The organism is Promicromonospora kroppenstedtii, assembly GCF_044389675.1.
Classification (GTDB): Bacteria; Actinomycetota; Actinomycetes; order Actinomycetales; family Cellulomonadaceae; genus Promicromonospora; species Promicromonospora kroppenstedtii.
This window is the reverse complement of record NZ_JBIRYI010000022.1, coordinates 1-57671: the sequence shown is the minus strand read 5'-3', so window position 1 is coordinate 57671 and position 57671 is coordinate 1. Positions and strand designations below refer to the sequence as shown.

Here is a 57671-nt window from a genome sequence, read left to right as displayed (position 1 = left end):
CCCGCCGTAGGTGACGTCGCCGAACACGAGCTGGCCCTCGTACGGGCCCTCCTCGATCTGCACGGGGGCGCTCGGCGAGTTACCGATCTCGTTCTGCGGCACCCACAGCGCCGGCGCCGAGACCGGCTTGGCGTCGTAGGGTCCGGCGGGGTTGGTGAAGTGGTTGAAGAACTTGCCCTGCTCGATGTGCACGAGCTTCGAGCTGGGCAGCCAGGCGCCCTGGTTGTCCATCACGAACAGCTCGCCGTCCGGGCCCTTGACCATGCCGTTCGGCGTGCGCAGACCGCCGGCGACGAACTCGACCTCGCCGGTCTCACGGTCCACCTTGATGGCGGTGCCGCGGTTCTCGGCGGGCTGCGGGTCCGTGGTGGCGCCGCCGTTGTTGATGGCCACCGAGAGGTTCACGTAGAAGCTCTCGTCGTCGTACAGCAGGCCGAACGCGAACTCGTGGAAGTTGCCGCCGAACGGCCACTCGGCCACCGTGCGGTGGTCGTCGTAGAAGCCGTCGCCGTCGGGGTCGGTGAGCTCGGTGAGCTTGTCGCGCTCCGAGACGTAGATCGAGTCCCCGATCACCGCGATGCCCATCGGGTTGAACAGGTCGGTGGCGACCTTCTCGTACGTGACCTCGTCCTTCGAGGTCTCGCCGGTCACGTTGTCCAGGAGGAAGACCTCGCCGGGCTCCGGGTCCTCGACCCAGCCGCCGGGGCTCACGGAGCCGGACGTGACCACGGCGAGGCGGTCGTCGTCGGTCCAGTCGAGGCCCGCGACCATGGGCTCGAAGCCCTCGGGCCGCAGGTCGGTCAGCGTGTAGCCGGGGTAGACGGAGTCCAGGCGCATGCCGTCGCCCGCCGAGTCGTCCTGGCCCTCGCAGTACTTGGTGCCCGGAGCGGTCACACGGACGACGCCGGCCTCGGTGCTCAGCACGCTGGACGGCACGACGACGAAGTCGCTGGTGCCCGGCGTGCGCCACTCGAGCTTGAGGATGTTGTCGTTCGTGTTGTCGAAGTACTCGACGCGCAGGTCGTGGTAGCCGGTGGTGAGCGCGACGGTGCCCTCCTTCGACTCCGCGCCGTGCAGACCGTCGTTGTCGATCACCTCGGCGTCGTCGATCACCAGGCGCGAGCCGTCGTCGCTGGTGAGCCGGAACTCGTAGTTCCCGTCCGCCGGCACGTTCAGGTTGGCCAGCGCGTGCGCGATGAAGCGCTCGCCCATGCCGAAGTCGGCCTCGGTCGAGTAGTCGATGGTGGGCTTGAGCTGGTCGACGTTCGGCGTCTGGCCCGAGCGGAGCGTGCACAGCTCGCTGAGGTCGCGGGCCAGGTCGTAGGTGCGGAGGGTGACACCCGGTTCCTGCGGTGGCAGGTCGTCCGCGGCGGTGGCGGCGGGCACGGCCCCGGACAGCATGACCGCTGTCAGCACGACGGCGGTCGCGCCTGCGGCCGCCTGTCTCGTGCGGATCTTGGTTCCACGTTGAAGCATGAGGTCTCCTCGGTCGGCATTGACCTTGCGGGGAGAACCTACGGGGGACTTCTGTCGGACGTCAAGCAAAAGTTGTCCGCTGGTCAGCGTTACAGGAGAGCCGCCATTAGCTCGCACCGACCTCCGGTCGGCAGTTGGCATCGAGCTCGGCACAGGCCTGTGCCGAGCTCGATGCCAACTGCCGACTTCGCGCGGATGGTCCCGCTACAGCGCCGCCGGGCCACCCTCCAGGAGCGCCTTGAACCCGTCCTCGTCCAGGGTCGGGATCTCCAGGGCCTCGGCCTTGGCCGCCTTGGTCCCGGCGTTCTCCCCCAACACCACGTAGTCGGTCTTCTTGGAGACCGACCCGGAGGCCTTGCCGCCCGCGGCGATGATGGCTTCCTTGGCGCCGTCGCGCGTGAAGTCCACCAGGGAACCGGTGACCACCACGGTGAGGCCCGCCAGGGGCCCGGTGGGCTCGGTGTCGGCCTCGGCCATCGCGGCCGGACCAGGGTGCCCCGGGGTGGCGAGCTGGACGCCGGCCTCGCGCCAGGCGGCGAGGATGCCCTGGTGCCAGTCGACCGCGAGCCAGGCCTTGATCTCGGCGGCGATCACGGGGCCCACGCCCTCGACGGCCGCGAGCTCCTCCTCGGAGGCCGCCTCGATCGCGTCCACCGAACCGAACCAGCCCGCGAGCGCCCGGGCGGCGACGGGCCCGACGTGCCGGATGTTGAGCGAGACGAGCATGCGCCACAGGTCCTTGGTCTTGGCGCGCTCGAGCTCCTCGAGGAGCTTGGTCGCGTTCGCCGACGGCGCCCAGTCCGGCAGGGTCTCCCCTGCCTCCTCGGCGGCGGCACGCTGCGCCTTGCCGTACGTGAGCTTGCGGCGGAACGGGGCACGGCGGCGCACCACGCCGTCGTCGTCCATCTTGGGCAGGCCGGTCTCGGCGTCGCGGACCACGGCCTCGATGGGCAGGAGCTGGTCGAGCGTGAGGGAGAACAGGCCTGCCTCGGTGACCAGCGGCGGGGTCTCGGGCACGTCGGGGTGGGTGAGCGCCGCGGCGGTCACCTCACCCAGCGCCTCGATGTCGAGGCCGCCGCGCGAGCCGATGTGCTCCACTCGCCCGCGCACCTGGGCGGGGCACGACTCCGCGTTGGGGCAGCGCAGGTCGACGTCCCCCTCCTTCATGGGGCGCAGGGGCGTGCCGCACTCGGGGCAGTTCGCCGGCATGACGAAGTCCTCGCGGGGGTAGCCGTCACCGGCGAGCGCGGTCACGGGCCCGAGGATCTCGGGGATGACGTCGCCCGCCTTGCGCAGCACGACCACGTCGCCGATGCGCACACCCTTGGCCCGCACCACGTCCTGGTTGTGCAGCGTGGCCTGGCGCACCGTCGAGCCCGCGACCTTGACCGGCTCCATCACGGCGTACGGGGTGGCGCGACCGGTGCGGCCCACACCGATCTGGATCGCCAGCAGGCGGGTGTTGACCTCCTCCGGCGGGTACTTGAAGGCGATGGCCCAGCGCGGCGCGCGGCTGGTCGAGCCGAGCTTGCGCTGCTGCTCCAGGGCGTCGACCTTGAGGACGATGCCGTCGAGGTCGTGCTCGATGTCGTGCCGGTGCTCGCGGAAGTACTCGATCATCTCCAGCGCGCCGTCCAGGCCGGGGATCACCCGGTTGTGCGGGGACACCGGGACGCCCCAGCCGGCGAAGAGGGTGTACGCGTCGGACTGCCGTTCGAGCTCGGTGTGCTCACCGGCCTGCCACTGCAGGGCGCCCACACCGTGGGCGTACATGCGCAGGTTGCGGCTCGCCGTGACCGACGGGTCCTTCTGGCGCAGCGAGCCGGCGGCGGTGTTGCGCGGGTTGGCGTACGGGTCCATGCCTGCCGCGACGAGCTTCTCGTTGAGCACCTCGAAGTCGGCGGTGGCCATGAACACCTCGCCGCGCACCTCGATGAGGTCGGGGTGGTCGGCCGGGTCGCCGGCGAGCTGCTGCGGGATCGAGGCGATGGTGCGCACGTTCGCGGTGACGTCCTCGCCCGCGCGGCCGTCGCCGCGGGTCACGCCGCGTACCAGGCGGCCCTTCTCGTACACCAGGGAGATCGCCAGGCCGTCGATCTTGACCTCGCACAGCAGCCCGGGGGTGTCGGTGCCCAGGTCGCGGTGCACCTTGTCGGCCCAGACCGCCAGCTCCTCGGTGCTGAACGCGTTGTCGAGCGACAGCATGCGCTCGATGTGCTCGACCGTCGCGAAGCCCGCGGTCGCGACGCCGCCGACGCTCTGCGTCGGCGACTCCGGCGTCATGAGACCGGGGTGCGCGGCCTCCAGCTCCTCCAGTTCGCGCATCCGCACGTCGTAGTCGGCGTCGGACGACACCGGGGCGTCGTTCTCGTAGTACGCCCGTCGATCCTCCTCGATCCGGGCGACCAGCTCTGCCCATCGGCGCTGCGCCGCTGTCTCGTCGCCCGTGTCGGCCGGTCCCGGGATGCCCGTCTTCTCGCTCACGGACACAATCATGGCGTGAACCACTGACATTCGAGCGGTCACCTTTGCGCGCCCGCGGCGAAGACGCTGCCGACCAGGCCATTCGCCGCGATCCGCCCACTATCGCGCAGGAGCACGTCCCGCTAACATTCGAGCAAAATGCCGCAAATCTACTGAGAGCAGGGGTCCCTTGAAGATCGCCGTCGTCGGTGCCGGGTTCGCAGGTCTGGCCACCGCGAAAACCCTCCGCGAGTTCGACCACGAGGTCACCGTCTTCGAAAAGGCACCGGATGTCGGCGGTGTGTGGAGCGCGACCCGTCGATACTCCGGCCTCCGGACGCAGAACAACAAGGATTCGTACGCGTTCTCGGACCTCCCGATGCCACGGGAGTACCCGGAGTGGCCGACCGGCGAGCAGGTGCAGGCCTACCTGGAGCGGTACGTCGCGAAGTTCGGGCTGCGCCCCTACCTCAGGCTCGCGACCGAGGTCGTGCGCGCCGAGCTGACCGACGCGGAGGACGGCTGGATGGTGACGGCGCGCCGCATCGGCGCCCCCGTCTCGTCGCCCGAGCGGTTCGACCACCTGGTCGTGGCCAACGGGATCTTCTCCGACCCGGTCTTCCCGCAGTACGAGGGCTACGCCGACCTGGTCCGCGCCGGCGGCAAGCTCGTCGCGTCCAGCCAGCTCAACAACATCGAGGACGCCCGCGGCAAGAACGTCGTCGTCGTCGGCTACGGCAAGTCCGCGTGCGACGTCGCCGCCGAGATCGGCGTGGTGGCCGAGTCCACCACCGTCGTCGCCCGGCGTCTGCTCTGGAAGATGCCGAAGCGCATCGCCAACTCGCTGAACATGAAGTACCTGCTGCTCTCCCGCCTCGGCGAGGCCCTGTTCAGGTACCAGGAGCTGGACAACGGCATGGAGCGGTTCCTGCACGGCCCCGGCGACAAGGTCCGCGCGAGCATGCTGTCGAGCATCGGGTCGGTCGCGACCTGGCAGTTCAAGCTCAAGAAGCTCGGGCTCGTGCCCACGGGCGAGTTCGCCGACATCGCCAACAGCACGGTGTCGCTGTCGACCGACGGGTTCTACGAGCAGGTCGCGAGCGGTGCGATCAAGGTGCACCGCGACACCGAGATCCAGCGCTTCGAGGCCGAGGGCGACCGCCCCGTCGCGGTGCTCAGCGACGGCAACCGCATCCCGGCCGACCTCGTGGTCTGCGGCACCGGCTTCCACCAGCGCGTGCCGTTCCTGGACGACGCCGTGTCCGCCCGCCTGCTGGACGACGAGGGCAACTACAAGCTCTACCGCCAGATCCTGCCCGACGGCGTGCCGAACCTGACCTTCGCGGGCTACAACTCGTCGCTGTTCTCGCCCCTGTCCGCCGAGGCGGGCGCGATCTGGATCGCCGCCTACCTGGCCGGCGTCGTGGACCTGCCCCCGGTCGAGGAGCGCCGCAAGCACGTGGCCGAGCGCGTGGCGTGGATGGAGAAGCGCACGGGCGGCAAGCACGCTCGCGGCACCAACGTCATCCCGTTCTCGATGCACCAGATCGACGAGACGCTCGACGAGGCCGGCGTGAACATCAGCCAGCGCGCCCAGGTCGTCCAGTGGCTCCTGCCGATCGACCCGTCCGTCTACAAGAACGTGGTGCCGCGCCTCAAGGAGCGCATCCAGGCGCAGTCCGCCAAGGAGCGGGTCGGCTCCGACTCCTCGTCCGTGGGCTGACCGCCCACCGACCCAGAAGCCGTCCTTCTGCGACACGGTAAGGACACACCGCGGGCCCGGCCGAGAGAATCGGCCGGGCCCGTGGTGTCTGTGTCGGACGGCGGAGCGTCAGGGCTGGCTGCCGCCCGCCAGCGGGGACGTGAAGCGGACCGGCAGGCTGCGCGGGTACCGCGACCACGGCGAGACCGACATCTTGATCGAGTCATAGGCCACGGTCAGCTCCATGTCGAGGATCCTGCGCAGCAGGGTGTCCACGGCGATACGGCCGATGAGCGGGCCGATGCGGTGCGCGGGGCACGAGTGGGCCCCGGCGCCCCACGTGAGGTGGAACCGGCTGCCCAGCTCCTCCCACGGGTCGTCGGTGCGGATGGCACGGTCGGCGTTGGCCGCCGCGACGGCGGGCACCAGGGCGTCGCCGAGCGCGATCCGGCGCCCGCCCAGCTCGCAGTCCTGCCGGGCGAACCGCGGCAGCACGTGCGGCGCCGGCGGGTGTCGCCGGGAGACCTCGTCGAGCGCGTCGTCGAGGTCGAGCCGACCCCGGCGCACGCGGGCCGCGAACGCCGGGTCGGTCAGGATCATGTGCAGGGTGCTCGCGATCCAGGCGATCTCGGCGTCGTGTCCCAGGCTGAACATCACTCCGATCGAGGCCATGACCTCGACGTCGTTCGCGTGGTTCGGGTGGTTCACGAGGGCCGTGGTCAGGTCCTCGCCGGGCTCGGCCCGGTGCGTCGCCACGAGCACCGCGAGCAGGGACTCCTGCTCCCGCGCCGCCGCACGGGCCTTCTCCTTGCCCGCGTACAGGGCCTCGGTGAGCTCGTGCATCTTGTTCCCGTCGGACAGGCTCATGCCGAACAGCTCGGTCATGACCATCACGGGGACCGCCACGGCGTAGTCGCGCACCAGGTCCGCCTCACCCCGGGGCATGAGGCGGTCGATGATCGCCTCGCACGTCACCGCCACGGTGCGGGCCAGCCGCTTCTCGTCGACGGAGCCGAGGGCGTCGTCGAGCGGGGCGCGCAGCCGGCGCTGCTGCATCCCGTCGAGGAAGTAGGCGTTCTCCCGCGGCGCGAGGGCGGCGAACACCCCGGAGTCCGCGGGCAGGGAGCGCTCCTGGACGTAGCGCCAGTTGCGCGAGTTGCGTGAGAACAGCAGCTCGTTGCGCATCACGCTGCTGGCCTCGTCGTAGCCCAGCACGAGCCAGGCGGGCACGCCGGGCTCCAGGTCCATGGGGGCCACCGGACCCCACTCGTCCCGCAGCCGCTCGTACAGCTTGTGCGGGTCAGGCGCGGTCGTGATGTCCGACAGCTGCATCCGGTCCGGGATCTCCTCCAGCCGCCGATGCAGCCTGTTGGCCAACGTCACGCGTTGACCTTCTGGAAGACCGGGAAGGTCATGGCGTGCTCGACCAGCGTGATGAGGGTCAGGACGGCGGACTGCCGGTCCCGGGCGTCGCACTCGACGATGGGCGTCTCCGGCAGCAGGTCCAGCGCCGCCCTGACCCGCTCGAGCGGGTAGTCCGGCGAGTCCGGGAACTGGTTGACGACCACCGCGAACGGGATCTTGGTGCGCAGCTCGAGCTGGTCCAGCACCTCGAAGCTGTCCTCGAGGTGCCGGGTGTCGATCATGACCAGCGCGCCCACGGCGCCGTCCGCCAGACCGGACCACAGGTCCCAGAACCGGCGCTGCCCCGGGGTGCCGAACAGGTAGAGCGCGATGTCCTCGGTCACGGTGATGCGGCCGAAGTCCATCGCGACCGTCGTCGTGTCCTTGTTCGGCTGCCCCGGGTCGATGCCCACGCTCGCCGTCGTGATGCGCTCCTCGGTGCGCAGCGGGTCGATCTCGCTGACCGCGCCGATCAGCGTCGTCTTGCCCACCCCGAAGGCGCCCACGACGAGGATCTTGACCGACCGTGCGACGGTCGGTGCCAGATGCTGTCCGGGAACCGGTCGGTCAGAGCTTGCGGAGTCCATCGAGAATCTTCTCCAGGATGTCCTTGCCGGGCAGGACGTGCGCTTGGTGGTTGGAACGGATCGTCAGGTTTCCCGCGTCGACCAGGTCGGAGACCATGACCGCCACGAGACTCACGGGTAGCGCCAGGTACGCCGCCACCTCTGCCAGCGCGAGCGTGCCCTGGCACAGCTGCACGAGCTCACGCTCCAGCCGCCCCGCCGTCGAGAGCACCGGACGGCTCTCGACGGCGCGCACGAGCGTCTCCGGTCGCAACGTGTTTCGCGACGGGTGCGCACGCCCCGAGGTGAGCACGTACGAGCGCACCGGGTGATCGCGGTACTCCTCGGTGTCCATCCCCTCGCCCCCTGTTGGTCGATCAGGTGTCGGTCGAGCTGGTGGTGCCTGAAACGGCCGGGCCACGGCGGGCCCGGGTACTGCTTTCCATGAAGCTGAAGCTGGTACCGGGATCAGCTGTTGATCCGGTCCGTGCCCAGCGTGCGCTCACCGATCATGAGCACCTGGGCCTGCATCTGCTGCGCAATCAGTGCCGGGTCGATCACCGTGTCCGTGATGACCGCCAGGCGGGAGCCGTCGCCGGCCCCCCGGACGAACAGGAAGCCGCCGTCGAACTCCACCATCACCTGGCGGATCGTGTCGCTGTTCCCGAACTCCCGGCTCATTCCGATCCCCAGCGCCGCTAGTCCGGCGCAAGCCGCCGCGACCTTGTCGGCCACGTCGAGCGGGGTCTGGTCGGTCCGAACCTTCATCAGCCCGTCGGAGGTGAGCACCACTACATGCCTGACCCCCCGTACACCACTGATGAGCTCGAGCATCCAGCTGTTGCCGTCGGTGCTCGTCATGCCGTCGGCCTGCGTAGTCATCGGTCCTCCGAAGTTCCGTCGGCGCCAGCCGACGGTTCGCTGCTGTCGTGTGAGTCCCCGAACCGCGCCTCGCTCGAGCTGAAGAAGGCGCCCATCCACTCGCCGGCCTCCTCGGCCGTCTGAGCGGGACCGGTGTCCTCGGTACGAGGCTCCGGCCTGGGCTCGGCCCGGTCACCGGGCACGTCCACCTCTCCACGGCGGGACCGCCGCTGCGGAAGCGCAGCCGGCTCGGGGAACTCGTCATCCTCAGGGCGGGCTCGCCCAGGGCGTAGGGGCAGCTCACCCGGGGCCTTCACGTGAGCACCGGCCACGGGCGTCTCCTCCTCGTCGTCGACCACGTCGCCGCGCACGCTGAGCGGCTCGACGGGTAGCACGGTCGCGGCGTCGGGCGCCGCGGGGGCTGGCCACTCGTCGTCCTCGGCGGGCTTCGCCGTGGGCAGCTCGGGCGCCTCCACGACGGCGGTGGCGGCGCGGCTGGAGGCCAGCGCGGCCACCCCGGTGGACGGCACGTGGGCGCTCGGCAGAGTGGCGGCGGGCGTGAGCATGCCGGACGGCACCACAGCCTCGGTGAGCTCGGCGGGGATCATGACGATCGCGCGCAGGCCGCCGTACACGGACTCGGTGACATCCACACGGAAGCCGTGCCGGCGGGCGTAGGTGCCGACCACGGCGAGGCCGGTCTGCGGGATCTCGCCCAGCTCGGTGATGCTGATCTCGCGCTTGCCGGAGGCGATGTCGCGCGCCTGCTCGAGCTGCTTGAGGTCGAGGCCCACGCCGCAGTCGTCGATCTCGACGACGGCACCACGTTGCACCTGGCGGAGAGCCACGAGCACCTGCGTGGTGGGCGGGGAGGACTGCGTGGCGTTGGACAGCAGCTCGGCCACGAGGTGGATGAGCGGCTCGACGATCCGAGCCGAGACGGCGACGCCGGGGTCACCCGACACCTCGACCCGGTGGAACGCCGTGATGCGGCTGGCGGCGCCCTTGACGACGTCGGGCAGCGGGAGCGGCTCGCTCCACTGCTGGCCCGGCCACTCGCCGCACAGGGCCGCGAGGCTCTGCGCCTGGCGGGCCTGCTGGGCCGCCGCGTGGTCGACGCGCATGGAGGTCTGCAGGATGTCCGCGTCGGTGGGGTGGCGCTGCACCATGCGCGCCGCCTCCTCCTGGATACGGTGCGCGGCGGCCTGGACCTTGCGGCTCAGGGCGACCACGGCCACCTGGACCGCGTCGCGCCGGGCGACCCGCTCCTCCTGCACCCGGGCGAGCATGCCGGCGGCCTCGTCGAGGCGGGCCTGCGCACGGGCGTCGCCCGGCAGGTGCGGCAGCGGCGGGGCGGGCTCGCTCTCCAGGAACGCGGGCAGCTGCTCCTTGGCCAGCGCGTCGAGCGCCGCGGACGCGGCGTCGGCGCGGTCCTCGGCCCGGCGGTAGGCGAGGACCAGGTCCTCGTGGGAGGCGAGGTCGTCCCGGGAGGATCGGGCGGCGATCAGCGCCGCCGCCACCGCGAGACCGACGGCGGCGATGCCGACGAGCCAGGCGGGCCATGTGGAGCTGGCGCCGGTGGCGGTGAACAGGACGGGTGCAACGAGGACGTAGGCAATCACGCCGGCGACGCACACCCAGGGCGCGACCTGGCGCAGCCTGCTGGGCGGAGGAGAAGAAGACATCGAGCTCACCGAGCCGATCCCCCTAGTAGTTGTGTCGTCAGAGTCCGGGTGGTCCGGACGACGGATGCCGCTACCTGGACCTCGAACTCGGCTGAAGAGGGCGAACAACCCCCTGGAGTGCAGTTTCTACCACAGGGCGTCCCACACGTGGAAGGGCACGACCGTGGTGCGAAGTGCGAAAATATGTGCCAGTGAGGAATGGGGACAGACCGTGGCCGAGTAACCCCCCAAATCAGCAAAAAACGGGCACACACGGTTCAGGCGCGCGGCAAGCGGGCCCGGCGACGGCGGCCGTCGCGACCGGCCGCGTAGGGTGCTCATCATGAGCGCCGAGCCCACCCAGACCGACACCCGAACCGCTCTCCCCGCGACCCCGCTCGACCCCGCGACGGACCCGTTCGCCTGGCTCGAGGACGTCGAGGGCGCGGCCGCCCTGGACTGGGTCCGCGAGCGCAACGCGCACAGCGCGGCCGCCCTGGGCGGCGACCGGTTCACGACGATCGAGGGCGAGGTCCGCGAGGTCCTCGACTCGGACGACAAGATCCCGCACGTCTCGAAGGTCGGCGAGCACTACTACAACTTCTGGCAGGACGCCGGGCACCAGCGCGGCCTGTGGCGCCGGACCACGCTCGACTCCTACCGGACGGACGCGCCGGAGTGGGAGACCGTCCTGGACCTGGACGCGCTCGCCGAGCAGGAGGGCGAGAGCTGGGTCTGGCACGGCGCGAGCGTGCTGCGCCCGACGCCGGAGCAGCTCGCGGCGGGCGAGCCCCGGCGGCACGCGCTGGTCGACCTGTCGCCCGGCGGCTCGGACGCGGACGTCACGCGCGAGTTCGACCTGGTCACCAAGCAGTTCGTGGCGCCGGAGGAGGGCGGGTTCGTCCGGGCGGAGGCCAAGGGCGGGCTGTCCTGGGTCGATCAGGACACCGTGTACGTGGCGACGGACTTCGGCGAGGGCACCATGACGCCGTCGGGCTACGCCCGCCAGGTCAAGCTGTGGCGACGGGGCACCCCGCTGGAGGAGGCCACGCTCGTCTACGAGGGCACGGCGCAGGACATGGCCATCGGCGCCTACCGGTCGCACACGCCCGGGTTCGAGCGCGACTTCGTGTACCGCGCGCTCCGGTTCTACGCCCAGGAGACGTTCCTGGCCACCGGTGTGGGGACTCCCGACCAGGAGCTCGTGAAGATCGACGTGCCCGACTCGGCGAACGCGAGCGTGCACCGCGAGTGGATGCTGGTGCGGCTGCGTGACGACTGGACGGTGGGCGGGACCACGTACCGCGCCGGGTCCCTGCTCGCCACGCCGTTCGACGACTTCATGGCCGGCTCGCGGGACCTGACCGTGCTGTTCGAGCCGACGGCGACGACGTCGCTCGCCGGGATCACCTGGACGCGTCACCACCTGGTGGTCAACGTGCTCGACGACGTGAAGAACCTGCTGCACGTGCTGACGCCGCCGGCTTCGGGGGCCGACGAGGAGTGGGTCCGCTCCGAGCTGCCCCTGGGCGGGGAACTGCTCACGGTCGGGGTGGGCGCGGTGGACGTCGTCGACTCCGACGACGTCTGGGTGGTCACCACCGGGTACCTGACGCCGTCGACCCTGGGCCGGGCGACCGTGGGCGCGCAGGAGACGCCGGAGGTGCTCAAGTCCGCGCCGTCGTACTTCGAGGCGGCAGGCCTGGAGGTGCGCCAGGAGTTCACGACGTCGGACGACGGCACGCGCGTGCCGTACTTCGTCGTCGGACGGGCCGACCTGGTCTCGGGCGAGGCCGGTCCCGCGCCGACGCTGCTGTGGGGCTACGGCGGGTTCGAGCACGCGATCCTGCCCGGGTACTCGGGCACGATCGGGCGCGCGTGGCTGGACCGCGGCGGCGTGTACGCCGTGGCGAACATCCGCGGCGGCGGCGAGTACGGGCCGGCCTGGCACCAGGCGGCGCTGAAGGAGAACCGGCACCGCGCGTACGAGGACTTCGCCGCCGTGGCACGCGACCTCGTGGCCCGGGGCATCACCGTGCCCGCCAAGCTGGGCATGGAGGGCCGGTCCAACGGCGGGCTGCTTGCGGGCAACATGCTCACCCAGTACCCGGAGCTGTTCGGCGCGGTCATCGTGGGCGTGCCGCTGCTGGACATGAAGCGGTACTCGCACCTGCTGGCGGGCGCGTCGTGGATGGCGGAGTACGGCGACCCGGACACGGCCGACTGGTCGTTCATCCAGGGCTTCTCGCCGTACCACCTGTTCGACGCCGCCCGGGAGTACCCGCCGGTGCTGTTCACGACGTCGACCAAGGACGACCGGGTGCACCCCGGGCACGCCCGCAAGATGGCGGCGCTGATGCTGGCCGCGGGCAAGGACGTGACGTACTACGAGAACATCGAGGGCGGCCACGGCGGTGCGGCTAACAACGCGCAGGCGGCGTACATGGCGGCGACCCACTGGACGTTCCTCTGGAACCGCCTGGCGGGCTGACCACCTGAGGCTGACCGGGTCGGCCTGACCCCTTCACCTTCGAGGCCCCACTTTTCTTCGCTTTGAGCGACGTCAAAGCGAAGAAAAGTGGGGCCTCGAAGTGGAGTCAGGCCTCGGCCTTCTCCGCGAGGGTCTCCGCCACGCGGCCCAGGTTGGCCAGCTCCGCACGGTGCGCGTCCACCGGGCCGAGGGCCCGCCGGGGTGCGGCCAGGAGCGTGACGTCGCCGAGCCCCGCGGCCGGCAGGCCGATGCGCCGCCAGGGTTCCGCGACCAGCTGGGCCAGCTCGCCGAGCGCCGGCCCGGCGCACTGCGAGACCTGCGCGGGCGGCAGCCCCGCCCACAGCCCCGTGCCCCGCTCGACGGCCCGCGCGATCAGCTCCCAGGCCTTCTCGTTCCAGCCGCCGGGGCCGACCTCCGCCAGGTCGAGGCCCAGCGCGTCCGCACCGGCGAGCACCACGGGGGGCACGCCCACCCAGGTGCCGCCGAGGTGGACCACGGAACGCGCGCCGGCGTCGCGCACGGCGGCGAGCACCGGCTCCAGCCCGCCGACGATCCCCGGGCCGTCCACCGCGCGCAGCCGCGAGTACCCGGAGAACGTGGGCAGCACGCCCGCGTGCACCTGGCCGAGCAGCGGCTCCGCGAGCTGCACCGTGACCTCGGCGCCGGGCACCTGGACCACGATGTCGGCGACCAGCGTGCGGAGGCCGTCGGCGAGGGCGAGCGCCAGGTCGGCGCGGGCCCCGGCGTCCGCCAGGACACGGTCCCCGCGGGCCGACCAGAGCTGGGCCGCGAGCGTCCAGGGCCCCAGCACCTCGACCGCGAGCGGTCCGGCGTGGCCGTGCGCCGCGATCGCGAGCGCGCCCAGGTCCTCGCGCCAGAACGTGTCGGTCTGCCGCGCGTCGGCGCCGGGCCGGTCGGTGAGCTTCCAGCCGTGCGGGCCCAGCTCGACGGGCATCTCGGTCAGGCGTGCCGCCGTCCGCCCCAGGGCGTCCGCGCCCGGGCCGCGCTGCGGCAGCTGGGTCAGGAAGGGCACCGCGCCGACGCCGGTCGGAAGCTCGGCGAGCTCGCCCAGGGCGATCTGCTGGGCCTCCAGCACGTCGCGCTCGCCGCCGGGCCACGGCCCGTGCCCGCTCACAGCGGTCATCAGCTCTCCTCGTTCAGGGGCGCGGGGCCGGCGCCGGTGGTCCGGCGCCCCGGCCCGCGCCGAAGGTACAGACCCGAGGGTACGGCTCGGGCGGGCCGGGTCCCGACGACGACGGGGCCGGGCGCACGTCGGGCCGCCCCGCAGGCCGGGCTCAGGCCGGGCCGGGCTCAGGCCGGGGCAGGCCAGGCCGGGCTCAGGCCGCCGGCGCGCGCCAGGAGCGCGCGACCGTGGCCTGGCCGAGCACCCGCGTGTCGCGGTAGACCACCAGGGACTGGCCCGGGGCCACGCCCCGCAGCGGCGTGCCTGTCAGCGCCACCTCGAGCGAGGCGCCGTCGGCCCGCACGCGCGCCGGGACGGGCGCACCGTGCGCCCGGACCTGCACCTCGGCGTCGAACCAGCCGTCCGCGTCGGGTACGACGGCGCCGTCCGGCACCCCGCCGTCCGCCGCCGCACGGCCCGCCGTCCCTTCGCCGCCAGGCAGCACGCCTTCGAACCACAGGGACTTCTCCCCCGCGATCCGGTCCACGCTCAGCAGCTCGGCCGGCCCCACGACCACGGTGTTCGTCGAGGGCTGCACGTCCACCACATAGCGTGCCCTGCCGTCGGCGGCGGGCCGGCCCAGGGCGAGCCCGCGCCGCTGCCCCACGGTGAAGGCGTAGGCGCCGTCGTGCTCGCCGACCACCTCGCCGTCGACGTCCACGACCTCGCCCGGGCGGGAGCCCAGGCGGTCGCGCAGGAAGCCGCGGGTGTCGCCGTCGGCCACGAAGCAGATGTCGTAGGAGTCGGGCTTGGCCGAGACCGACAGGCCGCGGCGCTCGGCCTCGGCCCGCACCTCGTCCTTGGACGCGAAGCCGCCGAGCGGGAACATGGCCCGCGCCAGGCGCTCGGGCCCCGCCACGGCCAGCACGTACGACTGGTCCTTGGCGTCGTTCGGCGAGCGGTGCAGCTCGCGCACGGTGCGCGCGCCGCCGTCGGGCAGCGCGACCTCGCGCGTGACGATCTGCGCGTAGTGGCCGGTGGCCACGGCGTCGAACCCGAGGGCCGTCGCCTTGTCGAGCAGCGCCTCGAACTTGATGTGCTCGTTGCAGCGCACGCACGGGTTGGGGGTGCGGCCCGCCTCGTACTCGGAGAGGAAGTCGGCGACGACGGTGTCCTCGAAGCGCTCGGACAGGTCCCACACGTAGTACGGGATGCCGAGCATGTCGGCGGCCCGGCGGGCGTCGCCGGCGTCCTCGATGGAGCAGCAGCCGCGCGAGCCCGTGCGGAACTGGTCCCGGTTGCGCGAGAGCGCCATGTGCACGCCCACGACGTCGTGCCCGGCCTCGACCGCGAGCGCGGCCGCGACCGCGGAGTCCACGCCGCCCGACATGGCGGCCAGCACCCTCACGAGGCACCACCCATCGCGCGGCCGGACACGAGGCCCGCGGCCTGTGCCCGCGCCACGACCTGCGGCAGGGCGGCCACGAGCCGGTCGACGTCGGACTCGGTGGACGTCGCCCCGAGCGTGAAGCGCAGGGCGCCGCGGGCCTCGGCCTCGGGGACGCCCATGGCGAGCAGCACGTGCGACGGCTGCGGCACCCCGGCCTGGCACGCCGAACCGGTGGAGGCCTGCACGCCCGCGGAGTCCAGCAGGTAGAGCAGGGAGTCGCCCTCCGCACCGGGGAACGTGAAGTGCGCGTTGCCGGGCAGCCGGTCGCCCGCCGCGGGCTCTGGGCCGCGCAGCACCGCGGACGGCGCGGCGTCCCGCACCCGGGCGACCAGGTCGTCGCGCAGCGCGCGCAGGCGCGCGGCACGCTGGGGCAGGCAGTCGACGGCGTGCCGGGTGGCGACGCCGAAGGCCGCGATCGAGGCCGCGTCCAGCGTGCCGGACCGCACGCCGCGCTCCTGGCCGCCGCCGTGCAGCACGGCGTCGAGCGCGAGGTCGCGCCGGGCGAGCAGCGCGCCGACGCCGACGGGGCCGCCGATCTTGTGGGCCGAGACGGTCATGGCGTCCACGCCGGACTCCGCGAAGTCGACCTCGGCCTGGCCGACCGCCTGGACGGCGTCGGTGTGCACGGGGATGCCGTAGGGCCGGGCCGCGCGCACGACGTCGCGGACCGGCTGGATCGTGCCGACCTCGTTGTTGGCCCACATGACGCTGATCAGCGCGGTCTCGGCGGCGTGGGCGGCGAGCTCGGCGCGCAGGGCGTCGAGGTCGAGCCGGCCCTCGGCGTCGACGGGCAGCAGCACGATCTCCGCGCCCGCGTGGCCCGCGAGCCAGAACGCGGGGTCGAGCACGGCGTGGTGCTCGACGGCGGAGACGAGCACGCGGGTGCGGCGCGTGTCCTGCGCGCGGCGTCCCCAGAAGATGCCCTTGATCGCGAGGTTGTCCGCCTCGGTGCCGCCCGAGGTGAAGATGACCTCGCTCGGCCGGGCGCCCAGCGATCCCGCCACGGTCTCGCGCGCCTCCTCGACGGCGCGGCGCGACGTACGGCCCGCGGAGTGCAGCGACGACGCGTTGCCGGTGCGCTGCGCCTCGGCGACGTACGCCGCGAGCGCCGCCGCCGACATGGGCGTGGTGGCGGCGTGGTCGAGGTACGCCCCTTCGGGCTCGCGGGGCTGCTCACCGTGGGCGCCGCTCGCCGTCAGGGGCGTGCGCGCCGGGTCAGGGGGTGGAGTGGTCACGATCATCAAGCATACGAACGCTTCGGGGGCGGGAACGCTTCCCGAGGTGTGAGCCGCGCTATGCCCACGCCGGACCCGCGCCCGGCCCACGCCGGTCTCACTCCCTGGGGAACACGTGGCCCAGGTCGGTCTCCCACTGCTCCAGGGCGCCCGCGGGCAGCTGCCAGACGTACTCGTTCTTGAGCTTGCCGCTGTCCGTGGCGAACGGTCCGGTGCGGTGGGCGTAGAAGGCGATGGTGGGCAGCGTACCGGCGGGGGCGGTGCGCACTCCGTTGTCGAAGTCACCGTTGCGGCGACGCAGCTCGGTGACGACGAAGGCGCGGTACCGGTCCTGGTCCAGCGTGCCGTCCTGCGTCGCGGCGGCGCTGAGCTGGAGCGCGATGTGCAGCTGGCGGTCGCCGTTGTCGTCCTCGTAGCTGATCAGACGGTGGTTCTCGACCGCCTCGAGGAGCTCGGGGTCGCTGTGCACGACGTCGCGCAGGGCGTCGGGGCCGATGACTGCGCCGTTGTAGTCGACGGACAGGTCGGACCGGCCGTAGTGGAACAGCAGCGGCAGGTCGAGGAACTTCTCGGCGACGACGTCGTGGTGGCCGAGCTCCTTGAGCACGGGCAGCACGTCACGGACGCGCAGCACGTGGCCGCGGTCGTGGATGTTGTACCGGACGCGGGGGTTGATGTTCCGGTCGCGGGCGATGGTGACGACGAGCTCGCCGGCGTCGTTGGTCTCCACGAGGTAGTCGAACGGGTTGAACTGGAAGATCATCGGGAGGACGCCGTACTCGCCGGTCCGGGTCAGCCGCTCGGACAGCCGCGGGTCGGCGGCGACGGCGCGGCGCAGCGCGACGGTGAAGTCGGTCTCGATGCTGAGGTTGATCTCCAGGTCGCTGGCCCCGTACGAGCCGAACACGCTGTGGGCGTACCTCAGGATGTGCGAGCGCATGTTCTCGCTGATGCCCTCACCGCCGAACGCGGCCACGATGTCGTAGGCGGCCCAGTCCAGCCGGTCGTCCTCGAACAGGGACTTCAGGAACGGCGGGTAGCTGGTGATGATGTAGGTGTAGTCGGTCCCGAACTCCTGCATCGTGGCGATGATCTTGTCCTTGTCGGGGCCGCAGGACTTGATCATCGTGACCTCGGTGAGCGAGGACGTGACGTTCATGCCGGTGGCCCAGGCCCCCAGCGAGAAGGCGTTCAGCACGAACGGCTTCTTGCGCAGGGACGACGCCGTCCGCGCGAAGCCCACCTGGAGCAGCTGGCGGGTCGCGGCGCGCTCCTCGCGGCCGCGCACCCAGCTCGTGGGCGTGCCCGAGCTCCCGGAGGACTCGTCGACGACGACGCCGCGCCGCGGCAGGGTGCCGCCGATGCAGCGCTCGGGGATGCTCCACCGCTTGACGTAGGACTCCTTGTCCATCTCGGGGATGCCCCGGAACGTCTCGGCCAGCGAGCCCGTGTGGCGCAGCCTGCTGTCGCGGCCGTGCTCGGCGAGGAACGCGCGGTAGGCGGGCACCTCGCGTGCCGCGAGGTCGAACGTGCGCCAGGCCCGCAGCCGGCCGAGCCACCAGCGCAGCGGCTCGATGCCCGGCCCGAGCAGCACCTTGTGCGTGTGGACGCTGTGGGTCAGCGGGCACACCACGGCGTCCACGAGGGCCACGAGGGTGAAGGCGAGAACTCGTCTCATCGGTCGGCTCCCAGCAGCATCGAGGCGGCCGGACGGCGGTGCGCCACCGGCGGGGTCTTGCTGTACCCGAACCGGAACAGCATCCAGGCCATGCGGTCGCCGCTCTCGTCGGCGGAGATCTCCCGCGCGAAGGCCTCGTGCGAGCCGGGGTTGGTGATCACCGTCCCGAACGGGTGCAGCCGCACGCCGTGGGCGGTGAGCTCGAGCCACAGGCGCATGAAGGTGCGCCCGGCCTCGATGTGGTCGGCCGGCCGCGCGAACGGGCCCTCCAGCCAGCCGAGCTGCCGCACCCCGCGCATCGTGTTCAGGTACATCGCGCGGATCGCCCCGCCGACCACCGGCGCGTCCCACAGGCCGCGGTGGCTCATGGCGAACCGGAGCAGACCCCCGGGCATGAGCATGGCCTCGGCGCTCAGGCCGTCGCCCCGCTCCCGGGCGTCGTCCTTGCTGAACCGCAGCCACGTCATGATCTCCTCGTACACCGCGTCGTTGCGCAGGTCGGAGAACAGCGTGGCCTGGTTGATGTGCACAAGCCGGCGCACGACGGCGCGGTCGGCGGTCGTGCGGAACGTGTGCCCGGCACCGCGTGCGACGTCGGCCGCGGCGGCCACGACGTCGTCGGGCACGAGGCGGGCGTCGTAGGGACGGCGCGAGGTCTGGCGGGACCGGAAGAGCTCCAGCCGCGCGCGGGCGCCGTCGGACACCGGGCGCGGGACGAGCCGGACCGTACCCAGGCCGTGCAGGCGGTCGGTGCCGGCGAAGTCCATCTCGCCGTCGTCGATGCTCTCCTCGACCCCGTACCCGAGCCCCTCGGCGACGGTGCGCAGCGACTCCAGGAAGACGCCGGCGCAGACGTGCCCGAACGGGATGCCGAACGACTCCGCGGGCAGCCCGAGGTCGAGGTCGTAGTAGAGCTCGGCGGTGGACTCGTCCACCGGCCGCAGCTTGATGGGCTGGGAGTTGTGCGGGGACGGGTAGTGCCGGGCGTCCTCGACGATGCTCGGCCACGGCTCGGTGTGCGACACGAGCGCAACCTAGCGCGAGCCACCGACATGCCGACCCCAAAGACGTCAAAGCGTTATGCATGCAAAGTGCGGGATCGCTGGTGGGGGGGGGGGGGGCCCCGGGGGGGGGGGGGGGGCCCGCCCCCCCCCCCCCCCCCCCCGGGGGGGGGGGGCGGGGGGGCCCCCCCCCCCGGGGGGGTCCCCCCCCCCCCCCACCAGCGATCCCGCACTCAGCGGGTCAGGTCAGCGGACCCGGGTCAGTGGCGGTCGCGGTAGACCTGGACCACCGTCGGGCGCGGCCCGCGGAAGTCGCCCGCCTCCGGGCGGACGCCGGCGGCCACGTAGTCCGGGAAGAACGAGTCCGGCGCCTCGAAGCTGCCGTTCTCGCCCGGGTGCTGCACGTTCACGTAGACCATGCCGTCGCGCGAGTCGACCAGCGGCCCGCAGGTCTCGGCGCCCGCGGGCACCGAGAGGAACTGCTGGACGTGACCGCGCTCGCGGCCCGCGACCGGCACCTTGAACAGGCCGTCGCACTTCGCGATCCCCGACGAGCTGGGCTGGCCGTCCGTCGAGATCCAGAGGTTGCCCTCGGCGTCGAACGCGAGGTTGTCCGGGCAGGAGATCGGCGAGACGCGGTCCTTCGGGTAGCCCGCGAAGTACGTGCCCTCGACGGCGGGGTCGCCCGCGACCAGCAGCAGGTTCCACGTGAAGCGCGTGGACGTCTGGTCGCCGGACGGGATGATCTCGACCACGTGGCCGTCCCGGTTGCCGTTGACAGTGGCGCCGCCCACGACCTTGTGGGTGCGCGGGTTCGCCTCGGTGGCACCCTCGGTCGCGTTGCCCGGGGTGCGGCCCGAGTTGTTGGTGCAGGCCACGTAGATGCGGCCCGTGACCGGGCTGATCTCGACGTCCTCCGGGCGGTCCATCTTGGTGGCGCCCACCTTGTCCGCGGCCAGGCGCGTGTAGACCAGCACCTCCTCGACGGACATGCCCGGCACCTTGCTGCGGCCGTCCTTGACCAGCGGGAGCCACTCGCCCGTACCGTCGAAGGCACCGTCGGCCGGGACCGCACCCGAGCCGTCGATCTGCGCGGCCGGCGAGTCGCCCGTGAACTTCGCGACGAACAGGTCGCCCTCGGACAGCAGGGTCTTGTTGTGGGTGCGCGCCCAGCGGGACTCGCCCTTGGCGACCCGCTCCTTGGACACGAACTTGTAGACGTAGTCGAACGCCTGGTCGTCGCCCATGTACGCCACGGCGTGGCCCTTGGCGGACAGCGTGACGTTGGCGCCCTCGTGCTTGAACCGGCCCATCGCGGTGTGCTTGACGGGCTTCGCCTGCGGGTCGTACGGGTCCAGCTCGACGATCCAGCCGAAGCGGTTGGCCTCGTTCTCATAGCCCTCGGACTGCGCGAAGCGCGGCTCGTCGGCCTCCCAGCCGTAGCTGGTGGAGCTGCCGATGCCGTACCGGGCGTCGGCGGTCGGGTTCGCTCCCGCGGCCACGAAGTAGCCGTTGAAGTTCTCCTCGCCCGACAGCACGGTGCCCCAGGGCGTGGTGCCGCCCGCGCAGTTGTTCATGGTGCCGAAGACGCGCTTGCCCGTGGGGTCGGCGACCGTCTTGAGCAGGTCGGAGCCGGCCGCCGGGCCGTCGAGCACGAACTCGGTGTCCAGGTGGATGCGGCGGTTCAGCACGCTGATGCGCTGGTAGTCCCACGGCTTGCCGGTGCCGCGACGACGGACCTCGACGACGGCCATGCCGTGCGCGGCCCGCTCGATCGCGCGCGAGTACGCGTTCTTGGTGCGGCTGCCGTCGGCGGCGACGTCCCAGTACTTATCGGTCGGCGGGAACATGATCTCGGGGTTGGTGTACTCGAGGTTCGAGACCAGGATGCCGCGCGTCCCGCGGTGCTTCTCACCGGGACGGATCGGCAGGATGTCGAGGTAGTCGCAGTTGTAGCCGAACTGCTTGGCCTGCTGCTCCGGCGACTGGTTGTTCGGGTCGAACGTGCGGCCGCCCGGGAGGATCGGGTCGCCCCAGCGGATGATCGGGTCCCAGGTGTAGCCCTCGGGGACCACCAGGGCGTCGACGTCGACGGGCTGCGGGTCGATGGCGCCGAAGGACAGGCCCTTGCCGTGGCCACCGCCCGGGAACCGGCCCTCGGGCAGCGTCGCGGCCTCGGCCGACGGCGCGTCGGTGACGCCCTGGGCGCCGATCACGACGGCACCGGCGGCGACCGCCAGGGTGCCGAGCATCGCGCGGCGCGACAGCACCGAGCTCACGACGTCCTTGAAGTACTCGTTGGCGCTCTCGTTGGGAGCGGGGTGCAGGCACGCGTCGTTGCACTTGAGGCGACAGGTCACAGGGCTGCGCTTGCCACGCGCATGCGTGTGCACCGTCAGCAGCGGGCGGTTCTCAGGGGCGATCGTCATCGGAGGCTCTCCGGTCCGAAAAGGGGGGTGGGACGTCGTCAACCTAGGAGCAGGCGATGTCTGCCCTACGAAAGGTCAGGTACGCCCGGGTGAACGGAAGGTGGCCAGGAGGTGGGGCCGCGGCGGGAGCAGCCGCTAGCCGACGAGAGCGCGGCTCGTGACGTCCAGCCAGCCCTCGGCGCGCAGGAGCTGCTCGGCGCCGCGGGAGCGCAGGCCGCGCTCGCACACGACGACCACGGGCCGGTCGGCAGGGTGGTCCAGCAGCTCGGCCGGGAAGCGGCCGGCGGCGAGGTCCTCCAGGCGCGCGAAGACGGCGCCCGGTACCGCGCCCGGGACCAGGCCGACGTCGAGGAGCAGGACGCCGGCGGGCGGCCGGGCGTCGGCGGGCGGCGTCGGCCGTGGTTCCTGGAGCGTCCCGGGGGCCGGCGCCCCGGCCCCGTGCTCCCCGGACGTAGCCGGAGCGGGCACCTCCGCCGACGGCGCCGGCGCCGCCAGCTCGATCGTGTCCCATCCCGAGGTGCGCGCGTCGTAGGCCAGCAGCCGGCCCAGCGCCGGGTCCCCCGTGCCGGTTAGGAGCTTGACCGCCTCGACCGCCATGGTCGAGCCGACCACGCCGCAGGCGGGGCTCAGCACGCCCACCGTCTCGCAGGACTCCCCCTCGGGCGGCTGCGGGCCGAACACGTCGGGGTACGTGATCGCGTGCCCGTCCGGCGCGGCCGACCAGAACACGCTCACCTGACCGTCCCAGCCCAGCACCGTGCCCCAGACGACGGGCAGGCCGAGGCCCGCGGCCGCGTCGGACACGGCGTAGCGCGTCTGATAGGTGTCGGAGCCGTCGACCACCAGGTGGTAGCCACCCAGGATCGCGGCCGCGTTGTCCCTTGTGAGCCGCTCGCGGTGGGCGATCACCTCGACCTCGGGGGCCAGCCCGCGCAGCGCGTCGGCGGCCGACTCGGTCTTGCCCCGTCCGACGTCGGCCGCGGTGTGCAGCACCTGGCGCTGCAGGTTGGAGACGTCGACGGCGTCGTCGTCGATGATGCCGAGCGTGCCCACGCCCGCCGCCGCGAGGTACTGGAGCACCGGCGAGCCGAGGCCGCCCGCGCCGACGACGACCACCCGCGACGCGGCGAGACGCTCCTGGGCGGCGAGTCCGAAGCCGTCGAGCAGGAGGTGCCGCGCGACCCGGCGCCGCTCGGCGGGCCCGAGGCCGCGTGCGGGGATCACGAACGGCTCCATCACGTCATTCCACCACCTCGGAGGGGGCCGGCGCACCTTCCTGGTGCCGTCCCCTTCGAGGCCTGAGTTTCTTCGCTCTGCGGCAGCCGAGAGCGAAGAAACATAGGCCTCGAAGGAGAGCGGGCCCGGCCGCCCTGCGAGTCGGTCGGCAAGGCCGGCCCGGGAACCGCCGGACCTCGGCCCGGGCCTCAGGCCTTGTGCTTGCGGATCTCCGCCGCGGCCTGCGGGAGCACGTCGGCGAGCTGCCCCACGACGGCGAAGTCGCAGATCTCGAAGATCGGCGCCTCCGGGTCGCTGTTCACGGCGACGATCACCTGGGACGCCTGCATGCCGCCGCGGTGGTGGGGCGCGCCGGAGATGCCTGCGCCGATGTACACCCGCGGGGCGATCGTCACGCCCGTCTGCCCCACGTACGAGTCCCACCAGCCCTCGAACGCGGCGTCGCGGGACGCGCCGACCGCGGCGCCGAGCGCGTCCGCGAGGTCCTCGACGGGACCGAAGTCGCCGTCGGTACCGCGCCCGCCGGCCACCACCACGGCGGCCTGGTCCAGCGGCGGCCGGCCGCTCGTGTCGGCCTTGACCGTGCGGGACAGCAGCGTGACCGGGGAGGCGGCGACCTCGACGGCGTAGCCCTCGGTCACCGGCTCGACGGCGGCCGGCGCGGGCTGCGCGACCGCGGAGTTGGCGCGGACCGTGACCACGGCGACGTCGGACGTCACCGCGCACTCGGTGTCCCACGAGCCGGCGAACACCCGCTTGCCGGCCACGACCCGGCCGTCCACGTCACGCACGGCGGAGGCGTCGATCACGAGGCCCGCGCCCAGGTCGTGCGCGGCCAGGGCGGCGGCCTCCTTGGCGGCGAACGACGTGGGCAGCAGCACCACGTCGGCGTCCGTCAGGCGCACGGCGGCTGCCAGCGCGGCCGCGACGACGGCGGGCAGGTGCAGCTCGTCACCGCTCACGCACGCGCCCGCGCGAGCAGGCTCCGCCTGGTGCACGGTCTCGACGCCGTACGCGCCGAGCTGCGCCAGCACCTCGACGGTCGGCGCCTCCAGGGCGACTGCCTCGACCCGGCCCAGGCCGCGGGCGATGGTGAGCAGCTCCAGCGTGCTGGTGCGGACCTCGGTCGCGGGGTCCAGCAGGACCAGGACGGTGCGGTTGGTCATGACATGCCTCTCAGGCTGGTCGGTCCAGGCTCGGTAGGGCCTGGTCTCACACCAGGTCGTTGCGGATCAGGAAGTCGGCCAGTGCCACGCCACCCTCGCCCTTGTCGGTGACGAGCTCCACCTCGGGGCGCGCCGGGCGAGGTGCCGCCGACAGCGTCGCGGTACGGGCACCGGCCGTGCCCGCGACGGCGGGGTCGAGCCCGAGGTCGGCCGGCGACCAGACCTCGATCTCCTTGCTGCGCGCCGCCATGATGAGCTTGAACCCGGGGAACCGCGGCTGGTTGGCCCCGTCCGTCACGGACAGGACGGCCGGCAGCGGCGCGGTCAGGGACTCGGTGACGTCGTCGATCTCGCGCGTGATCGTCAGCGCGCCGTCTGCCAGCTCGACCTTCTTGGCGAGGTTCAGCGTGGGCAGGCCGAGCTCGGCGCCGAGCAGCGTCGGGACCACGGAGCCCAGGCCGTCCAGGGCGGCCATGCCGGTCACCACGAGGTCGACGGGCGCCTGCTCGCCCAGCTTGCGGACGGCGGCGGCGAGCACCGCTGCGGTGCCGAAGTAGTCGGAGCCGGCCAGGGCGTCGTCGGACACGCGGATGCCGCGGTCCACGCCGAGCTGGAACGCCTTGCGCAGCGCGACGTCGCCGTCGGGACCGGCCATGGTGACCACGACCACCTCGCCCTCGTCGGGCCCGAGGCGGCCGGCCTCCCGCTCGGCCTCGACCAGCCGCAGGGCGGCCTCGATCGCGTTCTCGTCGAGCTCGTTGAGGGTGCCCTCCCCGGCGGTGCGCACCACGCGGCCCTCGGAGAAACCACGCTCCGTGTTGATGTCCGGGACGTACTTGGCGGTGACCACGATGCGCATGGGGTAACCGTACGACGTCCGGCGGCGTGGGACGGATCCGGTCCAGGAGCGGGCCTGAGACGATGGGGTATATGTCGCAGTCACGTCGAGCAGAACCGCAGCGAGCGCCGGGTGACCCGGTGCCGCGTCCGGTCGTCCGGCCGCTCATCCGGCCGTCCGCCCGCCGCAGCCACGTGCCGCCGCTCGGCGTGTACGTCACGCCCGACGGCGGCATCGACGCGGCAGTCCTCGCGTCGCACGCGACCGCCGTGGACCTGTGCCTGATCGACGTCACCGACCCGGCCCTGGACGAGCACGACCCGGCCCGGTACCGCGAGCGCCGGTTCGAGATGGTGGGTCCGGTGTACGGGGTCTGGCACACGCACGTGCCGGATGTCGCGCCTGGTCAGCGCTATGGCTTCCGGGTGTACGGACCGTGGGAGCCGCGCGCGGGGATGCGGCACAACCCGGCCAAGCTGCTGGTGGACCCCTACGCCCGCGGGTTCGCGGGGCGGCTGCGGTACGGGCCCGAGGTGGTCGGGTCGGTGAGCACGGAGCGCGAGGACGGCTGGTGGCTGGGCGACCCGTACGGCGCCCCGGACGAGACCGACTCGCTGGCGTACGTGCCGCACTCCGTCGTCGTCGGGCAGCTGCCGCCGCCCCCTCCCCTGACCCGGCCGCGTGTGCCGTGGGCCGAGACGGTGGTCTACGAGGCCCACGTGCGCGGGCTGACGATGCTGCGCGAGGACATCCCCGAGGAGCTGCGGGGCACGTACGCGGGGATGGCGCACCCGGCCGTCGTCGAGCACCTGAAGAGCCTCGGGGTGACGACGCTGGAGCTGCTGCCGATCCACAAGAGCGTGGCCGAGCCACGGCTGGCGGCGCACGGGCTGACGAACTACTGGGGCTACAGCACGCTCGGGTTCTTCGCACCCAACGCGGCGTACGCGACCCGGGCCGCGCAGGAGCAGGGTGCGGAGGCGGTGCTGGACGAGGTGCGGGGCATGGTCCACCTGCTGCACGAGGCGGGTATCGAGGTGCTGCTCGACGTGGTCTACAACCACACGTGCGAGGGCGGCGACGACAGCCTGCACCTGGCCTGGCGCGGCCTGGACAACCCGGTGTACTACCTGCACGACGGCGCCTCGCCGGCGGCTCTCGCGGACGTCACGGGCACGGGCAACTCGCTCGACTTCCGGCGTCCGCGGGTGATCCAGCTCGCGCTGGACTCGCTGCGGTACTGGGCGCAGACCGTGGGCGTGGACGGGTACCGGTTCGACCTGGCGGTGACGCTCGGCCGGGGCAACGTGGGGTTCGACCCGGACCACCCGTTCCTGGTGGCACTGCAGACGGACCCGGTGCTGTCAGGGCTCAAGCTGATCATGGAGCCGTGGGACGTGGGGCCGGGCGGCTGGCAGACGGGCTCGTTCCCGCCGCCGATGGCGGAGTGGAACGACCGGTTCCGCGACGCCGCGCGGGGGTTCTGGCTGGACGCGCCCAAGCAGGGGGTGCGCGGGCAGGAGATGCGCGGGCTGCGCGACCTGGCGACGCGCCTGGCCGGGAGCGCCGACCTGTTCGGGCCGGGCGACCCGCCGCTGGTGCGCGGCCCGGTCGCGTCGGTCAACTACGTGACGGCGCATGACGGCTTCACGCTGGCCGACCTGGTGGCCTACGACCACAAGCACAACGAGGCGAACGGCGAGGACAACCGCGACGGCTCGGACAACAACCTGTCGTGGAACCACGGCATCGAGGGCCACACGTCGTCGGGCGACGACGCGACCACGGACCCGTGGCAGGCGATCGTGCCGCCACGCCGCAAGTCGCAGCGCAACCTGCTGGCCACGCTGCTCCTGGCGGCGGGCACGCCCATGCTGACGGCGGGCGACGAGCTGGGCCGCAGCCAGGGCGGCAACAACAACGCCTACGTGCAGGACAACGAGACGTCCTGGATCCGGTGGGCCCTGGACGACGCCGCCACGGACCTCCTGGAGACCACGCGCTACCTGCTGGCGCTGCGCCGCGAGCACCCGGCGCTGCGCGCGGACTCGTTCTACCTGGGCTCGCCGCGACCGTACGAGACCGACCCGGACCTGCTCTGGTACTCCGAGACGGGTGCGCCCATGGAGGTGGACACCTGGAACCAGCCCGGGCGACGCGTGCTGCAGATGCTGCGGCCCGGCCCGTCGGCGGGCGACGCCGACGTGCTGCTGGTCCTCAACGGCGGCCTCGACGACGTCGAGATGACGCTGCCGCCGCGCGACGGCGCGGCGCCCTGGGAGCTGGTCTGGGACTCCGCGTGGGACGCCCCCGAGGTGCCCGCCGACGAGCGGGGCCCCCGGACGTCGGTGACACTGGACGCCCTGAACATCAACGTGCTGCTGTCGCGGGGCGACCGTCCTGGCTAGAGTGCCCACATGACTGACTCCGTCCACAACAAAGGCGTTGGCACCACGGGGAACACCGACGTCATCGTCATCGGCGCAGGCCTGTCGGGCCTGGTGACGGCGACCGAGCTGACCGCGGCGGGCAAGCGCGTCATCCTGCTCGACCAGGAGCCGGCCGCCTCGCTGGGCGGGCAGGCCTGGTGGTCGTTCGGCGGGCTGTTCCTGGTGGACTCACCGGAGCAGCGCCGGCTCAAGGTGCGCGACTCCGCCGAGCTCGCGTTCTCCGACTGGCTGGGGTCGGCGCAGTTCGATCCAGGCGCCGAGCGCGGCGAGGGCCCGGACCGGTTCGGGTACCGGTGGGCCCAGGGGTTCGTCGAGTTCGCCGCGGGCGACCTGCGGCCCTGGCTGCACGCCAAGGGCGTGCGCTGGTTCCCGCTGGTGCAGTGGGCGGAGCGCGGCGGCTACCCCGCCGGCGGGCACGGCAACTCGGTGCCGCGCTTCCACGTCACGTGGGGCACCGGCCCCGCCGTCGTCGAGCCGTTCGTCGCCGCGGCGCACGAGGCCAACCGGGCGGGTCTGCTCGACCTGCGGTTCCGGCACCGGGTCACCTCCCTGGTGGTCACCGACGGCCGGGTCACCGGCGTGCGCGCCGAGGTCCTGGCCGACGACGACGCCGGGCGCGGCGAGCCGTCCAGCCGCACCGTGACGGGCGAGGTCGAGCTGTCCGCCCAGGCCGTCGTGATCGCCAGCGGCGGCATCGGCGCCAACCACGACCTGGCGCGGGCCCGTTGGTCCGCGGAGGCCGGGCACCTGCCCGGGCGCATGCTGTCCGGCGTGCCGGACTCCACGGACGGGCTCATGCTGGGCGTCGCCGCCGAGTCCGGCGCCGCGCTGGTGCACGAGGACCGCATGTGGCACTACCCGGAGGGCATCGCGAACCACTCGCCGGTGTGGACCCGGCACGGCATCCGGATCCTGCCCGGGCCGTCCTCGCTGTGGCTCGACGCCGACGGCAACCGGCTGCCCGGCCCGCTGTTCCCCGGGTTCGACGCCCTGGGCGCGCTCCAGCACGTGACCACCCGCGGCGACGACCACTCCTGGTTCGTGCTGAACAAGACGATCATGGAGAAGGAGTTCGCGCTGTCGGGCTCCGAGCAGAACCCCGACCTGACCGGCAAGTCCGTGCCGCTGCTCCTGGAGCGGGTACGGGGTCGGTCGGTGCCGGTGCGCACCTTCGCCGAGCAGTCGGAGGAGTTCCTCTGGGCCGACACCCCCGCCGAGCTCGCCGCCAAGATGAACGCGCTGACCGAGGCCACCGAAGGGTCTCGCGGGCACGTCGACGGGGAGTCCCTGGCCGCCCTGATCGCGGCCCGGGACGCTCAGGTCGCGACCGGCCTGGGCAAGGACCCGCAGGTCGTGGCGACGGCGGCCGCGCGGCACTTCGTCGTGGACAAGACCATCCGCGTCTCGCCGCCGCGGGCGCTGACCGCCCCGCAGGACGGGCCGCTGCTGGCCGTGCGCCTGTCGGTGCTGACCCGCAAGACGCTGGGCGGCCTGTGGTGCGACGAGACCGGCCGCGCCCTGACACCCGACGGCGAGGTGCTGGAGGGCCTGTGGGCCGTCGGCGAGGCCGCAGGGTTCGGCGGCGGCGGGGCCCACGGGCACCGCGCGCTGGAGGGCACCTTCCTGGGCGGCTGCCTCTTCACCGGTCGGACAACGGGCCGCGCGCTGGCGGCGGCGCTGTAGTCCTGGCGCCGATCGGCAGAGTGGTCGGCAGAACGTCAGGTGATCGGCTCCTCGGGCTGCCGACCACCTGACATCCTGCCGACCACCGGAATCCGCGCTCGGGCTAGCGGAGGAACGCCTGGCCCTGGTCCAGGGCCACCAGCACCGCGCCCTGCGAGCACGCCGCGACGAGCGCGGCCGACCAGTCGCCCGTGAGCGGGACCGCCTTGACGTCCGCGGCGCCCGCGACGTCGGCGCCGTCGCCCGGCCGCAGGCCCGTGACGCGCGCCGTCCCACCGGGGCGGATCCGCTCGCGCACGGGCTCGGGACGGTCGAAGAACCAGTGCGTGGGCGCGTTGGAGTCCAGAGCGTCCGCGAGCCGCTCCAGGTCCCGGGCCGCGAGCCGCAGGACGGGGGCCACCCACGCCGAGTTCTCGGTGACCATGGCCTCGGTGCGGCGGGGGTCCGTGAGACCCACCCGCGTGCCGTCCCGGAACGAGCCCGCGGCCAGCCGCAGCGCCACGTCGCGCACCGGGGCGCTCGCCACCGAGCCGAGGAGGTGGGTGGCCAGAACGTGCGGCACGTGGGACACGAGCGCGACCGCCTCGTCGTGCAGCTCGTCGGTCAGCACCGCCGCCGTGCCGCCCAGCGGGCCCGTGACCAGGCGCAGCACCTGGAGCAGCCGCTCCGGGTCGGTATCGCCGGTCACCGTCACCGCCCACGGCACCCCTTGCATCAGGGTCGCCGACGACGCCGCGAAGCCGCTGTGCTCGGTGCCCGACATCGGGTGCGCGCCGACGTACCGCTGACCCAACCCGGCCTCCGTGACGGCATCCCGCACGGGCCCCTTGACCGAGCCGACGTCGGTCACGGTCGGGTCCCAGCCCGGCTCCTCCGCCAGCGCCTCGGCGAGCTCGCCGGCCACCGTCCGCATGGCGCGCAGCGGCGCGGCGAGCACCACGACGTCGGGCCGGTTCGCGGCCAGGCGGGCGACGTCGTCGGCGACCGTGAGTCCCGCCGCGCGGGCCTCGCCGCCCGACACCGGGTCGGTCGCGACCACGGGCACGCCCGCCGCCTGGAGGGCCCGCGCGAGGGAGCCGCCGATCAGCCCCAGGCCGACGACGCCGACGCTCACCACAGCAGGCCCCGGTCGCGCGCCGGTGCCTCGTCCCTGGCCGACACCGAGCCGACCGGGACGTGGTCCGGGTCGAGCACGCCGTCGAGCGCACGGAAGCCGGCGCCGGCGGGGAACAGGCCGAGGGTCTTGAGGGCGTCGCCCGCGCCGAGCAGGTCACCCAGCACGTCCCGCGCGCCGGGGGCCCAGGGCGCCTCGTCGAAGGTCACCACGAACACGTACCTGCTCTCCTGCGCCTTCAGCGGCCGCGTGATCAGGCTCGACATGTTCACGCCCCGGTCGCCGAACGCGGCGGTGATCCGCGCCAGGACGCCCGGACCGGTCACCGACGGGGTGATGGCCAGCATCGTCTTCCAGTCCGCCTCGCCGGCCGCGCGCGACCGCGCCAGGTGCGCGGCGGCGGCACTGCGGCGGGTCAGCACCAGGAACCGGGTGCGGCCGCCACGGAAGTCCTCCACCGCCGTCGCGTAGGTGTCGAGGCCGTAGAGCTCCCCGCAGATCGTGGGGCCCAGGGCGATCGTCCCCGGTCCTGCGTCGCGGCAGGCCGCCGCGTTGGACGACGCCGGAGCGGTCCCGAGCCCCGTGCCCGTCACGAACCCGGAGCACTGGGCCAGCCCGTGGGGGTGCGCGGAGACCTCGGTCAGCTCGCCATGGCCCGGCCGCACGAACGCGTCGAACGACACGTCGAGCGCCACCTCGTCGACGGCCACGACGTCCGCGCTGGACAGCAGCGTGTCCAGGGACGGCACCACGTAGCCCTCCACGGAGGACTCGATGGCGACCACGCCGACGTCGGCACCGCCCGCGGCGACGGCGTCGTGCACGTCGCGGACGGTGTCCAGGGGCTCGGCGGTCACGGCGGCGTCGTCGTTCCCCACGTCGGACGGCGCGTGCCCGCGCGCCCATTGCAGCGCGGCCTGGTGGGTGAACGTGCCCTCCGGCCCCAGGTAGGCGACCCGGGTGCCGCCCGGCGCCGTCATGCCCACCGCGGGGTCAGGGTGTCGGGCCCGGGCACGAACGACTCGCCCGGCAGCACGGCCAGCGTGCGGTGCGCGACGCCGCGGTCGGTCAGGGCGGCGACCAGCACGGACAGCTTGTCGGACGTGGGGCAGGAGAAGGACGCGAAGAACACGTGCGGCCCCTCCGACGACGGCTGGCTGCGCAGGTGGTCCAGGTCCAGCCCGGCGTCCGCGATGATCGCGAGGGTGGGCTGCAGGGAGCCGAGGTGGTCGTCGGCCGGACCGAACGCTAGCCACACCTGCGCCGGCGTCGTGAACGGGGGCCAGTCGTCCCGGGACTCCAGCAGCCCGTACCAGATGGGACCACCCTCGGCGAGGGCCGCGCTGTCCGGCAGCTCCGCGAAGCCCGCCGGGACCCGAGGCCGCTCGATCACCAGGGACCCGCCCTCGCCGGCGAGTGCGATGCGCTCCTCGACGCTGGTGCGGGTGGGCACCAGACGCGGGCTCACGCCGAGGCCACGCAGCACGCTCGCGCAGTCCCGCATGCCCGCCTCGTCGATGACGACCTGCCCCACCGTGGCCCCGGCGCCGACCCAGACCCACTGGCCCTGCACCGCCACGGCCGCCGTCATGATGAGCGACGGCGCGCCCTCCAGGAGGGCGCGCTCGAGGCCCGGCGCCGGGTGCTCCGGGTGTCCCAGGTGCACCACGGCCGCCAGGGCCTCGATGCTCGCGACCGTGGCGAGCGTGTCCGCCGTGGTCCCGAGGTCGAGCAGCTCGACCGGGTCGTTCCATCCCGCCATTCGCGCGGCAAGCACCGCGTGCGCGGGAGACTCCCGCTCGCTACGTCCAAGCATGTGCCGAACCTACCGCCGCCGAGGCCTCAGAGCCGCACCGTCAGTCGCACACGACGGGGTTGTCGGGGTTGTAGGTGTGGTTGAACGAGTTCTCCTTGACGACCTTGCCGTCGTGCAGCACCTTGCGGGAGATGGTCACGGAGAAGCCGTCCTCGCCGCCGGGGTAGGGCTGGCAGTCGGCCGACGAGTCGTGGATCGTCGTGGTGGGCACGACGTTCTGCTTGCCGCTCGTGCTGTCCTGCACCGTGTAGTACTTGGTGCTCCAGATCCGGACCGTCAGCTGGTTGCCCGACACGAACGCCTGCATGACGGCACCGTACGGGGTGTCGTTCTTGAACTTCATGTCCTTGGCGCCCACGTAGATCGTGGCCTCCCGGCCGGCGGGGTAACGGGGGAACCAGAAGGAGTGCGCGTGGTGCTCAACGTCGTCGAACCCGGCGAAGAAGCCCGCGTTGAAGGAGGTCGTCGCCATCTGCGAGAGGCCACCGCCCACCGCCTCCACGTGCCTGCCGTTCTCGATCACGCCGGCGTCGAAGTAGCCGTTCTCCAGGGTGATCGGGGCCAGCGCCTCCAGCAGGGAGAACGTCTCCCCCGGCTTGATGAGGTTGCCCGTGACCATCTCGGCGCCGCGCACCAGGTTCTGGGTGCGGATGTGCTCGTCGGTCAGGGGCGTGCTGAACTCGGAGACGATCTCCTTGACGCCGAGGTCCTCAAGCGACTCGACGGTGTCCTTCGGGTCCTGCTCGACGAGCTCGACCGAGGTCTCGCGGTCGTCGCCGGTCGCGGCAATCCGCACGGCCTTGGCGGCCCCGCCCGGGTTGAGCGTGGTGCCGGCCTTGCCGCCGACGACGGTCGGCTTGCCGCCCGCGAACTCGAAGTGCGCGTCGGACGGGGTGTCCAGCAGGTTGGTGGTGCCGTCGACGATCGCCGCGACCGTGGCCTCCCGGTCCACGAAGGCGACGAGCTTGTCGTCCTTCGGCTCGAACCGGAAGAGCCCGGCGAGCACCTCGGGCGTCAGCACGGGCTGCTGACCGCCCACGGACACCGTGACCGGCCCCGAGACGACCTTCTGCGCGACCGCGAACTGCTTCTCGGTCTGCGCCTGCGTGATCACCGGCTCGACGGGCTCGACCGGCAGGTCGAACGGGCCCTCGGCGCGCAGCCAGCGCTCCTGGATGATGCGCGAGGTCTCGCTCGCGACGATCCGCGTGCCTTCCTTCGCGTCGGTCTTGACGGCCTGGCCGTCCACGAACCCGACGGTGCCGTCCACAGGTTCCACGGCGAGCGACTCCTCGAGGCCCGCGACGGCGGCGTCGAACTTCTCCGCGTCGATGTCCAGGAGGAGCGGCTGCTCGGAACCACCGAACATGTGCGCCCACATGCGTGTGGGACTCAGCGAGAAGCCGGTGAGGCCGGCCGCGGTACCGTCGGCGTCGATCGCGAGACCGCTCTTCTCCGGGGAGAGCTGGGCCTTGCCCTCGCCGGCCGTGAGGTCGATCGGCTCCTTGAGGCGTGGGCCGAGCTGCTCCGTCAGTGCGGACGACGCCTCGGACGGGGTCATGCCGCCCACGTTCACGCCGGCGACCGTCGTATCGCGCGGCACCGTGTCGCTCACGCTCCACGCCGAGAAGGCGTAGATCGCGAACAGCAGGACGACGCCCAGGACCGTGAACAGCGCGATCTTGGGGCCGCGACTCGGGGCGCCGTCGCCGGCGAGCCCGAAGAAGTCGTCCTGGCCCGCGGGGCCGGGGCCATTCGGGCCTGCGGGACCGTTCGGGCCCGCGGGGGTGCCGGGGCCGTTCGGGCCCTCGGCGGCGTGCGCCAGCGGCGTCGCCTCCGGGCGCACGGGCGCCCAGCTCGTCAGGGGTCGCGCCACGCGCTGGATCGCTCCGGTCAAGGGCTTGAGGAACGGGACCTGGCCGCCGTCCGCGGTCGGCACGGCGTTCGGGTCGGACGGCGCGGCCGGGCCGCCCGGCTGCCCGGCGAGCGGGACCGTCGGGGGCGGGACCGTCGCGCCCGTGTTCGCCGGGGCGCCGGACGCTGCGGGGCCTGTCGGGGTACCGGGGCCCTTCGGGGTTCCGGGACCTGCCGGGGTACCGGGCTTGGCCGGCGAGACGGAAGGCGGGGTCGAGCCGGCTACGGCCGCGCCTGCGGCTGCCGCGCCGGCGGCGGCTCCGGCGGCGGGGATGCTGCCCGGTCGGGTCTGGCTCGTCGCCGCGCCGGTCTTGGGCGGGCGGTCGAACGCGAAGACGCGCGGGGTGTACCCGCTGCGGGGCTTGGACGCCTTAGTCGGCGGGGTGGCGAGCTCCTGGACGACGGTCTCCAGCACGGCCACCTGGTCCGGGCTGTCCGCGTCGGGCTCGGCGGGCTCGTCCTGCGCGGCACGCTTGATGGCCGGGTCGGACTCGGGCGCGGTGGGCTCGGGGTCTGCTGCGGGCTTGGTCGCGGCCGGGTCGGCGTCGGCGGCGGGCGTCGGCGTCGCAGGGGCGGACGGTGGCGTCGCAGCTGCGGACGTGCCAGCAGCGGGCGTCGCGGCAGAGCCAGCGGCGCGCGGCGCGGACGTCGGAGCGCCGGCGGGCGTCTCGGCGGCCGACGTGGACGCGGCAGCGGCAGCGGGCGCGGGCGTCGCGGCAGCGGGCTTCGCGGCGGGTGCAGCCGGCGGAACCGTGGGCGGGGTCGCCGCCGTCGCAGCCGGCGCGGGCTGAGCGGCTGAATCAGGTGTCGCCGTCGCGGCGGCCTCGGTCACAGCGGGCTCGGCCGCGGCAGCCGGCTTTGCGGCGGGCTCGGGCGCGGCTGCCGAGACCGCAGGCGGGATCGCGGCCGGCTCGGCCGATGCAGCCGGCTGAGCCTCGGCGGGCGTGGTCCCGGCAGGCGCCGGGGTCGCACCGGATTCCGGCGAGGCGTCCGCGGGCGTGGCCGCTGCTCCAGAAGTCGTCACGGTGTCCCGCTCGGTCTCACCAGCGGGCGTCTTCGGAGCGGAAGGGCTCGGGGCGGAAGGGCTCGGAGCCGGGTTGGCCGGAGCGGCGGGGATCGCCGCGGCGGGCGCGGCCAGGGCCACGGGCGCGGCCGTGGGGGCGGGCTCGCCCGCGTCCGAGGGGTTCGCGGAACCCGCGGGCGCGGCAGGAGATGCCGGCGTATCAGCGTCGGCGGGCGCCTCGGGAGCACCGCCGGCGGGAGCCTGAGCGGCACCTCCAGCGGCTCCGACGGCGGGCGCCTCGACGTCCGACACGTCGTCGGCGGGCGCTGCCTCCCCGACGCTGCTCTCGTCGGTGCTGTTCGCCGGCACGTCGTTCACGGCCGCGCTGTTGGCGGCCGCGCCGCTCGCGGGCGCGCCGCCGGCGTCGCTCACAGGCGCGCCGTTCTCGGGCGCACGGCTCTCTGGCGCGTTCTCTGGCGCGACGGGGACCCCCGCGGGCGGTGCGGCGGGGACGGGCTGGGCCTTCGTAGGCTCGGACTGCTCCGGAGCGGTCACGGATTCGACCTTGTCTGCGGATCGGGGAACCGGCTGCGCGGTCGGTCGACCGGCCGGTACTGCGGGCTGCGCGGCCTGGGTGGCCGACGGACGTGCCGGGGGTTGCGACTGCTGTCGCGGCACGCTGCCAGGGCGTTTCTGGTACAAGCGAGGCGGGATGGCCGGGGCGTGATTCGTCCCGGCGTTCTCGTCTGATGTCGGCTCGAGCGGTTCGTCACGCTCGGTCGGCTGACCCATCGGCACGCTCCGTGCAACTACCCGAGACGCGGGCTTTCCGCGTCCCCCGAAGGGCGCACCTGACCTGCGGCGAATCCGCTGGACAGAATCGCCCTGGCGGGCATCCTATCCAGCGAGAATCCTGCCCAAGGCCTCGTACCGGACGCCCCGAGGTGGAGGTTTCGTATCAATCCTGCCCACCATCCTGAAGCACCCTGCGAAGAACCGCAGAGGTCAGGCAGCAGGCCGATCCCGCCGGGCCGGAACCTCGGAGAACCAGGACGACGGCAGGAACGCGACAACCGCCAGGATCGCCACTCCCGCGTACGACCAGACCATGCCGAGGATGCCCGCCGGGACGACGACGTCGCCCCCGGAACCTGGCAGCGACAGGGCCTGCACGACTGCGACCCAGCCGACGCCGAAAGCGAGCAGCGTGCCGTAGCCCGCCCACGCGCGGGCGAGCACACCGGCCGCCGCCGTGAGCGCGAACGCGAGCACCAGGCCCAGGTACAGCGAGTCGTCCCCGTACCGGTGCACGACCGTCCCGAGGGCGCCCATCACCACGCCGAGCGCGACGGCCAGCAGGGTGCGGACGATCGTTCGTCCGAGAGGACGCCGGGGTGAGTTCACCCGAGCATTGTCCAGCATGCGGCTGGGAGCACACTGCATGTGGAACACTCCCGCGGGTGAACACCCTCCAGGCACAGACGCAGCTCATCGTCCGGCAGCGCATCCGCATGCTGGTCAACCAGTACGAGGTGCGCGGCGCGCTGCCCGACGGCTCCGAGGGCGACCTCTACGCCTTCGCCCAGCAGAAGCGCGTCGCGTTCCGCGAGCAGGTCACCCTCTACACCGACGACACCAAGCGGGAGGCAGTGCTCGGCTTCAAGGCCCGCCAGGTCGTCGACCTCGGCGCCACCTACGACGTCGTCGACGCGGGCGGTACGCCGATCGGCACGTTCCGCAAGGACTTCGCCAAGTCGCTGCTGCGCAGCACCTGGCATGTCGAGCAGCCCGGCCTCGGCGTCGCCACGGGGACCGAGCGGAGCCTGCCGATCGCCATCATCCGACGGCTCGTCGAGCTCGCGTGGCTGCCGTACCACTTCGACTTCGTGATCGACGGGCGCCCCGCGTTCAGCGTCGAGAAGAAGTGGGGCCTGCGCGACCGTTACGTCGTGAACGTCCAGGACTCGCGGCTCGACCGCCGGCTCGTGACCGCCATGGCGATCGGCCTGGACGCGCTCCAGGAGCGCTGACCCCGCCGTCCGCCGCCCGCCGTCCGCCGCCCGCCGTCCGGCGCCCGGCGTCCGCCCCACAGCGACGGACCGATCTCGACGATGCCACCCCTTTTGAGGCCTAAGTTTCTTCGCTTTGCGGCTGCCCAAAGCGAAGAAACTTAGGCCTCAAAAGGGTTGGGGCGACCGGGGTACCGGTCAGCGGAGCGGGTCTGCGACGGCGTAGGTCTCCGTCGTCAGGATCGGGGCCAGCACCCCGTTGGACAGCGCGTACCACCCGGCGACCGCTCCGACGGCCCCCGGCAGTGCGTCCGCGTGCTGCACCTGGGTCGCATGCGCCCGCATCGCGGCCACGACCCGCCCCAGCACGCCGCGCACGTCGACCCGAGCGGCGGAGCCGATACAGGTGATCGGTAGTCCGTCAGGTGATCGGTAGTCCGAGCTGCCGACCACCTGACCTTCTGCCGACCACTCGGGCAGGTCCTCCTTCGCGAAGGGCGGGAGGTCCTCCGCCGGGTCCGGGAAGGTGAGGGCGTGGGCCGCAGCGAGGGCCTGCGCCTCCGGGAGGGCGGCGAGCGTGGCGCGGGCCGCACGCACCTCGGCCGCCGGGGCGACGGCCTGCCACAGCTCGGCCCCGGCCCAGGGCTCGTCCCACCGCCCGACGCCGGAACCGTACTCACCTCCGCGCACCGGCCCAGCATCCCGCTGCCCCACGCCGGAACCGTACTCACCTCCGCGCACCGGCTCAGCACCCCACTGCCCGACGCCGGAGCCGTGCTCACCTCCGCGCACCGGCTGGGCATCCCGCTGCCCGACGCCGGAACCGTACTCACCTCCGTGCACCGGCTCAGCACCCCGTCGCCCGACGCCGCCGTCCCGCTCCCCCACGCCCGAGCCCGGCGCCCACGTCGGATCCGCCGCGAGGCGCAGCGCCCGCACCGTGACATCGTGCGCGCGCACGTGGTCGGGGTGCCCGTACCCGCCGCTGGGCTCGTACGTGGCGACGACGGCGGGGCGGATCTCCCGGATCAGCGCCGCGAGCCGTCCCGCGGACTCGTCGAGCGGCACCCGCGCGAACGCCGTCGGCGGGGAGTCGGGTGCCGGGCCGGCGACGCCCGGCGCGACCCAGGCCATGCCGGAGTCCTCGTACCGCACCCCGTCCACCGATCCGGAGACAACCGCGGAGCCCGGCCCCGCCGACCCACCCAAATCAGGGCCCACAACCCCGTTTACCTGCGCATATACCGCGGGGAGGGCGTCGAGGAACGAGTGCCGGATCACTCCGTCCGCCCCGCCCGCCAACGCCGTGAGCGCCCGGGCCAGCTCGGTCTCGCGGTACGCGCCCAGCGCGGGTCCGTCGCCCTCCAGCCCGGCCCGGCCCTCCGACGTCGTACCGGGCAGGGCGATGACCTCGCCACGTTCCCCGCGCGTGCAGGTCACGACGTGCACCGGCCGCCCGGCCGCGGCGAACGCGGCCAGCAGGCCGCCGGTCGACAGCGTCTCGTCGTCCGGGTGCGCGTGCACCGCCAGCAGCCCGGAGAAAGCACTGAGTGCTGGGCCTTCGCCCGCGGAACGAAAGTTCATGGGCGAAGATCCAGCACTCAGCGGTAGGACGTCAGGAACGCTTGGCGCGAGCCGTCGCGCGGGCGCGGTCCGTGGCGTTCAGGAGCACCTTGCGGATGCGGACGACCTCGGGGGTCACCTCGACGCACTCGTCCTCCTGCGCGAACTCCAGCGACTCCTCGAGCGTGAGCTTGCGCGGCGGGATCAGGTTCTCGAAGTTGTCGGCGGTCGAGGACCGCATGTTCGTCAGCTTCTTCTCCTTGGTGATGTTGACGTCCATGTCCTCGTTGCGCGAGTTCTCGCCGACGATCATGCCCTCGTAGACCTCCTGCGTGGGGTCCACGAAGAAGGAGCCGCGCTCCTGCAGGTTGATCATGGCGAAGGGCGTGACCTTGCCGGAGCGGTCGGCGACCAGCGAGCCGGTCATGCGCGACTCGATCGGGCCGTGCCACGGCTCGTAGCCCTCGGAGATCGACGCCGCGATACCGGTACCGCGGGTGTCCGTGAGGAACTGGGTGCGGAAGCCGATGAGGCCGCGCGCCGGGACCATGAACTCCATGCGGACCCAGCCGGTGCCGTGGTTCGTCATGGTCTCCATGCGGCCCTTGCGCTGGGCGAGGAGCTGCGTGACGGAGCCGAGGTACTCCTCGGGCACGTCGATGGTCATGCGCTCCATCGGCTCGTTGACCTTGCCGTCGATCGTCTTGGTGACGACCTGCGGCTTGCCGACCGTGAGCTCGAAGCCCTCGCGGCGCATCTGCTCCACCAGGATGGCCAGCGCCAGCTCGCCGCGGCCCTGCACCTCCCAGGCGTCCGGACGCTCGGTCGGCAGCACCTTCAGCGAGACGTTACCGATGAGCTCGGAGTCCAGGCGGTCCTTGACCTGGCGGGCGGTGACCTTGTGGCCCTTGCCGCCCTTGCCCGCGAGCGGGGAGGTGTTGATACCGATGGTCATCGAGATGGCCGGGTCGTCGACCGTGATGAGCGGCAGCGGACGCGGGTCGTCGAGGTCCGTGAGGGTCTCGCCGATCATGATGTCCGAGATGCCCGCGACGGCGACGATCTCACCGGGGCCGGCCTTGTCCGTCGGCACGCGGTCGAGCGCCTTGGTCTCCAGCAGCTCGGTGATCTTCACGCTCTGCAGGCTGCCGTCGTGGCGGGCCCACGCGACGTTCTGGCCCTTGGACAGGGTGCCGTTGTGGATACGCAGCAGCGCGAGGCGGCCGAGGAACGGCGACGCGTCGAGGTTGGTGACGTGCGCCTGCAGCGGCACGCCCTCCTCGTAGGTCGGGGCCGGGATCTTGTCGAGGATCGTGGCGAACAGCGGCTCGAGGTCCTCGTTGTCCGGCAGGCCGCCGTCGGCGGGCTGGTCGGTGGAGGCGCGGCCGGCCTTGGCGGACGCGTACACGACGGGCACGTCGAGAATGGCGTCCAGGTCGAGGTCCTCGACCTCGTCCGACAGGTCGCCGGCCAGGCCGAGCAGCAGGTCGGTGGTCTCGGCGACGACCTCGCTGATGCGGGCGTCGGGGCGGTCCACCTTGTTCACGACGACGATGACGGGCAGCTTCGCGGCCAGCGCCTTGCGCAGCACGAAGCGGGTCTGGGGCAGCGGGCCCTCGGACGCGTCGACCAGCAGCACGACGCCGTCGACCATGGACAGGCCGCGCTCGACCTCGCCACCGAAGTCGGCGTGGCCCGGGGTGTCGATGACGTTGATGGTGATGCCCTCGGGCTCACCGCTCGCCGCGGCCGCGGGGCCGGCGTACCGGATCGCGGTGTTCTTGGCGAGGATCGTGATGCCCTTCTCGCGCTCCAGGTCGCCGGAGTCCATGACCCGGTCCTCGAGGTGCTGGCGGGCACCGAACGCGCCGGCCTGCCGAAGCATGGCGTCCACGAGCGTGGTCTTGCCGTGGTCGACGTGGGCCACGATCGCGACGTTACGCAGGTCGGATCGGGTCGCACGGGCCGAGGTCGGCGCGGTTGCAGGCACGGTCACGGAGCACTCATTTCCAGAAGGGAGGTCAGGGGGCGCGGACTCTGGCCCGAACGGACCGGTCTCGCAGCACCACCCATCTTACCCGCGAATCGAAATCGCCAGGTGTCGACCGTGTCACTGTGCGGTGAACACCCCCGGACGCAGCAGGCCCTCGGGTCACCGGAGTGACCCGAGGGCCTGCCACGTGCTCAGGAGGAGCGGGTCAGCCGCCGATCTCCAGGCTCGCGCCCGGGATCGCCGCCAGGAGGTCCCGCGTGTACTCCTGCTGCGGGTTGTCGAACACCTCGTCGGTGGTCGCGTGCTCCACGATGCTCCCGTCCTTCATCACGGCCACCAGGTCGGCGATCTGCCGGACCACGGCCAGGTCGTGCGTGATGAACAGGAAGGACAGCCCGAGCTCGGCCTGCAGGTCGTTGAGCAGCGTCAGGATCTGCGCCTGGACCAGCACGTCGAGCGCCGAGACGGCCTCGTCGAGCACGAGCACCTCGGGCTTGAGCGCCAGCGCACGCGCGATGGCGATGCGCTGCCGCTGCCCGCCCGACAGCTCGTTCGGGAACCGGCGCATGGTGGCCTGCGGCAGCGACACCATGTCGAGCAGCTCGCGCACCCGCGCCTCGCGGGACTTGCGGTCGCCCACCTTGTGCAGGACGAGCGGCTCCTCGATCGACCGGAAGATCGAGTACGTCGGGTCCAGGGACCCGTACGGGTTCTGGAACACCGGCTGCACGCGGTGGCGCAGCGAGAACTGCTCCTTCGCGGACATCTTGCCGACGTCCTTGCCGTCGAACATGACGGTGCCCGACGTCGGCTCCAGCAGACCCAGCACCATGTTGGCCGCCGTGGACTTGCCGGAGCCCGACTCGCCCACCAGCGCCAGGGTGTGGCCCTTGGGCAGGGCGAAGTCGATGCTGTCCACCGCAGTGAACTCGGTGTGCGTACCCGGCCGGGAGCCACGGATGTGGAACACCTTGGTCAGGTCCTTCGCCACGACCACGTCGGGCGCGGTCGTCTCCGCCTCGTCCGCGTGCTCGGCGAGCAGGTCGTCCGCCTCCGTGCCGCGCTCGTGCGCGGACTGGATGCGGCGCGACGCCAGCGACGGGGCCGAGGCCACGAGCCGCTTGGTGTACTCGTGCTGCGGGTCCTGGAGGATCTGCAGCGCGGGCCCGGACTCGACGATCTTGCCCTTGTACATCACCACGAGGTGCTCGGCGCGCTCGGCGGCCAGGCCCAGGTCGTGCGTGATGAACAGGACGGCGGTCCCGAGCTCGGCGGTCAGCCCCTCCAGGTGGTCCAGGATCTTCTTCTGGACCGTCACGTCGAGCGCCGAGGTCGGCTCGTCAGCGATGAGCAGCTTGGGCCGCGAGGCCAGACCGATCGCGATGAGCGCGCGCTGGCGCATACCGCCCGAGAACTCGTGCGGGAACTGGCGCGCGCGCCGCTCCGCGTCGGGCAGGCCGGCCTCACCCAGCAGCTCGGCGACGCGCGCGGTGCGCTCTGCCTTGCTCCCCTGGAAGCCGTTGGCGACGAGCGCCTCGTCGATCTGCGTGCCGATGCGCCACACCGGGTTCAGGTTGGACATCGGGTCCTGCGGCACCAGGCCGATCTCGCGGCCGCGCAGGTCCTCGGTCTGCTTGCGGCCCAGCCCGACGAGCTCACGCCCGCCGAACGAGATGGACCCGCCGGTCACCTTGCCGGTGCCCGGCAGCAGGTCGATGATCGCGTGCGCCGTGGTGGACTTGCCGGAGCCCGACTCGCCCACGATCGCCACGGACTGGCCCGGGTAGACCGTGAGGTCCACGCCGCGGACGGCGTCGACGACGCCGGCCGCCGTGGTGAACGAGATCTTCAGGTCCTTGATCTCGAGCAGCGGAGTGCTGTCGTCGCGCTTCTCGGCGGGCACCGGGGCGTCCTCGGTGGCCCCGTCGGTGAGGGTGATCGTGGTGGTCATCGCTTCCTCGCCTTCGGGTCGAGGGCGTCGCGCACGACGTCGCCCAGCAGGATGAAGCCGAGCACGGTGAAGGCGAGTGCGGCGGCCGGGTAGAACATGATCTCCGGGTTGGTCCGGATCGAGGCCCGCCCGTTGGACAGGTCACCGCCCCAGGAGACGGTCGAGGGGTCGAGGCCGATGCCGAGGAACGTCAGCGTGGCCTCGGCCACGATGAACGTACCGAGCGCCACCGTCGAGTAGACGATGATCGGCGCGGCCGAGTTGGGCAGCACGTGCTTCCAGAGGATGGCGCCACGGCTCATGCCGAGCGCCTTGGCCGCCGTGACGAACTCGTTGTTCTTCACGCTCAGCACGGCACCTCGGGTGATCCGGGCGATGGTGGTCCAGCCGAAGGAGGCCAGCACCAACGCGACGGCCAGGGCGCTGCGGGACGGCACGATGCTCAGGATGACGATCGCGGCCAGCACGAACGGCACGGCGAAGAAGATGTCGGTCAGGCGCGACAGGATGGTGTCGAGCCAGCCGCCGTAGTAGCCGGCGATCGCGCCGACGACCGTGCCGAGCAGCACAACGAAGGTGGTGGTGAGCAGGCCGACCAGCACCGAGGCCTCGGCCCCGTAGAGCGTCCGCGTGTAGATGTCGCAGCCGTTCTTGTCCGTGCCGAAGAAGTGCTCGCCCGACGGCGGGAGGAGCGAGTTCGCGAGGTCGCAGCCCGAGCGGGGCAGCTGGTCGGTGAACAGACCGGGTGCGATCGCCACGACGATCACGATGACGATCATCGCCGCGGAGACCCAGAAGAGCACCCGGTGGCTCATCTCGCGCCACGCCTCCTGCCACATGCTGGAGGGTGCCGTGTCCGTCGAGACGGCGTCCACCACACCCACCTTGACCTCTTCGGGTGCGGCCACGTAACGGTCCTGGCCCGGACGCGGGGCCTTGTCGTAGCGGTTCTCAGGCATAACGGATCCTCGGGTCCAGGACGGCGTAGAGCAGGTCCACGAGCAGGTTGGCGACGATGTAGATGAGCACCAGCACGGTCGACAGCGTCACGATCGTGACGGACTCACCGCGCTGGATCGCGTTGAACAACGTGCCGCCGACGCCGTTGATGTTGAAGATGCCCTCCACCACGATCGACCCTGCCATGAGGTTGCCCAGGTCCACACCGACGAAGGTGACGACAGGGATCAGCGAGTTGCGGAGCACATGGCGGTTGACGACCCGGCCGCTGGACAGGCCCTTGGCACGCGCCGTGCGCACGAAGTCGGCCGTGGCGTTCTCGATGACCGAGGTGCGGGTCAGGCGCAGGATCTGGGCGAACGACGTCGTGGCGAGCACCACCGCCGGCATCAGCAGGCTGACGAAGTCGGGATCTCGGCCGGCGGTGACGGGCAGCCAGTCGAGCTGGACCCCCACGACGATCTGCAGCACGAGGCCGGTGACGAAGGTCGGCAGCGCGATGAGCAGCAGGCTGAACACGAGCACCGTCGAGTCGAAGAACTTGCCCTTGCGCAGGCCGGCGAAGAGACCGAAGGCGATACCGAAGACCGTCTCGATGACCAGAGCCATGATCGCGAGCTGGAACGTGATGGGCAGGGCGTCCACGACGACGTCCGACACGGGGCGGCCGGTGAACGTGCTGCCGAGGTCGAAGGTGAAGATGCCCTTCAAGTAGTACAGGTACTGGACGATGAACGGCTGGTCGAGGTGGAACTGGGCGCGGATCTGCTGCTGCACGGCTTCGGGCAGCCCTCGCTCACCACCCAGTCCGGCCACGGGGTCACCAGGGCGCAGGAACACCAGCGCGTAGAGCAACAGGGTGGCGCCGAGAAACACAGGGATCACCTGCAGCAGCCGGCGACCGAGATACCAAAGCATCGAGAATTCTCCTTGGGCGGTTTCAGCGAACCATTCTCCCGGATAACTCCCGGGTGACGCGCCGCAGCACAGTCGAAGGCGGGGTACGCATGGTGCGTACCCCGCCTCACCTGGAGCGGAACGTCACGCCGGGGTACCGGTCGTGATCAGGCTCACTCCGACTTGGTCACCTGGTACAGGATCGGGTCGCTGTCCCAGCCGAACACGACGTTGTCGACGGACTCGGACCAGCCGCCGGTCGCGTTGTTGTACCAGAGCGGAATGCCCGGGAGGTCCTGGAACAGGATCGTCTGGGCCTCCTTGTAGAGCTCGATCGCCGCGTCCGGGTCGGACTCGCCGTTCGCCTCCTTCAGCTTGGCGTCGAACTCCTCGGACGAGTAGCCCATGTCGTTCGAGCCGGCGCCCGTGCCGTAGATCGGGCCGAGGAAGTTGCTCATGGCCGGGTAGTCGGCCTGCCAGCCGCCGCGGAAGAGACCCTTGATCTTCTCGTTGTCACGCGCGTCGAGGAACTCGTCGAACGTGGGGTAGGCGTCGAACTCGCAGTCGATGCCGAGCGTGTCGCGGATGCCGTTGCAGGTCGGGTCGATCCACGACTGGTGGTCGCTGTCCGCGTTGGAGGCGATGAACAGGGGCTCGTCACCCCACGGCTCGATCTCCTCGGCCTGGGCCCAGAGCTTCTTGGCCTCGTCCGGGTTGAAGTCGAGCACCTCGTTGCCCTCGAGGTCCTCGGTCCAGCCGTTGATGACCGGCGAGGTGAAGTCGGTGGCGGGGGTACGCGAACCGGAGAAGACGGTCTCCGTGATCGACGCACGGTCGATCGCCATCGAGATCGCCTGACGGCGCAGCAGACCGGCCTCGCCGGACAGCTTCTCGTTGTACTCGGGGACGTTGATCACCTGGATCACGGCGGCGGGCTGGTTGACCGCGCGGTCGCCCAGCTCGTCCTCGAACGTGCCGAAGGCGGAGGCCGGGACGTTGGTGACGATGTCCAGGTTGCCGTCGAGCAGGTCGTTGTACGCCGAGTCCTCGTCGGTGTAGGCGACCAGGTCGATACCACCGTTCTGGACCTCGCGCTCGCCCGCGTACGTCTCGTTCGGGCGCAGCTCGATCAGGGAGTTGTGCTCCCACGTCTCCAGGACGTAGGGGCCGTTGCCGATCGGGGCCTCGCCGAACGCCTCCGGGTCATCGAAGAACGACTCGGGCAGCGGGTAGAACGCCGAGTAGCCCAGCCGCAGCGGGAAGTCGGACTCGGGCTGCGCGAGGGTCGCGGTGAACTCGGTGTCGCTGACGACCTCGAGGCCCGACATCTCCTTGGACGCGGGCACCTCGCCCTCCTTGGGCGCGCCCTCGGCGTCGAGCTGGTCCTCCGCGAGCTGGAGGTCGGTGAACCCCTCGATGGGCTCGAAGAAGTAGCTCAGGTTCTGCGCGTTGGGTCCGTAGGCGCCGTAGTTCCAGGCGTCCACGAAGCTCTGGGCCGTGACGGGCGTGCCGTCCGAGAACTCCCAGCCGTCCTTGAGCGTGATCGTCCAGACCTTGTTGTCGTCCGACTCGATCGACTCCGCGACCTCGTTGTGCACGACGCCCTCGGCGTCGTAGTAGACGAGCCCGGCGAAGACGTTGCTCGTGACCTTGGACCCGAAGGTCTCGTTGGTCATGGTCGGGATGATCGGGTTCTGCGGCTCACCGTTGCCGACCGTGACGATGCCGGTGCTGGCACCCTCACCGGTCTCTTCGCCGCCGCCGCCACCGCCACAAGCGGTCAGCACGAGCGACGAGGCGAGCGCGAACGCGCCGAGCCCCATAAGTCGCTTTCGAGGTGTCACGTGTCCTCCTGGGTAGCAGTACACCCCGGTGCGGCGGGTGCCGTCCGGAGCGATGCGGACGCTTCGTTGCGCCCCGTGGTATCACGGAATAACGTAACCGCTCCCTGCCCATGCCGATGACCACCATCATCGAAACGCCACCGAGTTGTGACCATCTCGGTATGTGGGAGTAACACCGGGTAACAGTTCTGACCAGGCGGTTCTCACAGCCGTAACACAGGCGCCGAGAGGCCTTCGACCAGGAAATTCACCCGTGGCCTCCAGCCACCACCCTGCCGTCGCGCAGCTCCACCACCCGGTCGGCCCTTGCCATCAGCTCCGGGTCGTGGGTGGAGACGACGGCGGCCACCCCGCGCTCGTGCACCACCCTGGCCAGCAGATCCATCACCACGGCCGCCGTGCCCGAGTCGAGCTGACCGGTGGGCTCGTCCGCGAGCAGCACCTCCGGGTCGGCGACGAGCGCGCGGGCGATGCCCACCCGCTGCTGCTGCCCGCCCGAGAGCTCGTACGGCCGCTGCTTCGCGTGCCCGCTCAGGCCGACGGCGTCCAGCGCCTCCGCCACCCGCCGCGAGCGCTCGTCCTGCGGGGTGCGCCGCAGGCGGAGCGGGACCTCCACGTTCTCCGCGGCGGACAGCACGGGCACCAGCCCGAACGACTGGAACACGTAGCCGATCCGGTCGCGCCGCGCGGCCAGCACGTCGCGCTCCCCCAGCGCGGACAGCTCGGCGTCGCCGAGCCACACGCCGCCCGACGTCGGCCGGTCCAGCCCGCCGAGCAGGTTCAGCAGCGTCGTCTTTCCCGAACCGGACGGCCCGCGCACCACGAGCAGCTCGCCCGCGGCCACCTCCAGGGTCGCGTCCGCCAGCGCGCGCACCTCGCCGGCACCGGTGCCGAACACCCGGGTGAGGCCCTGGGCACGCAGCACGGTGCGGGCCGGGGTGGTGGTGGTCATCGCTCCTCCTCGGTGGCGGTCTCGACAGGCTCGACCTGCGGGTGGGGCTCCGCCGCCTGGCCCGGCGCAGCCGGCCACACGCCCACGTGGTCGGGCTCCAGCGCCAGCCGCACGCGGTCGCGCAGGTCGAGCGCGTGCACGAAGTCCTGCGGCAGCTGCAGCCGGCCGACCCGGTCGACCACCGCGAACTCCTCCGCGACGTGCCGCTCGGCGCCGTGCTCGTCGACCTCCGTGCGGCGCAGCGTCTCCGTGGACGTGCGCCCGTCGCGGATCTGGACGGTACGCGCGACGTGCTCGGACACGGTCGGGTCGTGCGTCACGATCAAGGTGGTCACGCCGGTCTCGCGGTTGACGCCACGCAGAGCCTCCAGCACCTCGACCGAGGTGGCCTCGTCGAGCTCGCCGGTGGGCTCGTCGGCCAGGAGCACACGCGGGTTGTTGGCCGCCGCCACCGCGATGGCGGTGCGCTGCTGCTCACCGCCGGACATCTCCCCCGGCCGCCGACCGGCCACGTGCCCGACCTCCAGCAGCTCGAGCAACGCCTCGACCCGGCGCGCGCGCTCGCGCCGCGGCAGCGAGCCGGCCAGCTCCAGCGGGAGCCGCACGTTCTCCGCCGCCGTGAGGTAGGGCAGCAGGTTGCGCGACGTCTGCTGCCAGACGAAGCCGACGGTGGACCGCTGGTACCGCACCCGCTCGGCGTGGCCCATGGTCAGCAGGTCGGTGCCTGCCACCACCGCGGAACCACCGGTCGGCGTGTCCAGGCCCGACAGGATGGTCAGCAGCGTGGACTTGCCGGAACCGGACGCGCCGACGACGGCGACGATCTCCCCGGGCTCGACCGTCAGCGTGAGGCCCTGCAGGGCCTGCACCTCCACGCCGTCGGTGGCGAAGATCCGCACCAGGTCGGCGCACCGGATCTCGCCGCCTTCCGCGGGCCCGGCCGAGGCCGGCGCGCCGCCCGTCAGCTCGATGGTCGTGCTCATCGGTTCTCCCTCATGTCAGTCGTTGCTCCCCATCCGGAGCTGGGCGGCCACCTCGCCGCGGCGGCTCAGTGCCGCCGCCACGCCGACCGAGGCCAGCACCACCACCACGAAGCCGACGGCGGCCGCGCCCAGCAGCGCCGGGTCGTACTGCGCGTCGGGCTGGGTCGGGCCGCCCGTCAGCGCGGTGACGTCCACGGCGGCCAGCACCACCTCCGGCACCACCACGCCGAGCACGGCGCCCATCACGAGGGCCACCACCGCCCACGGCCCGATCTCCCAGCCGACCAGCCCGCGGCCCTGCCGGGGCGAGAGACCGAGGGTCTGCAGCACGGCGAGCAGCCGCGCCCGTGCGGGAGCGGCGAGCATGAGCGTCATCACCACGGCCCCAGCGCACAGCAGGCCCGCGAGCAGCACGGCCAGCACGAACGCGACGGCCAGCCCGCCCGAGACGGGCGCCGCCAGCACGGCGTCGGCCTCCTGGTCCGGGTCCTCCACGACCGACGACGGGAGCAGCCGGGAGATCTCGCCCGTCACGGCGGCGCGGTCGGCGTCGTCGGACAAGCCCACGAGCGCGAGGCGCGCGTAGGTGACGTCGCCCGTGGCCTCGGCGAGACGGTCGCCGTCGGCCAGCACGAGCGAGCGGCCGGCCGGCAGTCCCGGGAGCTCGTCGACCACGTCGACGACCTGGACGGGCACGTTGCCCGCCTGCGTCGTGAGCGTGATCCCGGTGGTCCCCGGCCCGACGCCCGGACCGGCCGCACCGGGGGTGAGGATCACGGGGAGCGCCCCGTCGGCGTCCGCGCCGCCCTCCCCGGCCAGGTCGGTCAGCGCCTCGGGGGCGCCCTCGACGTCCTGCTGCGCGACGGCCAGCTCGGCCGCGTCCACGGTCCACACCTCGGCCCTCGGCGAGGAGCCCGCGCCCTGCAGCACACCGTCGCCGACGTCGCCCACCGGCGACACCGCGGCGACGCCGTCGATCGCCGCCACCTGCTCCGCCACCGGCGCGTCGACCACGGGACCCGAGACGCGCAGGTCCGCGCCGGTCGCCCGCCATGCCTCACGGACCACGCCGCCGGAGACCGTGGAGTACAGGACGGCCGAGGTCGCCGCGACGGCCACCGCGAGCACCAGCGCGATCGCCGGGACGGGGCCGCCCGCGGGGTCGCGCGTGGCGCGCGCGGCACCCAGGAACGGCACCAGGTCGCGCCGGGGCGCGAGCGCCCGCTCGGCCGCGAGCGCGAGCCAAGGGTACGCGCGGACCGCGAGCAGCGTGAGCGCCAGGGAGACCAGCAGGGGCGCCGCGGCGACGAGCGGGTCGACGCCGGTCCCGGAGCCGGCGCCCGACCCGGCCACGACGCCGCGGGAGAGCAGCAGCCAGGTCGCGAGCGCGGCGCCCGCGACGACGAGCACCTCCAGCACCCAGCGCACCCGGCTGCGCGAGCGCGGCGCGAGGTCCGCCCGCGTGGGCCGGAGGCCGGCGGGCGACGTGGCGAGCGCGAGGGCGAAAGCCGGGGCGAGGCCCGCGGCCACCGCCAGGAGGACCTGGACGGCGGTGACGGGGGCGTCGAGGCCGGCCACGGCCGAGAGCACCAGGCCCGCCGCGAACCCCACCGCCGCCGAGCCGAGCCCGACGACGAGCCCCTCGCCGCCCATGAGGAGCCGCACCTGGGTACCGGACGCGCCACGGGCCCGCAACAGGGCGAGCGCCGAGCGGCGACGGTCGACGACGAGCCGAGCCCCCAGGGCCAGCACGGCGACGGTGGCGCCGAGCGGGCCCACGGCGAGGACGGCGACGATCGCGTCGACCCCGGTGCGCTGCGCGAGCAGGCTCTCCAAGATCTCGGTGAGCCGGCTGGTGGGCCGCAGCTGGAGCGGCGTGGGGTCGTCAGGGCCGGCCGCGACGGGGAACGTCCTGGCCGACTGGCCCTGCATCTGGGACAGGAGCACCGGCACCTCGGCGGCCGTCAGGCCGTCGGTGCTCACCGGGAACCAGACGCGGGTCTCGGCCACCCCCAGGGTGAGCGGCGTGAGCATGGCCGGGTCCACGTAGGCGGTCGCGGTGCCGAGCAGGCCGCGGTTCGGGTCCGCGATCACGGATGCCCTGGCACCCAGGGCGTGGTGCAGCCAGTAGTCCGCGTCGGGGTCGCCGGTGTCGAAGATCCCCGTCACGACGAGGGACGGGTAGCGACCGGCCAGGGCGATCACGCCCGAGCCGGAGAGGTTGTCGTACCGGCCGCCGAGCTCCCAGCCGTACGTCTCGGCGACGGCGCGCGACACGGCGACCTCGAAGGCCGGTGCCCGCTCGGTGGGCTGACCCACGGACTGCTCGTCCCCCAGGAACACGGGCCCCGCGGTCGCGGTGGGCCAGCGCCCCTCGATCAGCTCGGCGTGCTCGTCCAGGTCCGGGGCCGTCCGGAGGAACACCTTGGCCTCGGCGAGCTCGGAGCTGGGTACCGGGACGGTGTACGCGGGGTCGGTCGAGGTCACGTGGAAGAGCGGCGCGCCCATGACCGAGCGCAGCGGCTCGGGGGACTCCGCGCGGACGGCGTGCAGGTTCTCGACGAACGGCGCCCAGTCCGGCTCGTCCGGCACGCCGCCGCCGACCGCGCCCGGGTCGTAGAAGCCGCCGGACGGCGCCTGGCCGGGAATCGAACCCACCACCGAGATCACGTCCCGGGCCGGCCCCGAGGCGGTCGCGGTCTCGTAGGCCACCTGGTCGGCGTGCATGGTCGCGACGGCGCGCGGCGCCGTGGACAGCACCCCGGCGGCGAGGAACGCGACGACGCCGAGCACCGCCGTCGCGCCCCACGACGTGCGCAGCTGGCGCCGGGCGAGCAGGCCCAGCCCGGACAGGGCCGCCATCAGCGGACCTCCTCGCGGTAGGTGGTGTCGCGTGCCTGGGCGGCGACGCGGCCGCCGACGCCGGCCGCGACCAGGACCAGCCCGGCCATCGCGGCGGCCAGCACCAGGGCGGTGCCCCCGGACGCGAGGACGAGCTGCGCGGGCGGCGCCGCGTCGATCCCGGTGAGGGTCGCGGCGGCGAGCCCGCCCGCGGCCAGGGCGGCCACACCCCACCCGGCGACAGCGCCGACGGCGAGGGCGACGATCCCGACGGTGATCAGCTCGGCGGCCCGCGCCCGGCCCTGTGCCACGGGGCCGAGCCCCACGGCGCGCAGCACGATGACCTCCCCACGCCGCTCGCGCAGCGTGGCGACGGCGACCGCGAGCACCCCGGCCAGCGCGAGGACGGTCGCCCCGGCGGCGGCAAGCCAGAACGAGACGCGCACGGGCACCGCGGTGTCGGTCGAGCCGTAGCCCGGGGTGCTCACCGCGGGCCGCTCCCGGCTGTTCGTCCCGGCGGCCTCGGCGGCGGCCGTCGCGCCCTCGGCCAGGCTCGCCACGGCGGGTGCGGGCCCGGCCGGGCCGGGCGGCCCCGCCGCGAGCCAGACCTCGTTCGTCAGCACCGGGTCGCTCACGTCACGCACCAGCGCGGCGGCGAGCGCCCCGCGGTCCAGGAGCGCCGCGTAGGGGTCGAGTGCGCCGGGCACCGTGCCCGACGACGCCACGACCTGCACCGGCAGCCGCGTGCCGCCCAGCGTCAGCTCGAAGGTGTCCCCCGTGGCCACGCCGAGCGCGCCGGTCAGCGACGACGACGCCAGCAGCGGCACCGGCGCCGCCTCGGGGCTGCTCAGGAGCCGCAGCCGGCTGGCCGCGGTGGCGCCGTCCTCGCCCAGCGCCATCGTGAGGTCGGCCTTGCCTTCCGTCAGCACGAGCCCCGAGGGGCCGTCGAAGGTCTCCGACGGCGTCCACCGGGGCTGCTCGACGTCCTGCCCGCCCGCCGTGATGCCCTCGACGGCCATCGTCACCTCGGCGATCGACCAGCCGGGCCGGGTGTCGACGTCGAGCGCGGCGATGCGCCAGGCCTGGCCCTGCGGGGGCGCCGGCACGTCGGCGGTCAGCTCCTGCACGGCCGGGTCCTCGCCGAGGTCGCCGTCCCCGCCGCCCTCGGTGAGCTGCCCGAGCTCGACCGTCGCGACCGACCCGTCGGGCGCCGCGAGCACGAGGGACAGGTCGAGCTCGTGCCGGGGCGCCCAGTCGGCCAGCTCGGTCCTGACGGTCTCCTCGATGCCGGCGCGCACGGTGAGGGTGACGTCGCGGGCGCCGTCGGGCAGGGCGGGCGCGTCGGCGAAGCTGTCGCTCGCCAGGTCGCCGGCCAGCCGCTCGACGTCGAGCACCTCCTCCGGGGCGCGCACCACCTGCGGTACGGCGGCCGCGGGCAGCGCCAGCATCGTGACCGGCAGGCCGTCGGAGTAGGCGGTCCCGGACAGCACGGGCGCCGAGGCCACGGCGCTGTCTCCGGGGCCGGTCCCGCCCGGCAGGAAGGGAGCCGGGTCCAGGCGCCCGCTCTCGGGCGCTGTGATCCGCACGTCAGCGCCGTTGGTGAGCACGTCGACGTCCTCCCGCAGGCGTTCGGCGGTGCCGGCGTAGCCGCCGGCCAGGGTCGCGGCCCCGCCGGCGAGCACGAGCAGGACCACGGGCACCACGTAGACGACGATGCGGCGGGCCACCTGGCGCGCGGCGAGCGGGCCGACGACGCCGCGCGACCGCCCGGCGAGGGCCGCCCACAGGCGCGTGGCCGGGCCGAGCACCGCCATGGCCGCGACGGCGAGCGCGGCCAGCGCGAGCGCGGGCGCGGCGGCGGCCGTGGGGTCGGTGCGCAGACCGCCGGGAGTGGTCACCAGCGGCGAGCCGTAGCGCAGGAGCTGGGCCACGCTCACCGCGGCGGCGGCCACCGTCAGCACCACGGTGCCGAGCGCAGCGACCTGCCGCACACGCCCCGAGCGGTCGGTCACCTGGCGCCGCACCGCCGCCTGCGCCTGCAGCGCGGCGACCAGGACGAGCGTCGCGGTGGCCACCACGGCGACCGCGAGGGCCACGGCCAGGGGCGCACCGGCGGTGGCGGCTGTCCCGGGGCCGGCACCCACGACGGCGCGCAGCGCGCCCCATGCGGCGACCCCGCCGGCCGCTGCGGCGGTCAGTGCGAGCAGCGCGACCTCCACCGCGGACGCGGCCGTCACCGTGCCGGGTGCGGCGCCGCGGGACACCAGGAGCGCGACCTCGCCCTCCCGGGTCGCCGCCAGCAGCCGGGCCACCTGCACCAGCGCGACCAGGCCGACGAGGGCCAGCAGGGACAGCGGGACGAGCGCGACGGCGTCGGCGGCGCGCAGCGCGGCGCCCAGGTCGGCGGCCGTCACGTCGAGCGTGCCGGTGATGGTCAGCCCGCGGGGGGCGACGTCGTCGTCCTCGCCCAGGGTCCGCTCGACCTCGGGGGTGAGGGCCGCGAGGGCGGGCAGGTCAGCCGGGGTGATCGCGTCGCCGTCGGGCACCACGGTCCAGCGGGCGAACGGGACGGTGTCCAGTCCGGTGATGACGTCCGCGCTCACGACGACGGGCCCGGGGTGGGCGCCGTCCGCGCCGGTCAGCACGGCCGGGTCACCGAGCCAGCCCGCGTCGTCCGGCTCGGTGACGCGCCAGGTCGCGCTGACCGTGACCGGGGTGCCGGTATCCGTGGGGTCCTCGGGGTCCACGCCCACCCGGAGCGTGTCGCCGACCGACAGGCCGGCGGCCTGGGCCGCGTCGGCCTGGAGGGCAGCCTCGTCCTTCGCGGTGGGCCACGCGCCGTCCACGAGGGTGACGCCGCTCGCGCCCGCCCCGGACAGGGCGTCCTGGCGCGAGGGCGCGGGCAGGAGCGCCACCGACCAGCGGCCGAGGTCGGCGCCGTCGGCGCCCGCCGTGTACTGCGGCTCGGTCCGCACGTCGTAGGTGACGCGGTGCGGTACGCCGTCGAGCAGCTCCGCGAGCACCTGCTGGACGCGCGCGTCCTGGGCGTCGGCCTCGGCGCCGTCGGCGAGGCGGGTGGCGAGCTGGACCGCCCGCCCAGAGGGCTCGACCGCTGCCAGCCCGTCGCGGGCGCCCGCGGTGGCGGCGGCCTGCGTCCAGCCGACGGTCACACCGAGCGCGCCGGTCAGGACCGCCACCAGCAGCCAGACGAGCGCGAGCAGCCCGCGGTGCGCCGTGGACCGGCGGGCAAGGAGGGTGGCTCGACTCACGGGGCCAAAGTAGCCCGCCCCTGTGACACTCACGACGAAACTGTGGCTGCCGGAAGCAACGATCCGGTCACGCAGCCCTGCGGCCCCGGAAACGAGTTCGGTCGGTTGCTCTGAGTTCGGTCCAAGAATGGACCGAACTCAGAGCAACCGACCGAAATGGAAGGCTTTCCCCAGGCTCAGCGCTGCGACGCCGGAACGTACGGGCGCTCGGTGGCGCCGGTGTAGACCTGGCGCGGGCGCCCGATCTTGGTCTGCGGGTCCTTGATCATCTCGCGCCACTGGGCGATCCAGCCGGGCATGCGGCCCAGCGCGAACAGCGGCGTGAACATGGCCGGCTCGAAGCCCATGGCCTTGTAGATCAGGCCGGTGTAGAAGTCGACGTTCGGGTAGAGCTTGCGCTCCACGAAGTAGTCGTCCGAGAGGGCGATCTCCTCCAGGCCGCGCGCGATGTCGAGCAGCTCGTCCTTGGCGCCGAGCTTGTCGAGCACCTCGTCGGCCGACTTCTTCACGATCGCGGCGCGCGGGTCGTAGGACTTGTACACGCGGTGGCCGAAGCCCATCAGGCGCACGCCGTCCTGCTTGTTCTTGACCTTCTCCATAAAGGTCTCGACGGTCTCGCCACCCGACCGGATCTTCTCCAGCATGGTGAGCACCGCCTCGTTGGCGCCGCCGTGCGCGGGACCCGAGAGCGCGTTCACGCCCGCGGCCACTGATGCGTACAGGGTCGCGTTGGAGGAGCCGACGACGCGCACGGTGGACGTGGAGCAGTTCTGCTCGTGGTCCGCGTGCAGCACGAGGAGCTTCTCCAGCGCGTCCACGATCACCGGGTCGGCCTCGTAGGCCTCGTACGGCGTCGCGAAGGTCATGCGCAGGAAGTCCTCGACATAGCCGCGCGAGTAGTCGGGGTACAGCAGCGGCTCGCCCACTCGGCGCCGGTGCAGGTAGGACGTGATGGTGCGGGTCTTGGCCAGCAGCAGCACCGTGGCGAGGTCGACCTGGTCGTCGTCCGCCGGGTCGAGCGACTCCGGGTAGAACGTGGACAGCGCGTTGACCGCGGAGGCCAGCACGGCCATCGGGTGCGCGTTGCGCGGGAACGTTCCCATGAAGGTGCGGAAGTCCTCGTGCACCAGGGTGTGCCGGTTGACGCGCTCGGTGAACGCGTCCAGCTCCGAGGTGCTCGGCAGCTCGCCGTAGATGAGCAGGTAGGCCACCTCGAGGAAGCCCGAGCCGGCGGCGAGCTGGTCGATCGGGTAGCCGCGGTAGCGCAGGATGCCGGCATCGCCGTCGATGTAGGTGATCGAGGACTCGCACGACGCCGTGTTCATGAACCCGGGGTCGACCGTGACCAGGCCCGTGTCCTTGAGCAGCGACGACACGACGATGCCGTCGTTGCCCTCGCTGGCGGCGACGACAGGCAGGGTGTGAGTGGTTCCGTCGACGGCGAGCTCGACGCGGCTCGAGCCGTCCAGCGGTGTGGAGGTCATGTCTTCCTTCCTGAGTGGCGCACGAGGGACGCTGCTGTGAAAGAAAGGTGTCGGGACAGCGTCGACCTGGGGCACGACAGTATCGCGCCCTGCTCTAGTTTTTCCAATCCATCGGTCAAGGCTGCGTGATGCGTGTCACAGCATCGGCAATCTGCGCGTCAGTCGAGGTCAGCGCCACACGCGTGTGGGTGCCGTCGCCGTACAGATGACCCGGTGCGGTGAGGATCCCGCGCTCGGCGAACCACTCGGCCACCGACAGGCCCGGCCGCCCGTCCGGAGCCGCCACCCAGAGGTACAGACCGGCGGTCGACTCGTCGATGACGAACCCCGCCTCGGTGACCGCGGCGGCCAGCGCCCGGCGACGGGCGCCGTAGGCCTCGCGCTGCGCGGCGACGTGGGCGTCGTCGGACATGGCGGCCGTCATCGCGGCCTGGACCGGCGCGGGCACGATCAGGCCCAGGTGCTTGCGAGTCTGCGTGAGGTCCGCGACCAGGGCCGCGTCGCCGGCGAGGAACGCGGCCCGGTAGCCCGCGATGCTCGACTGCTTGGACAGGGAGTACGCGGCCAGCAGCCCCTCGTGGGACCCGCCGCACACGCTCGGGTCCAGGATCGAGGGCACACCGCCGGTGCCGGTGATGGCGTCGTACGGCGTGTCCCACACCAGCTCGGCGTAGCACTCGTCGGAGACGACGACGGCGCCGATCGCGCGCGCGGCGTCGACCACGGTGCGCAGCGCGGCAGCGTCGAGCACGCGGCCGGTGGGGTTGCCCGGGCTGTTGACCCAGACCATCTTGACGTCGTCCCGGCCGGCCCAGTCGGCGACGTCGTCCGTGGCCAGCGGCGTGGCACCGGCCGCGCGGATGCCCGCGAGATAGGTGGGGTAGGCCACGGCGGGGTGCACCACCACGTCGCCGGGGCCCAGGTGCAGCAGGGAGGGCAGCAGCCCGACGAGCTCCTTGGAGCCGATGGTCGGGACCACGGCCGCGGGGTCGAGGCCCGGCACGCCGCGGCGCCGGGCGAACCAGTCCGCCACGGCCTGGCGCAGCGCCGGGGTACCCGCCGTCATCGGGTAGCCGGGCGCGTTCGACGCGGCTTCGAGCGCCTTCCGCACGACGTCGGGCGTCGGGTCCACGGGCGTGCCCATGGACAGGTCGATCAGCCCGCCCGGGTGGGCCCTCGCCGTGGCGGTGATGCCGTCGATCGAGTCCCAGGCGAAGGGGAGATCCGAGAGGTCGTGCAGGCCCATGCCGACGGGCCGTCAGGCCTGGGGCGGAAGGGCCGCGATCATCGGGTCGTCCTTCTCGATGACGCCCATCTTCGCGGCGCCGCCCGGCGAGCCCAGGTCGTCGAAGAACTCCACGTTCGCGCGGTAGTAGTCCTTCCACTCGTCGGGGACGTCGTCCTCGTAGTAGATGGCCTCGACCGGGCAGACCGGCTCGCAGGCGCCGCAGTCCACGCACTCGTCCGGGTGGATGTACAGGGAGCGGCTGCCCTCGTAGATGCAGTCCACGGGACACTCCTCGATGCACGCCCGGTCCTTGACGTCGACGCACGGCTGAGCGATCACGTAGGTCACTTGGAGGGTGTCCTTCCACTTCCGGACTGAGGATCATGCACGATGCCGACCGCGGGACCGGCCCGGCGGGGCGATCCTAGTATCTCCCGGGACGCCCCCTGATCCCCACCGGTCTCACGCAGCGGAAGGAGAAGTGACGTGACATTCGCTACACCGGCCGCGCCCGGCGGGTGGCGGGGCCTGCACCCCGGTACCCGCGTGGTGGTCCGGCGGCGGCTCGCACCAGCCGGCCCGGTCGTGTCCGACGGCGGCACGGCGCACCGCTGGACGGACCTGATCGGCCACGTCGTCGAGGTCTCCGACGCAGGCCTGCGGCTGCGCACCGACCCGGCGCCCGGGCGCGGCGAGCCGCAGGAGGTCACGGTGCCGGCGGCGGAGATCGAGGCGGCCAAGCCGGTCCCGGAGCGCCCGGCACGTCGGCCGCGGAAATGAGATCGGTCGGGGGGGGGGGGGGGGGGGGGGGGGGGGCCCCCCGGGGCGGGGCCCCCCCCCCCCGGGGGGGGTTTTTCCCTTGCCTTGGGGGCCGTGGGCGGCCCTCAGCGCCCCCCAACCCCCCGACCGCTCAGCGAAACCGCCTCACCCGGGT

40 protein-coding genes (1 of these 40 running past the window's edge) are annotated in these 57671 nt (G+C 72.9%); 6 read left to right on the top strand and 34 right to left on the bottom strand.

What is annotated here, in order from left to right; translation table 11 throughout:
• A protein-coding gene (locus tag ACH47X_RS25280; protein WP_397407975.1) for a family 16 glycoside hydrolase crosses the window boundary here: on the bottom strand, positions 1-1476 show its 5' portion. 1554 nt of this gene lie to the left of the window's left edge; 1476 of the gene's 3030 nt are visible here — the first part of the coding sequence; its start codon is at positions 1474-1476; its stop codon lies off the left edge, out of view.
• Positions 1477-1680: 204 nt separating this feature from the next.
• Positions 1681-3972, bottom strand: coding sequence for an NAD-dependent DNA ligase LigA (ligA, locus tag ACH47X_RS25275; protein ID WP_397407973.1), 2292 nt, complete (start codon positions 3970-3972; stop codon positions 1681-1683).
• A gap of 157 nt (positions 3973-4129) precedes the next feature.
• Between ligA and ACH47X_RS25270 the strand changes: the two genes are divergently transcribed.
• On the top strand, positions 4130-5662 hold the full coding sequence (locus tag ACH47X_RS25270; RefSeq protein ID WP_397407971.1) for a flavin-containing monooxygenase: 1533 nt from the start codon (positions 4130-4132) through the stop codon (positions 5660-5662).
• A gap of 108 nt (positions 5663-5770) precedes the next feature.
• On the opposite strand, the gene ACH47X_RS25265 is transcribed toward ACH47X_RS25270, so the two are convergent.
• The 5 genes from ACH47X_RS25265 to ACH47X_RS25245 form a co-directional block, all read right to left on the bottom strand.
• Positions 5771-7024, bottom strand: a complete 1254-nt coding sequence (locus tag ACH47X_RS25265; RefSeq protein ID WP_397407969.1) for a cytochrome P450 — start codon at positions 7022-7024, stop codon at positions 5771-5773.
• Positions 7021-7551: a GTP-binding protein gene (locus tag ACH47X_RS25260; protein WP_020017548.1), complete on the bottom strand. Its 531-nt coding sequence runs from the start codon at positions 7549-7551 to the stop codon at positions 7021-7023. Before ACH47X_RS25260 ends, ACH47X_RS25265 begins: the two co-directional genes overlap by 4 nt.
• A 61-nt stretch (positions 7552-7612) precedes the next feature.
• Positions 7613-7966, bottom strand: coding sequence for a DUF742 domain-containing protein (locus ACH47X_RS25255; protein WP_020017549.1), 354 nt, complete (start codon positions 7964-7966; stop codon positions 7613-7615).
• A gap of 113 nt (positions 7967-8079) precedes the next feature.
• Positions 8080-8472, bottom strand: a complete 393-nt coding sequence (locus ACH47X_RS25250; protein WP_026366069.1) for a roadblock/LC7 domain-containing protein — start codon at positions 8470-8472, stop codon at positions 8080-8082.
• A 17-nt stretch (positions 8473-8489) separates the two neighbouring features.
• Positions 8490-10157, bottom strand: coding sequence for an ATP-binding protein (locus tag ACH47X_RS25245; protein ID WP_397407966.1), 1668 nt, complete (start codon positions 10155-10157; stop codon positions 8490-8492).
• A 322-nt stretch (positions 10158-10479) separates the two neighbouring features.
• Between ACH47X_RS25245 and ACH47X_RS25240 the strand changes: the two genes are divergently transcribed.
• Entirely contained in the window at positions 10480-12627 is a 2148-nt protein-coding gene (locus tag ACH47X_RS25240) for a prolyl oligopeptidase family protein (protein WP_397407964.1), read from the top strand.
• Between the two features lie 106 nt (positions 12628-12733).
• Here the strand turns inward: ACH47X_RS25240 and ACH47X_RS25235 are convergent, their stop codons facing one another.
• From ACH47X_RS25235 to ACH47X_RS25195, 9 genes are all read right to left on the bottom strand, one after another.
• Positions 12734-13771, bottom strand: a complete 1038-nt coding sequence (locus ACH47X_RS25235) for a hypothetical protein (RefSeq protein WP_397407962.1) — start codon at positions 13769-13771, stop codon at positions 12734-12736.
• Between the two features lie 193 nt (positions 13772-13964).
• A complete protein-coding gene (mnmA, locus tag ACH47X_RS25230) occupies positions 13965-15158 on the bottom strand; it encodes a tRNA 2-thiouridine(34) synthase MnmA (protein WP_397407959.1) in 1194 nt (397 codons plus the stop codon).
• On the bottom strand, positions 15155-16321 hold the full coding sequence (locus ACH47X_RS25225; protein WP_397407994.1) for a cysteine desulfurase family protein: 1167 nt from the start codon (positions 16319-16321) through the stop codon (positions 15155-15157). The genes mnmA and ACH47X_RS25225 overlap by 4 nt, the downstream gene beginning before the upstream one ends.
• A 211-nt stretch (positions 16322-16532) precedes the next feature.
• On the bottom strand, positions 16533-18113 hold the full coding sequence (locus tag ACH47X_RS25220) for a CoF synthetase (RefSeq protein ID WP_397407957.1): 1581 nt from the start codon (positions 18111-18113) through the stop codon (positions 16533-16535).
• Positions 18110-19138 (bottom strand): hypothetical protein, encoded by a 1029-nt coding sequence (locus ACH47X_RS25215; RefSeq protein WP_397407955.1) that lies wholly within the window; start codon positions 19136-19138, stop codon positions 18110-18112. Before ACH47X_RS25215 ends, ACH47X_RS25220 begins: the two co-directional genes overlap by 4 nt.
• A gap of 236 nt (positions 19139-19374) precedes the next feature.
• Positions 19375-21543 carry a PhoX family protein gene (locus tag ACH47X_RS25210; RefSeq protein WP_397407953.1) on the bottom strand — a complete coding sequence of 723 codons (2169 nt, stop codon included), beginning with the start codon at positions 21541-21543 and terminating at the stop codon, positions 19375-19377.
• 135 nt (positions 21544-21678) lie between these two features.
• Positions 21679-22779 carry a ThiF family adenylyltransferase gene (locus ACH47X_RS25205; RefSeq protein ID WP_397407951.1) on the bottom strand — a complete coding sequence of 367 codons (1101 nt, stop codon included), beginning with the start codon at positions 22777-22779 and terminating at the stop codon, positions 21679-21681.
• Between the two features lie 188 nt (positions 22780-22967).
• A complete protein-coding gene (locus ACH47X_RS25200; protein WP_397407949.1) occupies positions 22968-23945 on the bottom strand; it encodes an electron transfer flavoprotein subunit alpha/FixB family protein in 978 nt (325 codons plus the stop codon).
• A 46-nt stretch (positions 23946-23991) separates the two neighbouring features.
• Positions 23992-24804 (bottom strand): electron transfer flavoprotein subunit beta/FixA family protein, encoded by an 813-nt coding sequence (locus tag ACH47X_RS25195; RefSeq protein WP_397407947.1) that lies wholly within the window; start codon positions 24802-24804, stop codon positions 23992-23994.
• A gap of 71 nt (positions 24805-24875) precedes the next feature.
• Here ACH47X_RS25195 and glgX point away from each other — a divergent pair, with 71 nt between their 5' ends.
• Together glgX and ACH47X_RS25185 are read left to right on the top strand one after the other, a co-directional pair.
• A complete protein-coding gene (glgX, locus tag ACH47X_RS25190) occupies positions 24876-27191 on the top strand; it encodes a glycogen debranching protein GlgX (protein ID WP_397407945.1) in 2316 nt (771 codons plus the stop codon).
• A 9-nt stretch (positions 27192-27200) separates the two neighbouring features.
• On the top strand, positions 27201-28916 hold the full coding sequence (locus ACH47X_RS25185; protein ID WP_397407943.1) for an FAD-binding dehydrogenase: 1716 nt from the start codon (positions 27201-27203) through the stop codon (positions 28914-28916).
• A gap of 103 nt (positions 28917-29019) precedes the next feature.
• Here ACH47X_RS25185 and ACH47X_RS25180 read toward each other — a convergent pair whose 3' ends face one another.
• The 5 genes from ACH47X_RS25180 to ACH47X_RS25160 form a co-directional block, all read right to left on the bottom strand.
• Positions 29020-30030 carry a prephenate dehydrogenase gene (locus ACH47X_RS25180; protein WP_397407941.1) on the bottom strand — a complete coding sequence of 337 codons (1011 nt, stop codon included), beginning with the start codon at positions 30028-30030 and terminating at the stop codon, positions 29020-29022.
• On the bottom strand, positions 30027-31010 hold the full coding sequence (locus ACH47X_RS25175) for a prephenate dehydratase (protein WP_397407992.1): 984 nt from the start codon (positions 31008-31010) through the stop codon (positions 30027-30029). The genes ACH47X_RS25180 and ACH47X_RS25175 overlap by 4 nt, the downstream gene beginning before the upstream one ends.
• Positions 31007-31846 (bottom strand): hypothetical protein, encoded by an 840-nt coding sequence (locus ACH47X_RS25170; RefSeq protein ID WP_397407939.1) that lies wholly within the window; start codon positions 31844-31846, stop codon positions 31007-31009. The genes ACH47X_RS25175 and ACH47X_RS25170 overlap by 4 nt, the downstream gene beginning before the upstream one ends.
• A gap of 40 nt (positions 31847-31886) precedes the next feature.
• Positions 31887-35318, bottom strand: coding sequence for a VanW family protein (locus ACH47X_RS25165; RefSeq protein WP_397407937.1), 3432 nt, complete (start codon positions 35316-35318; stop codon positions 31887-31889).
• Between the two features lie 450 nt (positions 35319-35768).
• Complete coding sequence (locus ACH47X_RS25160) at positions 35769-36167, bottom strand: hypothetical protein (protein ID WP_397407935.1); 399 nt, start codon at positions 36165-36167, stop codon at positions 35769-35771.
• A 56-nt stretch (positions 36168-36223) separates the two neighbouring features.
• Between ACH47X_RS25160 and ACH47X_RS25155 the strand changes: the two genes are divergently transcribed.
• The gene (locus ACH47X_RS25155) at positions 36224-36793 is read left to right on the top strand and encodes a hypothetical protein (RefSeq protein WP_397407933.1); all 570 of its coding nucleotides are present in this window, start codon (positions 36224-36226) and stop codon (positions 36791-36793) included.
• A gap of 177 nt (positions 36794-36970) precedes the next feature.
• Here the strand turns inward: ACH47X_RS25155 and ACH47X_RS25150 are convergent, their stop codons facing one another.
• The 13 genes from ACH47X_RS25150 to fdxA all read right to left on the bottom strand — a co-directional run bounded on the left by ACH47X_RS25150 (position 36971) and on the right by fdxA (position 57085).
• Positions 36971-38356: a PIG-L family deacetylase gene (locus ACH47X_RS25150; protein WP_397407931.1), complete on the bottom strand. Its 1386-nt coding sequence runs from the start codon at positions 38354-38356 to the stop codon at positions 36971-36973.
• Between the two features lie 31 nt (positions 38357-38387).
• On the bottom strand, positions 38388-40331 hold the full coding sequence (typA, locus tag ACH47X_RS25145) for a translational GTPase TypA (RefSeq protein ID WP_397407929.1): 1944 nt from the start codon (positions 40329-40331) through the stop codon (positions 38388-38390).
• A gap of 202 nt (positions 40332-40533) precedes the next feature.
• A complete protein-coding gene (locus tag ACH47X_RS25140) occupies positions 40534-42279 on the bottom strand; it encodes a dipeptide ABC transporter ATP-binding protein (protein ID WP_397407927.1) in 1746 nt (581 codons plus the stop codon).
• Positions 42276-43238, bottom strand: a complete 963-nt coding sequence (locus ACH47X_RS25135) for an ABC transporter permease (protein ID WP_036966155.1) — start codon at positions 43236-43238, stop codon at positions 42276-42278. The genes ACH47X_RS25140 and ACH47X_RS25135 overlap by 4 nt, the downstream gene beginning before the upstream one ends.
• Positions 43231-44157: an ABC transporter permease gene (locus ACH47X_RS25130; RefSeq protein WP_397407925.1), complete on the bottom strand. Its 927-nt coding sequence runs from the start codon at positions 44155-44157 to the stop codon at positions 43231-43233. The genes ACH47X_RS25135 and ACH47X_RS25130 overlap by 8 nt, the downstream gene beginning before the upstream one ends.
• A 152-nt stretch (positions 44158-44309) precedes the next feature.
• The gene (locus tag ACH47X_RS25125) at positions 44310-45980 is read right to left on the bottom strand and encodes a peptide ABC transporter substrate-binding protein (protein WP_397407924.1); all 1671 of its coding nucleotides are present in this window, start codon (positions 45978-45980) and stop codon (positions 44310-44312) included.
• A 247-nt stretch (positions 45981-46227) separates the two neighbouring features.
• Positions 46228-46932: an ABC transporter ATP-binding protein gene (locus ACH47X_RS25120; protein ID WP_397407922.1), complete on the bottom strand. Its 705-nt coding sequence runs from the start codon at positions 46930-46932 to the stop codon at positions 46228-46230.
• A complete protein-coding gene (locus ACH47X_RS25115) occupies positions 46929-47915 on the bottom strand; it encodes an ABC transporter ATP-binding protein (protein ID WP_397407920.1) in 987 nt (328 codons plus the stop codon). Before ACH47X_RS25115 ends, ACH47X_RS25120 begins: the two co-directional genes overlap by 4 nt.
• Positions 47916-47930: 15 nt before the next feature.
• The gene (locus ACH47X_RS25110; protein ID WP_397407918.1) at positions 47931-50777 is read right to left on the bottom strand and encodes an FtsX-like permease family protein; all 2847 of its coding nucleotides are present in this window, start codon (positions 50775-50777) and stop codon (positions 47931-47933) included.
• Positions 50777-54025, bottom strand: a complete 3249-nt coding sequence (locus tag ACH47X_RS25105; protein ID WP_397407916.1) for a hypothetical protein — start codon at positions 54023-54025, stop codon at positions 50777-50779. The genes ACH47X_RS25110 and ACH47X_RS25105 overlap by 1 nt, the downstream gene beginning before the upstream one ends.
• A gap of 176 nt (positions 54026-54201) precedes the next feature.
• The gene (locus ACH47X_RS25100; protein WP_051433166.1) at positions 54202-55509 is read right to left on the bottom strand and encodes a citrate synthase; all 1308 of its coding nucleotides are present in this window, start codon (positions 55507-55509) and stop codon (positions 54202-54204) included.
• Between the two features lie 115 nt (positions 55510-55624).
• Entirely contained in the window at positions 55625-56755 is a 1131-nt protein-coding gene (dapC, locus tag ACH47X_RS25095; protein WP_397407914.1) for a succinyldiaminopimelate transaminase, read from the bottom strand.
• A gap of 12 nt (positions 56756-56767) precedes the next feature.
• Positions 56768-57085, bottom strand: coding sequence for a ferredoxin (gene fdxA, locus ACH47X_RS25090; protein ID WP_020017584.1), 318 nt, complete (start codon positions 57083-57085; stop codon positions 56768-56770).
• Between the two features lie 138 nt (positions 57086-57223).
• On the opposite strand from fdxA, the gene ACH47X_RS25085 reads away from it, so the two are divergent.
• Positions 57224-57517 (top strand): DUF6725 family protein, encoded by a 294-nt coding sequence (locus ACH47X_RS25085; RefSeq protein ID WP_397407912.1) that lies wholly within the window; start codon positions 57224-57226, stop codon positions 57515-57517.
• Positions 57518-57671: the final 154 nt, after the last annotated feature.

What these genes read in the sequence shown, in the direction of transcription:
- ligA (WP_397407973.1), bottom strand. Translation starts at nt 3,972, where the DNA reads ATGATTGTGTCCGTGAGCGAGAAGACGGGCATCCCGGGACCGGCCGAC.
- ACH47X_RS25255 (WP_020017549.1), bottom strand. Translation starts at nt 7,966, where the DNA reads ATGGACACCGAGGAGTACCGCGATCACCCGGTGCGCTCGTACGTGCTC.
- ACH47X_RS25250 (WP_026366069.1), bottom strand. Translation starts at nt 8,472, where the DNA reads ATGACGAGCACCGACGGCAACAGCTGGATGCTCGAGCTCATCAGTGGT.
- ACH47X_RS25245 (WP_397407966.1), bottom strand. Translation starts at nt 10,157, where the DNA reads ATGTCTTCTTCTCCTCCGCCCAGCAGGCTGCGCCAGGTCGCGCCCTGG.
- ACH47X_RS25240 (WP_397407964.1), top strand. Translation starts at nt 10,480, where the DNA reads ATGAGCGCCGAGCCCACCCAGACCGACACCCGAACCGCTCTCCCCGCG.
- ACH47X_RS25235 (WP_397407962.1), bottom strand. Translation starts at nt 13,771, where the DNA reads ATGACCGCTGTGAGCGGGCACGGGCCGTGGCCCGGCGGCGAGCGCGAC.
- ACH47X_RS25225 (WP_397407994.1), bottom strand. Translation starts at nt 16,321, where the DNA reads ATGTCGGCGGCGGCGCTCGCGGCGTACGTCGCCGAGGCGCAGCGCACC.
- ACH47X_RS25220 (WP_397407957.1), bottom strand. Translation starts at nt 18,113, where the DNA reads ATGAGACGAGTTCTCGCCTTCACCCTCGTGGCCCTCGTGGACGCCGTG.
- ACH47X_RS25210 (WP_397407953.1), bottom strand. Translation starts at nt 21,543, where the DNA reads ATGACGATCGCCCCTGAGAACCGCCCGCTGCTGACGGTGCACACGCAT.
- ACH47X_RS25205 (WP_397407951.1), bottom strand. Translation starts at nt 22,779, where the DNA reads ATGGAGCCGTTCGTGATCCCCGCACGCGGCCTCGGGCCCGCCGAGCGG.
- ACH47X_RS25200 (WP_397407949.1), bottom strand. Translation starts at nt 23,945, where the DNA reads ATGACCAACCGCACCGTCCTGGTCCTGCTGGACCCCGCGACCGAGGTC.
- ACH47X_RS25195 (WP_397407947.1), bottom strand. Translation starts at nt 24,804, where the DNA reads ATGCGCATCGTGGTCACCGCCAAGTACGTCCCGGACATCAACACGGAG.
- glgX (WP_397407945.1), top strand. Translation starts at nt 24,876, where the DNA reads ATGTCGCAGTCACGTCGAGCAGAACCGCAGCGAGCGCCGGGTGACCCG.
- ACH47X_RS25185 (WP_397407943.1), top strand. Translation starts at nt 27,201, where the DNA reads ATGACTGACTCCGTCCACAACAAAGGCGTTGGCACCACGGGGAACACC.
- ACH47X_RS25175 (WP_397407992.1), bottom strand. Translation starts at nt 31,010, where the DNA reads ATGACGGCGCCGGGCGGCACCCGGGTCGCCTACCTGGGGCCGGAGGGC.
- ACH47X_RS25170 (WP_397407939.1), bottom strand. Translation starts at nt 31,846, where the DNA reads ATGCTTGGACGTAGCGAGCGGGAGTCTCCCGCGCACGCGGTGCTTGCC.
- ACH47X_RS25150 (WP_397407931.1), bottom strand. Translation starts at nt 38,356, where the DNA reads ATGAACTTTCGTTCCGCGGGCGAAGGCCCAGCACTCAGTGCTTTCTCC.
- ACH47X_RS25140 (WP_397407927.1), bottom strand. Translation starts at nt 42,279, where the DNA reads ATGACCACCACGATCACCCTCACCGACGGGGCCACCGAGGACGCCCCG.
- ACH47X_RS25135 (WP_036966155.1), bottom strand. Translation starts at nt 43,238, where the DNA reads ATGCCTGAGAACCGCTACGACAAGGCCCCGCGTCCGGGCCAGGACCGT.
- ACH47X_RS25130 (WP_397407925.1), bottom strand. Translation starts at nt 44,157, where the DNA reads ATGCTTTGGTATCTCGGTCGCCGGCTGCTGCAGGTGATCCCTGTGTTT.
- ACH47X_RS25120 (WP_397407922.1), bottom strand. Translation starts at nt 46,932, where the DNA reads ATGACCACCACCACCCCGGCCCGCACCGTGCTGCGTGCCCAGGGCCTC.
- ACH47X_RS25115 (WP_397407920.1), bottom strand. Translation starts at nt 47,915, where the DNA reads ATGAGCACGACCATCGAGCTGACGGGCGGCGCGCCGGCCTCGGCCGGG.
- ACH47X_RS25110 (WP_397407918.1), bottom strand. Translation starts at nt 50,777, where the DNA reads ATGGCGGCCCTGTCCGGGCTGGGCCTGCTCGCCCGGCGCCAGCTGCGC.
- ACH47X_RS25100 (WP_051433166.1), bottom strand. Translation starts at nt 55,509, where the DNA reads ATGACCTCCACACCGCTGGACGGCTCGAGCCGCGTCGAGCTCGCCGTC.
- dapC (WP_397407914.1), bottom strand. Translation starts at nt 56,755, where the DNA reads ATGGGCCTGCACGACCTCTCGGATCTCCCCTTCGCCTGGGACTCGATC.